The organism is Rhizobium rhizoryzae, from assembly GCF_011046895.1.
Lineage (GTDB): Bacteria > Pseudomonadota > Alphaproteobacteria > Rhizobiales > Rhizobiaceae > Neorhizobium > Neorhizobium rhizoryzae.
Genome location: NZ_CP049250.1, coordinates 517,621 through 573,762, shown reverse-complemented (window position 1 = coordinate 573,762; position 56,142 = coordinate 517,621). Strand labels below are relative to the sequence as shown.

The following is a 56,142-nucleotide window of genomic DNA, read 5'->3' as shown; positions in this document are numbered from 1 at the left end:
TACGCCGCGTCACGTTTTCTTTGCCCTGAAAGTGCAGCATGCCATGCTCATCATCCCGGGCAAGCCGTTCGGCGTTTTCGCTCATCCACCATGAAGGGTATAGAAACAGAGGCTGTGCCTTCACGAAGGCAGGCACACCGGACTTCTCCAGCAATTCCAGGCGGATATCGAAGCAGCGGCCGGAATGCGGGTCGGCCTTGCTCCAGGCGTTGATCAGAATGAGTTTGTCGATAAGGCCAGGCTTGCGAAGAGCGATGTCGAGGCCAATCAACCCACCCAGCGCATGACCCATGAAATGAAAGCTCTTGAGGCCGACAACCTCGACGATTTCCAGCACATCGTCGGCCATGGCCGCAATGCCGCCTGTCACTGGAACTTCGCCGCCTGTTTGTCCGCACCCACGATGATCATAGGTAATGACACGGAAATGCTTCGAGAGCGCCGGGATCTGTGGTGCCCAATAGGCACCTGAGCCGCCGAGTCCGGATGAAAGAAGAATGGTTGGCGCATCTGGTTCGGACAGGCCGTGGATCTCGTAATGCATGGTCTGCTCTTGGCTGAAGTGGGCAGGGAGCCTCCCCGACGCCAAGGCGCGAGGGGGAGGCCATCGGTTTATTTCGTTCCGATATGTGCGACGGTGGCAATTTCCACCAGAGCGTCCGGCTTCACCAGCCCGCACTGCACGCAGTAACGAGCCGGCTTGTCGCCGGGAAAATATTCGGCATAGACCTTGTTGATGGCCTGATAGTTCGACCAATCGGTGAGGAAGATGTGGTTCATGGTGACATCTTCCATCGTGCCGCCCGCCGTCTCGATAACCGACTTGATGGTCTCCAGCACATGGCGTGTCTGCGCCGCCGCGTCGCCCACGTGCACGACGTCGTTGTTCTTGTCGAAGGGAAGTGTGCCCGAAACGTAAACCACGCCATCGGCGAGCGTGCCGGGGGAGTAGGGCGCGATCGGCTTCTGCGTGCCTTCGGGAACGATGATGGTCTTCGGCATGATCTCTCTCCTGATATGAAAATGTTATTCGGCCGCTTCGGCGGGTGCTGCCTGACCGATCGCGCCGCAGAAATCATTGACGGTGGAAACCCAGCCGAAGAATTTCTCGACATTGTAGACCGTCGCCTGCTGGATGAAGTCCGGTCCCAGATGATGGGTCGCGTCTTCCAGCATCACGCCGAAATATTCGAGATGAAAGGCGTCGCGCAGCGAGCTTTCCACGCAGACATTGGTGGCAATGCCAACAAAGACGAGATTGCGTATGCCGCGTGCGCGCAGCACGCTGTCCATGTTGGTGTTGAAGAAACCGGAATAGCGGGTCTTCGGCACCAGGATATCGCCCGGTTGCGGCTGAAGCTCGTCCACGATGGCGTAATCCCAACCACCCTTGGACAACAGCTGGCCATGCAATTCCGGGCGTTTGCGCATGGTCTTCAGCGCGTTGGATTTGTGCCAGTTGGGTGAGCCGGGGCCGCCAGCCTCCACGTAGTCCTTGTCCCAGCCGTTCTGGAAATAAACAACCAGAACGCCTGCCGCGCGTGCCGCATCCAGCGTTTTCTTGATGTTGGAAATCGTCCCCTTGGCGCCTGAGATATCGAAGCCCGCGAGATCCACATAACCGCCTTCGGTGGAATAGGCGTTTTGCATGTCCACCACTACGACGGCAGTTTCAGACGGCTTCAGTGAAATCGGTTCGGGTCGAGCCGGAAGCGTCACGCTCTTTGCCAGTTCCGGGCGAGGCTGATAGCCTGCAACAACGGTCTCGCTCATTCTGCGGCCTCCAGCATGGGCTGGATGTGGGCGCGGCTCTTCATCAGCGGCTGTACGAACCGGCCGAACTTTTCGATGCCCTCCAGGAAGTCGTCGAAGGTCAGCATCACGCCGCCGGTGCCGGGCACTTCGCTCATCTCATCCAGCATGGCTGCCACTTCCGCATAGGAGCCGATCAAGGTGCCCATGTTAATGTTGACGGCGGAAACCGGATTGGACATGTGGCGCACGTTGGTATCGGAGCCGGATTTGGTGTCGGCGGCACTCTGCAGGCCAAGCCACTTTATGGCTTCTTCATCCGCACCTGCCTTGTAGTGTTCCCACTTGGCGAAGGCGGCTTCTGTCGTTTCTTCCGCGATCACCATGGTCAGTACGAAGGAGCGTACTTCACGACCGGTCTTTTCCGTGGCGGCCAGAAGCCGCTCATTGGTCGGCGCAAAGGCCTTGGGCGTGTTGACGCCCACGCCGAAGCAGAAGCTGTAGTCGGCAAACTGTGCCGAGAACGCCATGCCTGAATTCGAAGAACCGGCGCAGATGAGCTTCACATCGCCCTGCGGCACCGGCTTCATGCGGCAATCATCCATCTGGAAATACTTGCCCTTCAGGTCGGACTGGCCGGTGGTAAGCAGGTCCTTCAGAACGGTCGTGTATTCGCTCAGATACTCGTACCGGTCTGAGAAATAGTCATCTCCCGGCCACAGGCCCATCTGGCTGTATTCGGGTCGCTGCCAACCGGTCACAAGATTGACGCCAAAGCGTCCGCCCGAAATCGAATCGATGGTTGTGGCCATGCGTGCGACGATGGCCGGTGGCATGATGAGCGTAGCGGCAGTGCCGAAGAGCTTGATCCTGGAGGTAACGGCGGCAAGACCCGCCATGAGCGTAAAGCTTTCCAGATTATAGTCCCAGAACTCCGTCTTTCCTCCAAAGCCACGCAGCTTGATCATTGAGAGCGCAAAGTCGAAGCCGTACTTCTCCGCCCGGAGCGTTATCTCCTTGTTCAGCTCGAAGCTCGGCTTGTACTGCGGCGCATTTTCCGAAAGCAGCCAACCATTGTTGCCGATTGGAATGAAGACACCGATTTCCATGAAATTGCTCCTTTCAGTCGTTTTCGGTCCAGAGACCTGCTGAGACAGAGGTAGCAAACGGCGTGCCAAGCTGATTAATGCAACAAAATCAGAGGTTTGATTTTTGGAGACTGGGAAAATTTATCAAATGGTCAAAAAATGCCTATCCGTTAGACAGGCAGCCGTCCTCCCGAGCAGCTGATGAGCAGTGCGCTGCTTATATTTTGATCTAGATCAATTGGTAGGCAAAGTGTCGGCGCCGTATTTTATCCGGCGCGGATGCGCAGTTTGGTAAAATTAAGAACCTCGATATGCCGGTTTGCGGTAATCGAGATGACCTTTTCGCCCTTGAGCTTTGAAAGCTGGCGGGAGACAGTTTCGATTGTAAGGCCGAGATAATCTGCGATATCCAGCCGGGAGACGGGGAGGTCAAACACGCGTCTCTCGCCTTCTGCGTCCGGATCCAGATGCGTGGCAATCAGCAGAAGCAGGCTGGCTACCTTTTCAGCAGCGGTCTTGCGGCCAAGTGTAACCATCCAGTCTCGTGCCTCATCCAGTTCCCGCAGGGACTGATCCATCAGTCTTTTGCGCAGTTCCGGGTTTCCGTCGATCAGCCTTTCCAGAATGCGACGCGGTACTCGGCAGACATCCACATCCGATGCGGCTTCGGCAGTCATCGGGCTTTCGCTGGCATAGAGCCTGCCGACAAGATCCGGGGCAAACTGTAGTCCCACGATCTGCTGCCGGCCATCCTCAAGCGTCTTCGAGAGCTTCACCACGCCCCGCATGATGTTGTCATAGGCATCGATATCGGTGCTTTCACCGACGAGTTCCTCACCGGCGGGCTGGCTGACTTGCCTCGTATGCTTCGAGAGCAATGTCAGTTCCATGCCGTTCAAGGCGCCACACATGCCCTTGTGGCGAACCTCGCAGCTCTTGCAGAGTTCGGGGATGTCTGAGTTGTGAATGTCGAGGCGTGAAATATCCATGGCGCGCCTGTTATAGCGGCTTCTTGAGGAGGCTTCCATTCCACTTGATCTTGATCAAGGAATGGCGGCTCCGAGCTTCTAATGTCGCTGCAAAAGGAACATCCCATGCAGCCAGAACTTATCCGTCGCTATGCCATCGCGGTTCCCCGTTACACCAGTTATCCGACTGCGCCCCATTTCCATGCGGGCGTGAACGGCGAGACCTATGCTGATTGGCTTGCACGCGAAGACGGAGAAACAGGCCTTTCGCTCTACCTGCATATCCCGTTTTGTGATCGGCTCTGTTGGTATTGCGGCTGCCATACCAAGCAGACCAAGCGCTACGAGCCGGTGGCCGGATATATGGATGCTCTGCTGGCAGAGATCGAACTGGTCGCTTGCCATCTGCCAAAGCGCCGTAAGGTTGGCAGCATTCATTTCGGCGGCGGCTCACCGACGATCCTCTCGATCCCGGATCTCATGCGGATCAGGGGAGCGTTGGACCGGAATTTCGACGTAGAGGAGGGGGCCGAGATCAGCGTCGAGATCGATCCGGGTTTCGTAGATCGCGAGAAGCTGGAGGGCTGGCGAGCCTTTGGTGTGACGCGCGCGAGTGTTGGAGTGCAGGACTTCGATCCGAAGGTTCAGGCCGCCATCAACCGTCCTCAGTCTTTCGAGCAGACGCATATGATTGTTTCGCTTCTGAGAGAGTTGGAGATCGGAGGCATCAATCTCGATGTCGTCTACGGCCTGCCGCATCAGACACGCTCCAGTCTGGAGAGAACTCTCACGATGGCACTGTCCATGCAGCCGGAACGGTTTGCGATCTTTGGCTATGCCCATGTGCCGTGGATGAAGAAGCACCAGACCTTGATCGACGAGAAAGCGCTGGCGGGTGTCGAGGAGCGTTTCGCCATGCAGCAACTTATCAGCGACATGGTAACGGCTGAAGGCTACCTCGCGGTCGGAATCGATCATTTCGCCAAGCCAGGTGACAGTCTCGCTGTCGCGCTCGACGCAGGCGAAGTAAAGCGCAATTTTCAGGGTTACACCACAGATAGCGCTCCGAGCCTGATTGGTCTGGGTGCTTCCGCCATCGGCAAGGTGCAGGCGGGTTACGCACAGAACATCGTGGCGACTGGCGAATACATGCGCGCCGTGAATGAAGGCCGGCTTCCCATTGGAAAAGGCATCGAACTGACGGTGACTGATCGTGTAGTCGGAAGCGCCATCGAGCAGTTGATGTGCTCTTACGGCTTCTCCATGCGCGATCTACGCCGTGAATATGGCGCTGCAGCGGATATTCTGTTGGCCGATGCCGCTCGTCTTCAACAGCAGGATCAGGATGGGTTCATCAGCTTTGATGGTGACCGCTTCGAAGTGAAAGAGGCGGGCCGGGTGTTCGTTCGCACGATTGCGGCCGGCTTTGATCAGTATTTTGGCCGAAACGCCGCGCGCCACTCAGTTGCTGTCTGAAGAGTTGCTGTCTAACGAGGGCTGGCCCCAGGCGAAAAAGCCCGGATTGGCGAAATCAGCATCGCCACTCTGGCCCGTCTTTCCGTATTTCAGGGGGGTGCCTTCGGCAGTCAGGGTCATGCCGCCGGCGGCACGTAAAACTGCATCCCCTGCCGCAGTGTCCCACTCCATGGTTCGATTGTATCGCGCGTAAAGATCTGCCGCGCCTTCCGCCAGAACACCGAATTTCAGGGATGAGCCGACAATACGGCAATCTTTCACGCCAAGCGAATCCAGATAGGGACCAATAAAGGCGTCGCGATGTGAGCGACTGGTCAGTGCAACCGGCGGCGTCTGCCGAGGCCGGACGCGGATTTGCCTCCGCTCGATAACCTCATCGTTCCCGCCAATCGCAAGCTTCCATGCGCCTGACACTCCGCCGACATAGGCTGTCGCCAGAACTGGAGCGTAAACGATACCCGCCACCGGCACCCCATGTTCAATCAGGGCAATGTTGACGGTAAATTCTCCATTGCGGCTGATGAATTCCCGCGTCCCATCCAGCGGATCGATCAGCAGGAACCGCCCGCCACTGATGTCCGGCTGAATGCCTTGCGACATCTGCTCTTCCGCGATCACAGGAATATCGACAAGAGCAGGCGCAAGAACCGCCAGGATTTCCGCTTCCGCGGCTATATCCGCCTCCGTGACAGGCGAGGAATCCTCTTTCGTGTCCACGCTGCAACCGCATTCATAAATGTCGAGGATGATCCGTCCGGCTCGCAAAGCGGCGGTCTCGAACAGGGCGAGAAGTTGCGTTTCGAAATCAGTCATCCGTCTGGAATGCGGCACCTTGGTACGGAATGCAATGCCGAAATTGTTGCGTGGGATTGGATCAGAAAATTGCAGAAAGGTATCAGTCTGCGATTTCGCTCGCTTCGACTTCGGATTAATGTCGTCCCTTCAGATATATCAGGAGTGAGCGTCTATGCGCTGGAAACGAACAATGCAGCTTCTCGACGTTCATGCCGAGGGGGAAATCGGCAAGGTCGCGATCGGGGGTGTGCCGAAGATTCCGGGCGCGACAATCGCCGACAAGCTGGCATGGTTGAATTCCGATCCCAAGGGGCAAGAGCTCAGGCGGTTCCTGTGTCTCGAGCCGCGGGGAAATCCGATCGGCTCCGTCAACCTGCTGTTGCCGCCCATCCATCCGGACGCCGATGCGGCATTCATCATCCTCCAGCCGGACCAGGCGCATGCCAGTTCCGGGTCAAATTCCATATGCGTCACGACAGCGCTGCTAGAGGCTGGCATCGTGGAGATGCATGAGCCGGAAACCATTGTCGTTCTGGAAACGGCGGCTGGCCTCGTTCGGGCAAAGGCCACCTGCCATGATGGACGATGTGAGCGCGTGGAACTCACCATGGTGCCTTCCTTCGTTCACGAACTCGATGTCAGTCTCGATACGAAGTGGGGACGAATTTCGCTCGACATCTCCTATGGCGGCGTTTTCTACGCGCTTGTCGATGTGCAACAGCTTGGGCTGACTATTGAGAAGAAAAACGCAGCCGCCCTCGTGTCTGCGGGCATGGAGCTCAAGGCTCTCGTGAACGCTGCCTTCCCAGTGGCGCATCCGGAAATTCCGGCCGTTTCCGGTATTGCCTATGTTATGTTCCGCGACAACGATCCTGATGGAGTTATTCGTACCTGCACGACGATGTGGCCAGGCAGGGCGGACCGCTCGCCGTGCGGTACGGGCAATTCCGCCAATCTTGCAACGCTCCATGCGCGCGGAAGGATCAAGGTAGGGGATGCGCTGACCTCGCGTTCCATCATCAATTCGGAATTCCGTGTAGGGTTGAAGGCCGAGACGACGGTTGCCGGAAGACCGGCCATCATCCCGACAATCAGCGGGCGAGGCTTCACATTCGGTCAGCAGACTGTGGCCCTCGATCCGTTCGATCCACTGGCTCGCGGATTTGCGATGACAGATGTCTGGGGTCCGTCGGCTGGCGATATTCCGGATTGATAACTAAATGTCGACCAGCGAGGACGGTACGGTCACATCGCCGGGGCCGAGCACCAGCATGTCAAAGCCGCTGCCAGTTGAGGCAACGTCCGGGGATGGCTGTGAAGCCACTCCGGCCGCCTGCATTTCTGCAAGCTTCTGTGCGCCGAACTTATCGCCAAGCGATGCGGCCTGAGCGTAAAGTTCGGCGGCCTTCTGCGGATTGGCAGCAATGCCTTCGCCAGATTCAAACATGATGCCAAGGTTGATCATGGCATCCTTGTTGCCTCGCTTTGCAGCGAGGTCGTACCAGGCGATGGCCATCTGGTTATCTTCCGGCACCATCTGTCCTTCGTCGTAGATGGCGCCAAGATTAAACGCTGCGGTGTCGTCACCGTTTGCAGCGGCAAATTCGAACCAGTGGATTGCCTTTGCGGCATCCGCTTCGGTGCCGAGACCATCGCGGTAGGCGACACCGAGATTGTAGGCTGCAAGCACATTGCCTGCTTCGGCGGCCTGCGAGTACATGCGGAATTCAGAGGCCTGATCACCGATTCGGCCCAGAAGCATGCCAAGATTGACCTTCGCGGCAGAATAGTCGGCCTTTACAGCGGATTCGTAGGCCGCCATCGCCGCATCTGCCTGCTCAGTCTTGTTAAGAGCACGACCAAGCTGGAATGCAAAACGGGGATTGCCGGTCTCTTTGAAGGCTACCGAGCAGGCATTGACTGCATTGGTGTCAATCTGCTCAATGCTAACAGGCTGATACGCCTGGTTCCGGCTGCGATCGTAAGGGCTGCCCGCCATCTGGTCGCATTGTTCCTGCATAGCGAGCGAAACAGCGCCCGAAGCCTGCTGCTCCGCATTCAGGTTCGCTGTCAGTCCGCCCAAAGCGATGGCACTGCTTGCAAAAGCGAGGCTTAATTTTTTGATACTGGAAGAACGTATTGTCATTCTTCTCTCCGGCCGTTGATCTTGTCTCTTGACTTGGTTGATTGACGAACGCTGTACTTGCGTAACGGTTCCTTAAGATCGATCTGGATCACGTGTTGCTGATCGCCCTTGATCCATCATGTCGCAGGCGTACCAAAAAGCGCAAAGAGGCAGTTGTCGGATTTTGCTGGTCGGTGCTATTGCGATGGCAACTCAGAACAGCGGAACAGCACCCATGAAAACCATCAGCATTCGTCGCCCGGATGATTGGCACCTTCACCTGCGCGATGGCGCCGTGCTTGCAGGCGTAATCGGTGATACATCGCGGCATTTCGCCCGTGCCATCATCATGCCGAACCTGGTGCCGCCGGTGGTGACGACGACAGACGCAAAGGCCTATCAGGAGCGCATTCTTGCTGCTGTTCCGGCAGGCCACCGCTTTGATCCGCTGATGACGCTTTATCTGACGGAGCATACTGATGCGAACGACGTCGAAGAGGGCAAGAAAAGCGGTCTCATCACGGCCGTAAAGCTTTATCCTGCCGGGGCAACGACGAATTCACATGGCGGCGTGCACAACATCGACAAGGTCATGCCGGTGCTTGAACGCATGGCAAAGGTCGGGCTGAACCTGTGCGTTCATGGAGAAGTCACAACGCCGGAAGTCGATATTTTCGATCGCGAAGCGGTCTTCATCGAAGAGAAGCTCGATGTCATCCGTCGGCGTATTCCGGAGTTGAAGGTCACGATGGAGCATGTGACGAGCAAGGTCGGTGTGGATTACATTCTCGCAAGCGACCGAAACCTTGCCGGATCCATCACCACGCATCACCTCATTATCAACCGAAACACGATCCTGGTTGGCGGCATTCGTCCCCATTACTATTGCCTGCCCATTGCCAAGCGCGAAACGGACCGGCAGGCCCTGCGGAAGGCCGCAACATCCGGCGACCCCCGTTTCTTCCTCGGCACTGATTCTGCCCCCCATGTGGACGGCATGAAAGAATGTGCGTGTGGCTGCGCCGGTATCTACACGTCCATCAATACCATGAGCTGTCTTGCCCATGTGTTCGAGGATGAGACCGCTTTGGATAAGCTCGAAGCCTTCACCTCGCTGCACGGACCGGCATGGTACGGGCTTGCACCCAATGACGAGATCATGGTGCTGGAAAAGCGCGACGAGCCGCAGACCTATCCCGCAAAGATAGAGACTGATGCGGGTCCGATTACGGTGTTCGATCCGCAATTCCCACTGCATTGGGCTGTCCGTGATGCAACCGCATAAGGTTGCAAATAATCTAAAATAGTAACTTTTCCGATAGAATTGCGCCCTAACCTGCGCAGCGAAGAAACGTATGATGACGTTGTTCGGAGCGGGCATGATGCTGGATTATCAAACACTTCTGATCTCGTTGGGGGTTTCGACCGTGTGTCTGCTCCTGACGTTTCTCGGAACGTGGATGGCGCGTCGGCAGGATGGTTTCCTGCTGACCTGCGTTACTGGTCTTGCATTTCTGGTGCCTGGCATTTTTTCCTATAGTTACTACACCGAGGTGCCGCTTCAACCCGTCGCGATCCTGTGTTGTTCGTTGATGTTGATGGGGTTTGCCACTATTTACGGCGCTTCCCGACAGTTTCGACTTGGGTGTTCACCGGTGCGCGATGCAGTGCGTTGTTCCGTTCTTGCAGGCGCCGTAACAGTCACACCCATTCTCTTTGGGCTGGACGGGCTTGGTTTTGTCGGCCTGAATGTGGCTGCTGCGATCATTCTGTTTGCCACGGCCTACGAGTATTGGCTTGCGCGCGCGGAAGCGCCGGGGCCGCTTTTGGGCATGACATTCCTCTATGCTGCCACAGCGATTTCCTTCGTGCTTTGTGCGTCAGCAATCGCGTTCCAGGGTCAATGGGTTTTGGGTCAGGCGCCGGACAATTGGGCGGAGAATCTGAATATCGGCGTCTGCATTGCGGGCATGACCGGGATCGGCGCGATGTCGCTGATGGTGCATCAGGCGCGACTGACGGAATTTCATCGTAAGGAGTCCCTGACCGATGCGTTGACCGGTCTTCCGAACCGACGTGCTCTTTTCGAAGCCTATGAGAAGAAGAGCTTCACGCATGAAATGGCGGTCGTCGTTTTTGACATCGACCGCTTCAAAGGCATCAACGATCAATTCGGGCATGCGGCGGGTGACGCGATTATCCGCCTTATGGCGGATGAATTGCGGGACTGTGTTGGCTTGACCATGGTCTCGCGCCTGGGCGGCGAGGAGTTTGCTGCGGTCATTCGCACAGCCGCACCGGGCTATGCCGAATGGTTGGCAGAACGTGTCAGGCGCCATTTTGCTGATCGGGAGATTCGGGTCCTGAACGATACGATCCGGGCAACAGTCAGCGCGGGCATCGCTTACGGACGCAGCGAGGGCAGTGACTTCGATACGATATTGAGGCTTGCCGATCTGGCACTCTATCAGGCCAAACGGAGTGGGCGTAACCGTATCGAACTGGCGAAACCGGATCTGATGGCGCAAGTGGCAGACAACCGTTCGCTGGCGTGACGAGGTCCGTGGAAAACTCGTATTGCCCGAGCTTTCAACATCTGAGTCCGGATGTCCCGCTGGTTTCCACGCCCTGTTGCTGCTATGGCGCATAAAACCGGGCAAGGAGATCGCAGATGATACAGATTACCTATCCAGACCGCGCCGTTATGGCTGAATTGATGGCGCGGATGCTCTGGGAAATTGGTGCCGTTCACTTCCGTCCGGAACAGCCCTACAAACTGGCTTCCGGCATGGCGAGCCCGGTCTATATCGATTGCCGAAAGCTGCTGTCCTTCCCGCGCATTCGCGCCACGATCATGGATTTTGCTGCCTCTGTCGTCACCCGCGGAGCCGGCTTCGAGCAGTTCGACTGCGTCGCCGGTGGAGAGACCGCTGGCATTCCGTTTGCGGCACTGCTGGCCGAACGTCTGGCCCTGCCGATGATCTACGTGCGCAAACAGCCCAAAGGACACGGGCGCAATGCGCAGATCGAGGGAAATATGCCGGAAGGCGCACGGGTTCTGGTGATTGAGGACCTGACCACCGTCGGCGGCAGCATGTTCCAGTTTATCGATGCCATTCGTGCTGCGGGTGGCGTTGTCGATCACGCGATCGCATTGTTCTACTACGGCTTCTTCCCGGAGGCCGAAGCGCGGTTTGCAGCAGGCAAGGTTCAGTTGCACCATATTGCCACCTGGCGCGAGGTTCTTGCCGTCGCAAAGCAGCAGCAGCTTTTCAGTGAAGCAACGCTTGGAGAGGTTGAAAGCTTCCTTGACCAACCGCTCGCCTGGTCTGCGCGCAATGGCGGCGTGGCTGAGCTTGGCTTGCCCAAGAAATAACGAATAAAAGCTCAAATCCAGGGCAATTGTCTAATTGTTCTGGATTTTACCGATAGATTGATTTAATCGATTGAATGGGTCTTGCCGACCCGATGGGAGGGTTACGATGATCTTGTGCTGTGGTGAAGCGCTTATCGACATGCTGCCGCGGGAAACGACGCGAGGAGAAAACGGCTTCGCACCATATGCCGGCGGTGCGATTTTCAATACGGCCATCGCGCTTGGTCGTCTCGGCCAGCCAGCCGCCTTTTTCACCGGGCTTTCCGACGACATGATGGGGGACATCCTGCGAGATACCCTGAAGCAGAGCCATGTGGACTATCGCCTTTGTGCAACCTCTTCGCGCCCCACCACGATTGCCTTCGTGAAGCTGGTCAACGGGCATGCAACTTATGCCTTCTACGATGAAGGTACCGCAGGCCGGATGCTATCGCGCGATGATCTGCCTGAGTTGAGCGATGAGATTGAGGCCATGCATTTCGGTGCAATCAGCCTCATCCCGGAGCCTTGCGGAGAAACCTATGAGACCCTGATGGCACGCGAATATCAGAAGCGCGTCATTTCCTTTGATCCCAACATTCGGCCAGGCTTCATCAAGGACCGTGAAAAGCATCACGGTCGTGTGGCGCGCATGGCGGCCATGTCCGACATTATCAAATTCTCCGACGAGGATCTGGAATGGTTCGGCATGGAAGGCGATCACGATGAGCTTGCGAAGTACTGGCTCGACCAGGGTGCCAAGCTGATTGTCATCACGCGTGGTGCAGAAGGTGCAGTGGGTTACACGGCCTCCTTCAAGGTTGCTGTCCCGGCAGAGCGCGTTACCGTTGTCGATACCGTTGGTGCGGGCGATACCTTCGATGCGGGCATTCTTGCCTCGCTGAAGCGGCAGAATTTGCTGACCAAGAAGAAGGTTGCCAATCTTTCGGAACAGGCGGTTCGAGATGCGCTGGCGCTCGGCGCCAAGGCCGCGGCCGTAACCGTATCGCGCGCTGGCGCTAACCCGCCCTACGCGCACGAAATCGGTCTCTGATTTCAGCAATGGTCAAAACAAAAGGGGCGGTGACCAGTGGTCGCCGCCCCTTTTTGTTCGTTCTTACACGTGCGTTTAGCCAAGTAGCGCCTTCACGAGGCCCGCCGTGGACGCATCCTGTCCATCCGTGCCCTGTTTGCCCTGAACGACTGGCAGGAGGCCGGTTGCCAGTTCCTTGCCGAGTTCAACGCCCCACTGGTCGAAGGAGTTGATCCGGAAGAGAACGCCCTCGACGAAGACGCGATGTTCGTAGAGCGCGATCAGGCGACCGAGTGCGAAGGGCGTCAACTGATCATAGACGAAGGTGATCGAAGGCCGATTGCCGGTAAAGACGCGATGCGGCGCAATGTGATCGGCTTTCGCTTCGTCCATTCCGGATTTCATAAGCTGCGCCTTGGCTTCCCCAAGCGTGCGCCCTTTCATCAGTGCCGCTGATTGCGCCAGGCAATTGGCGATCAGGAGCTCGTGCTGGTGGCGCAGATTGGGCTCGAAACCCTTTGCCGCCACCATGAATTCTGCCGGGATCACGCTCGTTCCCTGATGGATGAGCTGATAGAATGCATGTTGCCCATTGGTGCCGGGCTCGCCCCAGACCACCGGACCGGACTGCCCTTCGACCGGCGTACCGTCGATGGTGACGCCCTTGCCGTTCGATTCCATATCCAGTTGCTGCAGATAGGCCGGAAAGCGGGAAAGCCGCTGATCGTAGGGAAGAATGGCACGGGACGGATAGTCCAGCACATTGCGATGGTAGAAGCCGATGAGACCCAGCAGAGCCGGAAGGTTCTCGCGCACAGGCGCCTCTCGGAAATGTTTGTCCATGGCATGGGCGCCATCCAGGAAGCGACCGAAATTCCGCGGGCCGATAGCCAGCATCAACGGCAGGCCGATGGCGGACCAGATCGAATAGCGCCCGCCCACCCAATCCCAGAAACCGAATATGCGGTCGCTTTCGATACCGAAGGCTGCGACCTTTTCCAGTGCTGTCGAGACAGCGGCAAAATGGTACTTCACAGCCTCTTCGCCGAGTCTGTCTGCAATGAAGGCGCGCGCTGTCGCCGCATTGGTCATCGTTTCGATGGTCGTGAAGGTCTTCGATGCGACGATGAAGAGCGTCGTCTCGGCATCGAGCAGCTTCAGGGTGTCGGCAATATGCGCGCCATCCACGTTTGAAACGAAATGTGCGCGAGGCCCATCGTGGAACGGGGCAAGCGCAAGCGTCGCCATCACCGGTCCGAGATCCGAGCCGCCAATGCCGATGTTCACGACATCCGTGATCTTCTTGCCGGTCGCGCCCTTCAGGGCGCCGGAGCGGATGCCATCGGCGAACTTGCCCATGGCATCCAGAACCGCATTCACGTCCGGCATCACATCCTTGCCGTCCACAAGCACCGGCGTGTTGGAGCGATTGCGAAGCGCAGTATGGAGTACGGCGCGGTTCTCGGTGAAATTGATGGCCTTTCCGGCAAACATCTCTTCCCGCTTTTCGGCAACCGCGCCCTCTGTGAAAAGCTTTTCAAGCAGCGCCATGATCTCGTCATTCACCGCGCATTTTGAAAAATCCATCAGCAGATCATCAAAGCGGGCGCTGAAGGAACTGAAACGCCCTGCATCTGCCGCGAAAGAAGCACGCAGGTCCGTGGCATTCGTGCGGGTTACGGTCGCTTTCAGCGCATCGACAATCACTTGCATGGTACTTCCTCATGCTCGTCTGGAGATGAGTGGGAACCTATTCGCTTTGCGGCGCAAATCAAGTCGCTTTCAATCGATTTAGTTCTATTGGCCGACAGCTGATTGAACGGTGCCGCCCAAAGATTCGCCCAGCCTTCCGACCTGATCCCCATAGCTTCTCCGGGTGTTCGGATCGAAAATGGCGATCGGGGTGCTGACGGCAACACTGGCTGCGTTTCCGACTGTTTGAGCCGTTCCGATGGCGATGGCGCCAAGCCCTTCGCCAAGGCCTACCTTCGAATCGGTCACCGTCTGGCCTGCGATCAGGCGGTTACCAAGCAGTTTGACCACTTCCGGGCTTTCGGCAAATTTCCCATGATTGAGCCTGTCGCCGACCTGCAGCGCCGTCAGATCAAGAACGGTGATACCGGCCTCCTCCAACCGGGAGCGATAGGGCTCCTGACGAGGATCGATCTGGCCGAGACGATCGACATTGCCGGAGATCCGCTTCGACAGCGCAAGGGCTCGGTCGTCCTGAGAGACGAATAGCGTAAACTTCGGTCGCTTTGGCCCGATTTCATCCATCTGCCTGCCAAATACATCCACATCGAGGTCAGGGGAGGCGAGGATCACGTTCTGGATTTTCGAATTGACGCGCCCGTCTCGAATGGCCATCTGCCGAAGCGCTTCCACGGTCAACCAGGAGCCCATCGAATGAGCCATAATGGTGACTTCTCCAACCTTGGGATCTTCCGATACCCGGCGCAACATGGATTCGAGCGCATCGCGCGAGAAGTTCGTGCTTTCCTTGTCGTAGTTATAGGCAAAAATGCTGCCGCGTGATGGCCAAGTGAACAGGATGGGCGCGACATCTGCGCGACTGTCATGCACAATCTGCGCAAAGCGATAGACCGCATCTTCGTATCGATTGTTGAAGCCGTGGACGAAGATCAGCACGCGACGGCTTTTCGGCAAGTGCTCCCGCACCCAGCCTCGTGCCTTGTCGGGCGTCAGTTCATTGACGGAAAGTGTTGCGAAATCCTTCGATGGATCGGCGGGCAGGCGTGTCGGCCATTGAACCTGACCTATGCTGCGCTTCGAATCCGGCGGAATGGAAATCTCGATTTCCGTCAATTGCGGTTCTCTTCCCCGTTCGCCGGAAAAAAGAACGCCGGGTGCTGGTGATGCCTTGCGGGTCGTTGCCACCAGGACATCCACTTTCGATGCGTTCGCGGAAGTTTCTTTCACCGGCACGAGAACGCCTTCCGGGCGGCCTGCGCAGGAACCCAGGAGAAGGCCGATGAACAGGGTGACGGCGAGCCGCTTCGAACTAGGAATTTGGACGATCACGATCCACACCATCAGAAATACGAAAGGCCGCCCGTCATGAGCGGCCTTTTAAGGGTTTAACCAAGGGTTTGATTTGCGTCCAGATGACATCTGGCGCAAGTGCCGCCCGTGCTGATCTTTACTTCGGACGAAGCTCACGCCGGAGGATCTTTCCAACCGGCGTCTTCGGCAATTCCGTCCGGAATTCAATGAACTTGGGACGCTTGTAATTGGTAAGGCCACTTGCGCAATGTGCCTTCAGGTCTGCTTCCGTTAGGCTCGGATCGCGCTTTACCACGAAGAGTTTCACCGCCTCGCCGGAGTTTTCGTCAGGCACACCAACGGCTGCGCATTCAAGAACGCCCGGATGGCTGGCCGCAACCTCTTCGACCTCATTCGGATAGACGTTGAAGCCGGACACCAGGATCATGTCCTTCTTGCGATCCACGATCTTTGTGTAGCCGCGTTCATCCATGTAACCCATGTCGCCGGTCCGGAAGAACCCGTCGGGCGTCATCACCTTTTCCGTCTCGTCCGGACGATTCCAGTAGCCTGCCATGACCTGTGGTCCGCGAATGCAGATTTCGCCAACCTCACCAAAGACGAGGGGGTTACCATCCTCGTCACGGATGCTGACCTCGGTCGAAGAGACGGGCAAGCCGATGGTTCCGGTAAATTCGGGAATATCGATGCGGTTGACGGTCGCGACCGGGGAGGTTTCGGAAAGGCCATAGCCTTCCGTGATCGGGCAGCCCGTCATCTTGTGCCAACGTTCCGCAACAGGGCGTTGAACGGCCATGCCGCCGCCGAAGACCATCAATAGGGATGAATGGTCCAGCTTCTGGAATTCAGCATTGTTCAGCAGGGCGTTGAAGAGCGTGTTGAGACCCGGGAAGATGTGGATCTTGTGTTTCTGAATATCCTTCACCAGGCTCGGCAGGTCGCGCGGGTTGGCAATGAGAACATTGTGCGCACCGATTGCGACACCCATCAGGGAATTCACCGTCAGTGCAAAGATATGATAGAGCGGCAGGGCGCACAGGAAGGTCATCACGGCAGGTCTGTCACTGCGAACGAAAGCTGTTTCCAGCCAGTAGGCCATCTGGTCCTTGTTCGACAAGAGATTGCGATGCGTGAGCATGGCACCCTTGGAGACGCCGGTCGTCCCACCGGTATATTGCAGAAATGCAAGATCATCCAGGTTCGCGTCGGCGGGGGTCAGCGTGGCTTTCGCGCCGTCGCCAAGAACAGTCTTGAACGAAATGGCAGTCGGGATGCTCCACGCTGGAACCAGCTTCTTGACCTTGCGCACGACGAAGTTGACGATGTGCCCTTTCAGTCCCAGCATGTCGCCCATCTTTGTGACGACAACATGCTTGACCGAGGTCTTTGACAAAACCTGCTGAACCGTATGCGCAAAGTTCTCCAGCACGAAGATCGCCTTCGCTCCGGCATCGTTCAGCTGATGCTCCAGCTCGCGTGGCGTATAGAGCGGATTGACGTTGACGACCACGAACCCGGCACGAAGAATACCGAAGACGACGACCGGATTTTGCAGAATGTTCGGCATCATCACGGCAACGCGGTCGCCTTTTGCAAGGCCGCGTGCCTGTAGCCAGGCACCCACTTTCCGGCTTTCCTGCTCAAGCTCGCGAAACGTAAGCGCCTTGTCCATGCTGGAATAGGCCGTCCGATCGGCAAAGCGTGCGCAGCTTTCGTCGAACAACTGTCCGATCGAGCGATGGGCCAGCGGCGGCAGTTCGGCGGGCACTGTCGGCGGGTAAGAAGCAAGCCAGATCTTCTTGGCCGCCGGGTGCAGGGCTGTTTGAGACATTTCGTTCATTGGCGGCGTTCTCCTCCTCAAGCCGAGAGACGGGCGAGCCTCCACTCCCATCCTGCCTCTCCGATGCTGTTGTATACGGATCTTACACCCGATTTATTCCAACGCTAAATAACTTTGACGTAAGCGTCAATTATTCAACGAGGGTCTTGAACGGATTTTTGCGGAACCTGTCTCTTCGTGAAGGGTTAGATCATCAGAACTTCAGCAAGAGGAGGTGCAAAATGTTGCATCAGGAAACGACCCGCGGCCAGGATCCATATGCGAAGGATACACGTGCTCTCATCGCCAGCGACAAAGTGGAAGGCACGAGCGTTTACGGGGCTGACGGCAAAAAGATCGGTTCCATTCAGCGCATCATGCTGGAAAAGCGCGGCGGACGCGTTGCCTATGCCGTACTCAGCTTTGGCGGTTTCCTTGGCATCGGCGATGACTATTACCCGCTGCCTTGGGAAAAGCTTCGCTATGACGAACAGCTTGACGGATACCGCATCGATCTGACGAAGGACCAGATTACGGGTGCGCCCAAATATAGCGATCTGGATGATGATACCTGGTATCGTGAAAAAGATCGGACGATCTACGATTACTACGGCGTACCGCCATACTGGATGTGACCATCCCGATCAGGACCCGAAAGGGTCCTGATTTGTATCAGGTTGTCGCGCGCTGTTCCCGGGCGCGCGCAGCAGTCAATTCGGAGGTCGTGTGGTTCAGGCGGTCTGCAAGCACGCGCATGATCTCAACCGCCATATCCGGAAAATCATTCATCAGCCCTAGAAAATTTTCCTTGCTGATCTTCAGGACCTCAAGGCGCGAGGTTGCCCGGACGGTCGCTGTGCGCGAAACATCGCACAGGATCGCGATCTCGCCCACGATCGAGTTTTGCTCGACATCAGCAACTTTTACTTCATCGCCATTCGAATTGACCAGAACGTCCGCCGTGCCCGAAAGCACCACATAGGCGGCATCGCCGGGATCGCCCTGACGAAACAGGTTTTGTCCCTCCCGACAATTGAGGCGTTCGGAAGCAAAAGCCAGGAGCTTAAGTTTCGCCGGAGCGATCTTCGAAAACAGCGGCACACGCCGCAGCATTTCGACTTCATCTTTCAGCAGCATCCGCACACCTACCCCTGTTCCTCCAGCAATACGATATTATGAGACCAATTGCTTGAACATACCGTTCTTCTCGAAAACTTCATCATAGGCGCCGTTTTCGACAAGGTTTCCGCCCTTGAAAACCAGAATACGATCGAAAAGTTGCGCAACATCGGCGGTGGGCAGAACCCAGATGATTGCCGGTCGATACCCATCCCTGTGCAGGTCGCGCATGACATTTGTCACAATCTGATCCTGCGCCCTCTGGTCCAGCGCTGGCAGTGGCCGGTTGAAGATGAAGTAGTCTGATCGTTTCAGCAGTGCCCGCGCAAGATTGAGCTTCTGTCGCTGCACATTGGTCAGGCGGCGACCTTGCGTGCCCACATCGAAATCCAGCCCGATCGACAGTACGTTATGCTCGAGATCCATCTCGGCAAAAATATCGCGGGCGATGCGCTTGATGCGGTCCGAAGCATCCGCTTCGCTGTAGGCGATGCGGCCGAAAAGCACATTGTCGATGAGAGAGGCAGACTCCGAAAACCTGGAGGGATCGTGCCGCTCGATCATGGTTGCCAGGTCTTCCGGCAGATCGGCATAAAAGCTTTGGCGCGCCTGGACGATCTTGTCACGCAACTCGGGTGTCAGGAGGCCGAAGCGGTGACGCGGCTCGATATAGGCAAAGCTCAGGCGGATGATGTTGATGCGGTCCTTTGAGGATGCCTCTTCAGCCGTCGTTCCTTTGAGCGATTGCAGAAGCTCCTCATAAGCCGGAATGTCTTCGGCGGACATGAAGGTAAGCTGCTGGAAGAACGGATTGTCCGGAGGCAGATCGCGGAACAGCTCGACGGCAGTCTCGGCAATCTCGAGACCCATGGCGTAGAGATCGTTGCTCAGCCCCGTTTCCCGCATGATCTGCTTGAAATAGGGATGTGCAGCGAGCGCGGCAGGCGTCAGCATGGACTGCTTCATGGTTCCAAACAGCAGGTTCTCGCCAACGGTCGCCTGATCGTTGTAGCTATCCGGCCGGAACGGCACCACGGTTCCCTCCAGATCCTCCTCCGCGAGGCGCCGTTGCAGCGCCGCTCGAACATCGACAATCACCTCGCTCATGGCCGGATGAGCCGCAAGATCGACCTTGGAGCGCAGTGCCAGATCGAAGATATCCTGCGAAATCATCACCGCATCGAGAACGGGGCGAATGACCTTGAGGAGGTCGTCAGGGCCTGTGGCGCCAGCCGCGTCATAATCGATCCAGTCGCTGTTGAGGTCGAACGATGGATTTCCCGATCGCTGCGCTTCCAAAAGGTTCCGCTTGAATTCTCTCGCCTCGCTGCCCTTGTAGGTCGTTTCCGTCAGGGGCGCATGCTTCAGGCCGTAGAACAGGTTGTCGCGCAAGCTGCCGTGAAAGAAATGCGCGTCGGAAGAGACAAAGCTGATGCGGCGACCGGTGACCGATTCCGGCATCTCCAGAATATCCTGCCCACCAATCGTGATCTTGCCGCTATCCGGCCAGACGACGCGACCGAAGGCTTCCGCTATGGCCTCGCCGCCAGCGCCATTCTGGCCGAGAACCGCAATCGTCTCGTTTGGCTGGATTTCCAGCGATACCCTGTTGAGAATCGGTGCACCGCTATCATCGGTCACAAGAAGGTGCGATGCGACCAGCGGAGCAGCCAGCCTCTCGACAGGCTCCCGCATCACGGTTTGTACATTGGCGGGAACGAGATGTTCGACGTCGAACTGCTCGACCACCTGAGCGTATTTTACCTGAACATCCTGTCGTGCCTGATCCCAGTCGATCAATTCCTTCAAGGGACCGGGAAGATCCTTGTAGGCCGCGATGACCGCGACGAGCTGGCCGATATCCAGACGACCCTGCAGTGCAAGATAGCCGCCGATGACGTAGAACAGGAAAGGTGTGACCTGCGCCAGGAAGTTATTGATGAACTTGACGAGAAACTTCCACTGGTAAAGATCATAGCGAATGTTGAAGATCAGGCCCAGTCGCTGGGCAATGTCTGCGCGCTCGAGGTTCGAAGTATCATGTGCGTGGATGGAGTGAATTCCATCGACGATTTCGCTGACGCGCCCGGATAGTTGTCGTGCCGTCAACTGGCGCTGGCGACCCAGTTCGAGCAGGCGCCGCCTCATGCGTGGAATGATGATGGCCTGGACGCAAACGATGCCCGCCGCAATCATGCCCAGCCAGAAATTCTGGATGATGATGAAGGCGAGCGCGGTAATGGCTTGGCCGCCGAGAAGTGCTGGCTGGACGAACGCATCGCCTGTGAAGCCGCCAAGAGGCTCGACCTCGTCCTTGATCATGGTGGCGATCTCGGCGGATTTTACCTTTTTGAACTGGTTTGGCGGGAAGCGCAGGACACGGTCGATCAGATCAAAGCGGATGCGCCTTAGCATCCGTTCGCCAAGTCGTCCCTTGTAGGTATTGATGTAGAATTTGAAGAGGCCGTTGAGAACGACGAGGCCAAGGAACACGAAGCTGAGTGCGAGGAGAGTCTGTAGCCGGTCAAGCTCGAAACCGCCGAACAGGTGAACTTCTCCGATCAGCGGAAGCGTCGGAGACAGTTCCATGAACGTACGGGTGGCATCGACATCCTCGAAACCCTGGCCCTGGATCGGTCCGTTGACGATCTGCTTTGGCAGGTCGAAAGACAGGAAGTAAGGGATCATCGACAGGGCAACGATCGCAAGAATCCACAATTGCTGCCGGGAGGTGTTGCGCCAGATGTACCGCGCCAGTCCCTTTTCCATCCTCATCGACAGGTGACCTGCTTCATCGTCGCTCCATCACATCGGCCTTGCGCGGATATAAGCCAGCCGTCTGGAGAAACTAGCAGTTTTGTGGCGCCTTCCAAGGGCAGACGAACAAGCAGATGTTCAAAACGTGACCGCAGGCCTATTGCAGAAACTTGTCGAGGAGGCGCGGGGCTCGCTTGTCCGGCTTGCCCGCCGCCGCGTCGCGGTGCAGCAGGATAAGCCGTTCGGCTTCGGAAAGTGCCTGATGCCGAAGGTCGGCGACCACATCATCCCGTCTCAAGGCCTCTGTTGCAGGCGCTGGCTTCATGATCGTCACTTTCTGGCGCACGCCGCGCAGCTTGCGGTCTCCAAGATTGATCCACTCACCCTCGCAGTAATCCGCAAAGGCTTCGCTGGCGATCACATCGCACTCATGCTTCTTCGTCAGTTCCTGAAGGCGGACGACTTCGTTGACGGCAGAGCCGAAGGCGGAAAACGTCAAGCGGTCGCGAAGACCCACATTGCCGAACATGACATTGCCGATGTGAAGGCCAAGGCCGAATGAAATCGGGTGGAGGCCTGTCTTTCGACGCTCGGCATTGAGATCCTCCATCCGGATCTGCGCCTGCCTGACCGCGGACATGGCCGCCTGCGCTGCCTCGCGGGATGGTTCGCGATGTCTGTCACAGGGATAGACCGCAAGGAAACCATCGCCAAGGAAGCTCAGGATCTGGCCGCCATTGCGATTGAAGGGTGCTGCCAAAGCATCAAAAAAGGCGTTCAGCGTGTCGATGTAATCCTGACGGCTTTCCTTGTCCGCAAGCGATGTCGATTCTCGCATGTCGCCCATCACAAGCGCGGCCCGGATCGTTTCACCATCGCCGCGGCGAACCTGCCCTTTCAGAACCCGCTGCCCGGCATCCATGCCCAGATAGGTGGTCAGCATGTTGCTGGCGAGCTTGTCCAACACTGCCATCTTGGCGGCAACCGCCAGGTGGTTTTGAAGCCGCATAAGGGCGCCGACCATTTCCTCGGTGAACCCCCCGGGCGCGTCTGTCGACCAGGAGCCCATCATGCCCTGCACCGAATCATCACCGAAAGGCTGCATGAAGGCGATATAGTCCGTGACATTTTCACGCCGCAGGTCCTCGAAGACCGGAAATTCCACCGGACCGTCAGCCGGGATCTTGCGGCGCAGATAGTCCAGTCCATTGCTCAGGAGCTGGAAGTACGGGCTTTTCAGGAAAACGTCGTTGTTGCCATTGTCGTGGCGGTATCCCTCGATTTCCAAACCGCTTTGCTGTCGCCAGGTAAAGCCGAGCGCATCGTAAAGGGGATGCAGCATCGCAAACGAAAGATGTACGCGAATGACGGGCAGCCCCGCCGCAGCAATGCGCTCGCAGAAGCCGCGGACAATCTGCTCGAGAGAGGCCCCGGAAAGAGCCGTTCGAGTCAACCAGTCGGCAACCTTGTCCATGAAGATCGAGGAAACAGGAGCTGTCGTCATAGCAATGCCTTGAAGAGATCTGTGCCCGCTTTTGAGGCACTGCCGCGTCGGTGATGCAACCCCGAAGGTCCGGGACCACATTGGCTCGGAGTAGCTTAATATGAGTACAGCCGAATACGTTCTTCAGATTGGTATGGACCATTCCTCAAACAAGCCCGCTCTCCGGAAATTTTACGATGGCCGTTTCACTTTCCGTCGGTCGAGCGACAAACGTGATCGATATTTACGGGCTCGTCGGTTTGGGCCTGTTCACCAATTGGCTGGCTGCCAGGGCATATCCGCCGCTTGCGCCGTCGATAAAATGCACATGATTGTGGGAAAGCGGATTGAACACGAGGCAGGTCATCAGCGCGCTGTCCTGACTGTGCAGCCCGTAGTCACAGATGCCATTACCCTTCCCGGTCTCCAGCATGGACCGAATCTGCGCAAGCTGATCGGCATCCACGTCGAGCGTCATCTTGAGGCCGTCGTCAAACTTGCGGAAGTCCGAATTCTGGGCAACCTCTCGAGCATACTGACGCGCATTAAAGCGCCCCAGTGACAGGTTGAAGCGATAGAGCAGGATCGTCAGCCAGATCTGCATTCGGATCGCCCATTTTCGCGCGCCTCTCTTGTCCGGTGTTGCCGTCGCGTGGGCTTCCCGCTCAATGCTTTGCTCATTGTAGCGCAGGGGCGGGCCCTTTTCCGGCACGGGATGGCTGTCCCGGGAGGATTGGCTGGTGATCGCTATCAGTCTGACCATCAGATCCCGAAACTCATTCATCGTCGACAGCGACATCGGGCTGACGATGAGTGAGACGATCTGACCCCGCTGGCTCGGGATCGAGTCCCAGCGGCAGGAAAGGCCTGTAAGATCCGGTTGAGCGGCGTTCTCTTCCTCAATGAGAAAGTGCCCTGCCTTCATTTGCTGTTCGGCCCAGCTGGCGCCGCCGCCATTGAACATGGCGTAAGATACCGAGGAACTTGCAGCAAACCGCGCAACGCCCACATCGCGTCCGGCCTTGCGCACGTCTGTCATTGGAACGAGAGCAACGCGCATATCAAGGCGCAATTCTTCCTTGACCCAACGACAAACCGAAGAAAGCGCCTGACGTGCATCCAATCGCTTTGTGGGCGGAATGGCGACAAGGGCGCCGTCTCCGCCGAAGACAAACGGGTAATCCGTCTCGTCCAACACGTTGAGGATTGCGGATATGACGCTGGCGCCCGCCATGTTCACGTCCTTGTATCGTCCCTCGGCAATCGCACCTGTCGAACCGACGATATCGGCAAGCGCCAGGAACCAGTCTCCCGGAAGAGGGGTATAATTTTCCGCATCCGTCACACCTTCGAACCGCGTCAGAACGGGAAGGGCGGAATAGAAAAAAGCGTTGCTCTCGGATTGCATGGCAAGAGGCTAACATGAACCCTTGGTGGGCGCACGCGCATTCTCTTGTTCATTACGCTGAGCCCGGATCCAGATCGAGGCCCTCAAGCGCCTTCCGGACGCCCTTTTCAAACACATAGACCTTGAGCGGTTCGGTTCTTCCGCGAACGCTGATCTCGCGACTGGGGATGGAGGAGAAGTCGAGACCCGCCAGATCCGCTACGGGAGCGGACATTACGAGCTTCGTGTCCAGATCCTTGGCAACGGCTTCCAGACGGCTCGCAACATTCACCGTATCACCGATGGCTGTCAGCGTACGTGCATTGCCGTAACCCAGTGTTCCGACCACAGCCGGACCCGTATGAATGCCGATCGCGATACGAAGCGGGTCAGGAAGCTCTCCCGAAAGCTGCTCGTTCAGGTTTTCGATCCCCTCGATGATGCGGCGCGCGGCGTCCAGCGCCTGTCGACAGGCAAGCTCTTCGGAACCGGTTATGCCGAACAGCGCCATGGCCCCATCGCCGATGAACTTGTCCATGCGGCCGCCCGCCTGTTCCACGGCCTGCCCGACAACGTTGAAATAGCGGTTCAGGAGAAAAACGATATCGAACGGCAGCCGGCTTTCGGTCAGGGTCGTGAAGTTGCGGATATCGCAAAAGAGAACCGCGATTTCACGCTCGCGTCCGGGAATGGCCTCATAGCTGTCCGGCGCTTCATCCGATGGCGTCTTGGCCATGAGCAAGGGGGTTACGGTAACGGGTCCCGTCGGGCGCAGTTGACAGGCAAGGCGTACGCCCTTGCCGGCCTTGATGCGCGAAAGGGTCCGTTCCTCCTGTGCATCGCAGGCTGGAAGATTATCCTCTCCTTCGATGACCTGAACGCGACATGTCGAACAGCGACCCTTACCCCCGCACACTGCATAGTGAGGACGGCCTGCCATTCGGCTTGCCTCCAGAACGGTGTATCCTCGAGGGACACTGATGGCCTCGCCGCCCGGATACCGGATGGTAATGAGGTGAGCCCGCTCTCTCAGCCAGCGCACAGCGCGGAGCGTAAAGACGCAAAGCACCGCTGCCAGAAAGGTTCCGTGCATTGTGATACGGATCCGCATCAGGGTGGCATTGGCATCCGCCGAGAGTGACGTCGGGTCGTAATATCCGCCGGGATAGCCGCTGAGCAGATAGACAGGCGTTGCCATGGTCCGCCCCATCTGCACGAAGCCCAGCAGCGAGAGCGTCGGCAGAAGAATGCCGATCGTCAGCACGCCCGGCCAGATGGCGGAATACCAGGGGCGGTATCTCAGCCAGAAATGGATGCCGATACAGCCATGCAGCCAGATGACGACCAGCGCGAGAGATTGCTTTGCACCGTTGAACGGAGACTTGCTCCACAGGGTATGGACGACCGTCTCATAGCTGTCGCGCAAATAGAACAGGGAGGACGAGAGGCGGGTTGCAACAATATGATCGATCAGGAGAACCGGCACCAGAAGACCAAGCGTGATCTGCGCGGCTTCCGACCATGGCATGGCAAGGCTGCGGCGCATGTAAAGCGAGCCGAGTACGAGAATGATGTGGACGATGAAGGAACCGTAGAGCAGGGTCGAGCCGATCTTGTTGCGCCAGATCGGCAAGAACCAGCGTCGGGCGTAGTCTGCCATCTCAACCGAGATGAGGCCGAACACATGGTTGGTCATATGCATTGCGAGGAAGGTGAAGATGATCAGGCCTGACAGGAGCCGTGCGCGCCGCAACTGCTGCTCCGTCACTACTGATCGTATCGCCCCAGCGGCCATGCATCCTCGACTCGTTGGTCCATACTTGATGCAGAAATGGCAGCTTTGCGGTCCGGTGTAAACGTCCGGGCCTGCGACCACATCAATGGGTTTTGCTTGTCTTCGGCGATTCGGTCGAAAGGGTGGCAGGATTAAAGCGAGACGACCATTCCATCGCGGGCAGCGAAGGTGTCGGCGAAGTGTTCCTGCGCCAGGCGTTCCATCAGCGCCATTTCATTGTCCGTGCGTGATGGTGCATGGTGGAAAAGAGCGAGTTTTTTCGTCTTGGCCATATCCGCCAGCTTGACCGCCTGCTCCCAGCTGGAATGGCCAAAGCCGCAATAACGCTGCATTTCCGCATCGGTAAATGCCGAATCATAGATTGCGAGGTCAGCCCCTTGCATCATTTCGAGAGCCACGGGATCCAGCTTGCCCGGAACATGCTCCAGATCAAACACCAGAGCAACGGAGCGGCCTTCCCATTCCACGCGATAGCCGACGCAACCGCCGGGGTGGTTTAGGGAGAAGGTCTTCAGCGTGATGCCTGGGCGAGGCGTCAGGATGTCTCCAGGTTTGAAATCCCTGAATGATAAGGAAGCCTTGCAGATATCCAGCTTGATTGGGAAAAAGGGAGGGCTGATGAATTGCTCGATCATCTCCTCCGTCGTCATCACGCCGTGCAGATGTCCGGACCACATGTTGACGACAGTGCTTGGTACGTACATCGGCTTGAAGAACGGCAGCCCGATAATGTGATCATAGTGAACATGCGTAAAGAACAGATCGACCTCTGGCGTGCTCTCGGCGAGCATATCGAGGCCCGCCTCGCGGATGCCCGAGCCCGCATCGAAGAGCAGCCTGTGTGTCCCGCAGCGGACCTCCACGCAGGCTGTATTTCCCCCATAATGGATGAAGTCTGGTCCTGAGACCGGAACGCTGCCGCGCGTTCCCCAGAACTTTACCTGAAACACGTCGTCCTTCATGAACCCTGTCGATTTCCACCATCACAAAAACACGATGAAGGAAAAGAATGAACTTTCAGCTAGCCAAGGCTCTTTTGACTTGGAATGCAAGCCCTTGCTGTGCATTGTTTGTATTCATAACGGGTAATTTAGGGCTTCTCAGCCTGAAATTGTAAGAACCGTGGTGAGATCAACGCCGATCACATTTCCGTGCAGGTGTATGGTTCTTGAAAGGAAGAGTGAATGGTGCCGCTTACGTGACTCGAACACGTGACCCCGTCATTACGAATGACGTGCTCTACCGACTGAGCTAAAGCGGCCCGGCGAACTGTCCGTTCGCTGTGTGAGGGGGCTGATACAGCGAATGAAAACAGATTTCAAGCATCATCTGGCATCTTTTTCGCCGTGGCGTCATCATCTGGCAGGAGCTCTCGCCCTCTGTCACCATCCGAATGGTGGGCAACGCTTGCAGTTCCCGCGGCAAGAGGTTACCGAAAGGTAAAGCAAAGCCAGTGCGATACATAAGAAGGAAATTTCGTGAGCGGTTTGGAAACGGCAATCCGGAATGCGCTCTCGCGCTCAGATCGCAACGATCCCAGTACTCGTGCACGCATTTATCAATCTGCCCGGCAGGCGCTTGATGCTGGCCTCAAGAAGCAGGATATCACCGATCCCGAAGTTATCATTGCTCAGCAGGCGCGGCTTGAGGAACTGATCCTCCAGATCGAAAGCGAGGAAGAGGCACGGAGTGCGCAAGCAATTCCCGATCTCTTGGCCGAACCTGATCTCGATATCGCGCCGGGCGCCCCGATGCCTTCGTCCAATGCGGCGGAAGCGACCACTCTTGGCGGTCAGACACGAGAGCAGGTGCCCGCGGCCTCGGTTCCGGATACGACCACAGCAGATCTCTCCGCAATGCGCGCGGAACCGAGCCAGGACAGGCTCGCGCCCAACCCTTCTGTTGCCGCGCCCCAGCAACAGAAGCGGGGCTTGTTCAAGCGTAAACGCCGACCCGCTGCGTCGGCGGCGCCTGTCTCAGACACTGCGCCCCTCATTCCGGGAGAAAAGCGCAAGCGCCGCAAGCGGGGGCTGATCTCTCGCCTTTTCATCTATCTCATCTTCTTTACATTCCTCGGGATGGGGATCTGGTGGGCCTATACGGCGGGGCTGTTCATGACGGCGGCCGAGCGCGACACAAGCGTACCCAATCCTCCAGCATCCGTCCGGGAGGAAGACTTCTCTGGCGCACCATCCAACGCCATGGATCCGAAGCAGGGGTTTTCCGCAGATTGGCTTGAAATCTACGGCAGTGCGCGAAAGGGCAAGGTGACACCCGGGGCGCAGGCCAAGGCAGAAACCATCGCGATGGCCGATGGACCGGCTTTGCGCATAACGTCGGCATCGCCGGATGCCGCAGGAGATGTCGGGATCGAAGTGCCGGTCGAAGTTCTGCGCGAACTGGCAGGCAAGACATCGACAATCGCGCTGACCCTGCAGGCAGGGGCCGACCAATCGGTGCAGCTCGCTGTACGGTGTGATTTCTCAAGTCTGGGGAATTGCAGCCGCCATCGGGTGATGGCGACGCAGGAACGTTCCGACACACTGTTCCGTGTGACCTTTGACAGGACACTCGTCCCGACCCAGCCGGGCCGCATCCTGATCAACAGCGATATTCTGGGCTCTCGCCAGCCGATCGTCGTCTATTCGATCCGGGTGCTTCCAGGCCAGTAATCAACGTGACACCTATAGGTCATCGGCCCCGAAGCTGAGGATCTTGTTGTCGATTTCGCCAATCGCCTTCTTGTCTTTGCCGTCATAATCAATCGTCAACAGAATATGCCGGATGATGTTGAGGCGCGCGCGGCGCTTGTCGTTGGCCCGGACCACGGTCCAGGGTGCGAATTTGGTATGCGTTTTCTCGATCATCAGATCGCGCATCTGTGTATAGTCTTTCCACTTGGTCAGGGCCGCGATATCCATCGGCGAAAGCTTCCAAGTTTTCAGCGGATCATGTCTGCGGTCGTGGAAGCGCTTCAGCTGCATCTCCCGTCCGATGTTCAGCCAGAATTTGAAGAAGTGGATCTTGTCGTCCACGATCAGCTGCTCGAAACTCGGAACAACTCTCAAAAAATGCTTGTGCTCTTCCGGAGAGCAGAAACCCATGACCGGCTCGACGCCAGCCCGGTTATACCAGGATCGGTCGAACAGAACCATTTCCCCCTTTGTCGGGAAATGCGTGACGTAGCGCTGGAAATACCACTGACCGGCCTCCGTCTCCGTAGGCTTGGTCAGAGCAACGACACGCGCATAGCGAGGGTTGAGCGCACTGTGGATTGAAAAGATCGAGCCACCTTTGCCGGCCGCATCGCGCCCTTCGAAGAGCGCCATGATCCTCTGCCCGGTCTGCCGCATGGATATCTGCGCCTTCACGAGCTCGATCTGCAACGCCGTCAACTCATCGTCGTAATCTTCGCTTTTCAGCTTCTTCTTGTAGGGGAAGTTGCCGGATGTCAGCGCAGCTTCATCGATCCAGTCGGGCAGTTTTGGATCATCGATATCGAAAACACGCAGCTTCCCCCCGATATCCAGTTCTACTGCGCGACTTCCCTCAGAATCGACCATGCCTGTCCTCCAGATTGCTGATACCAACATTGAACGGAAGTCTTGTCTCTTTGATCCGCTTTGCAAGTCCCGCAACCATTTTTTCCTTATCGTGCGAACCCGCAATGTATATCTGTCATACGGATCGGCTATCTCCAGCAATCGCGTTGCGGGGAGGTGACTGATGGTAGAGATGGGATCGAGCGGGGAGGCGCAGAGCTGGATGGAAGGAATCGGCAAGCGCCTGCGACAGGGCTGGATCGTCATCGCCGTGGCAACGCTTCTGGCGACTGTCGCTCTGCTCGCGCACGTGCCTACCGGACTTGTCCTGGCAAGCTGGATCCTTCTCTTCTTTGCGGTCTTGACGCTTCCGGGTGCAGACAGCAGACCGATCGAATTACCGACTGTCGCGCTTCCTGCAACGCCTGCGCCACCGTCGCCAATCGAGCTTGGAAGCATGTTCGAGGCCATCGACATGCCGGTGATCCTGCTCGGTGCCGATGGCAACATCCTGCACATCAACAATGCTGCGTCGAAAGCCTTTGGCGATCTTGCGCGTGGTCAGCACCTCTCGGCACGTCTGCGCTCTCCGGGCATTCTGGACATGGTTCGCGAGACGATGCGCACGAATCTGCCGAACCAGATAGAGCATTCGGAGCGTCTTCCCTCCGAGCGTGTTTATATCGCGCGGATCGCGCCGATCCCTGCAATCGAAGCTTTGCCAGGACGGCTTTACGCCTTGTCCTTCCGGGATGTCTCCGATCTCAGAAGCCTTGATCGGATGCGGTCGGATTTCGTAGCAAACGCGAGCCACGAACTGCGCACGCCTCTGGCTTCCTTGCGCGGCTTTATTGAAACCCTGCAAGGACCAGCTAAAGGCGATGCGGCAGCGCATGAGCGCTTTCTTGCCATCATGCTGGATCAGGCGACGCGGATGAGCCGGTTGGTCGACGATCTGTTGTCGCTTTCTCGGCTCGAAGTGAAATCCCACATCGCTCCGGACAAGCGTTTGGATCTGGTGCCCCTTGTTCGGCATGTCTGCGATACGCTGGCGCCACTTGCGGAAGATCTCGGCGTCGAAATGCGCCTCGAGATCCCCGATGGAGCCGTTGAGGTGACAGGCGATCGCGACGAACTCGTACAGGTCATCGAGAACCTCGTCGAAAATGCCTGCAAATACGGTCAGGACGGAAAGATCATCGATGTCTATCTGCGGCGAGACGAGAACGAACGCGTCGAATTCGGTGTTATCGACCGCGGGCCCGGTATCCCTGCGGAGCATGTTCCGCGCTTGACGGAGCGTTTCTACCGCGTGAGCGTCGCCGACAGCCGGTCCAAAAAAGGCACGGGCCTTGGTCTTGCAATCGTCAAGCACATCCTTACCCGGCATCGTGCCCGTCTGATCGTCAGGTCGGAACTGGGTAAGGGGACTGAGTTTACCGTCCGATTTTGACGATACTTTCATAATGCCCTTGGTCTTCGAATAAAAAGAATAGGAAATTCATATATTTAGCCTGTCATAAATGTTTCATTGAACTGACATAAAAGGGTTGTGCTCCGGCAGCTATGAGAGGCAAGCCGAAGTGCTGGCCAAGCAAGAGCCAGCAGAAGGCAGCGTCCATTCAAACCCCCTATCGGGCCCCAATCGGGAGATGATTATGACCGTTCTGAAACTTACCGCAGCTGCTTTGGTTGCTTCCGTTGCATTCGCCGGTGCAGCCTCCGCGCGCGACCAGATCCAGATCGCTGGCTCCTCGACCGTCCTTCCTTACGCCAAGATTGTTGCCGAGACCTTTGGTGAAACCTTCACCAACTTCAAGACGCCTGTCGTCGAGTCTGGCGGATCGGGCGCTGGCCTCAAGGAATTCTGCAAGGGCGTTGGCGAGGCGACCATCGACATCGCGAACTCTTCGCGTCCGATCAACAAGAGCGAAGTTGAAGCCTGCAAGGCCGCTGGCGTTACCGAAATCCAGGAAGTTCGCATCGGTTACGATGGCATCGTATTTGCAGCCGACTCCGGCAATGGCGACATGAAGATCGAGCCGAAGGACCTTTACAAGGCTCTCGCAGCGGAAGTCGTGGTCGATGGCAAGCTCGTCGCCAATCCTTACAAGAACTGGTCCGACATCAACCCGACCCTGCCGAAGGGTCCGATCGCCGCTTACATCCCGGGCTCCAAGCATGGCACGCGCGAAGTCTTCGAAGAGAAGATCATGGCTGAAGGCTGCAAGAAGGCTGGCGCTGCCGATGTCATCAAGGCTGCAATTACCGATGCCAAGCAGGCAGCTGCCAAGTGCGTAGCGATCCGCAAGGACGGCGTGGCTGTCGATATCGACGGCGACTACACTGAAACGCTGGCCCGTATCTCGGCCAACAAGACCGGCCTCGGCGTATTCGGTCTCGCCTTCTACGAAAACAACATGGACAAGCTGAAGGTTGCAACGGTCGAGGGCATCGTTCCGTCGACTGAAACTATCTCCTCCGGCAAGTATCCGGTATCCCGTCCGCTGTTCTTCTACGTCAAGAAGGCGCATCTGGGCGTGATCCCGGGTCTGAAGGAATATGTTGAGTTCTTCACCTCCGACGCCATGGTCGGCCCTGACTCCCCGTTGGCAGAATACGGCCTCGTTGCCGCTCCTGATGCGCAGCGCGAGCAGGTCCGCAAGGACTTTGCTGCCGGCAAGACCATGTAATCAGGTCACGGGGGCTGGCGGATCAACCGCCAGCCCTCCGCCAGCCAGCTTTCATGGCGGGACTGGCTCCATTTCTTCGGACGGGCTTTTCTGAAGGCTCAGTATCCTGTTAACCGGAATTCTGTACGGCCTCTCAACGTGAGGCGCGCGGCGCTCGACTGAGCTGAAACCGCTGGGGCGCAAGCCGGGGGATCTTATGACAACTTCCACGCTTCTGTTGATCACAGCGGCAATTGCAATGATCGGCTATCTGGCCGGAAGCCGCCGCGCGCTCGCGCTTGCAGGCGGACGTTCCGCCAGCATGCACTCGCGGCCCGGCTACTATGGCAGCTTCGTTGCCATCTGGTCCGCCCTTCCGGCGGCTCTGCTGCTTGGCGTCTGGCTTGTTGCCGCGCCAGCCATCATCAATTCCAGTATTCGCAGTGAGTTCCCGGCTGAGGTCAAGGCCCAGTCGCAGGCAAGCCAGGGCCTGTCCTTCGGCATGATTGAAGGCATTGCGCGGGGAATGCGCGCGCTGTCTGCCGAAGAAGCGGCCCAGGCCGAACGCAATCCGGCTGATCTGCGCAATCTCATGGGTGCGCGCGGTGTTGCCATTGCAGGCGACCCGGAAGCGTATATGATCAAGGCCGCGAACGATCTGAACAGCTTGAATGCGCGAAGCAATCTGCTGCGCAATATCGCCGTCCTGCTTGTCGCTGTCGGCGGTGCCGCACTTGCCTATCGGCTGATTGCGCCAAGGTTCCGCGCCCGTAACCGTGTCGAATCCGTCATCCTGGCCAGCCTCGTTGTGGCCTCATCCATCGCGATCCTGACAACGGTCGGCATCATTGCATCGATGCTGACGGAGGCCACACACTTTTTTGCCCGCGTTCCGGCTCATGAGTTCTTTTTCGGAACGGTCTGGGATCCCCGCTTCGCAGCAGCGGGAGCGACGGCATCGGAAGGTCAGTTCGGCCTGATCCCGCTTCTGCTCGGTACGCTCTATATCGGTTTCGTCGCCATGTTGTTTGCGGTGCCGATCGGCCTGTTCGCGGCAATCTACATGTCGGAATATGCCTCGCAGCGGGTGCGCTCCATTACCAAGCCGCTCCTGGAAGTGCTGGCGGGTATCCCGACCATCGTCTACGGCTTCTTTGCTCTGACGACTGTCGGCCCCTTCCTGCGTGATATCTCCTCGCAGATCCACGGGCTTGCAACCGGCGACTACTCGAACTTCATCCAGGCGCAAAGTGTCCTAACAGCCGGTTTCGTCATGGGCATCATGTTGATCCCCTACGTTTCTTCCCTGTCGGATGACATCATCACCGCTGTGCCGCGGGCGCTGCGAGACGGTTCGCTCGGTCTGGGTGCAACACGGTCTGAAACGATCAAGCGTGTCGTGCTGCCCGCAGCACTGCCCGGTATCGTCGGCGCCATCCTGATGACGGCATCGCGTGCCATCGGTGAAACCATGATCGTGGTCCTCGCCGCCGGTGTTGCTGCCCGCATCCAGTTGAACCCGTTCGAGCCGATGACGACCGTGACCGTCAAGATCGTCAGCCAGTTGACAGGCGACCTGGAATTCACCTCGCCGCAAACGCTCGTCGCCTTCGCGCTCGGCATCACGCTGTTTATCATCACGCTATGCCTCAACATCTACGCGCTCTACATCGTGCGCAAATATCGGGAGCAGTATGAATGAGCCAGGTCGTCACACCCACGGCCACTGCTCCAGTGGCACGCACACCGCGTCGCGATATTGGACTGAAGAAGCGGTATGCAGCTGAGCGTCGGTTCCGCGCCTATGGCATTGCCGCGCTTTCGTTCGGCCTGATCTTCCTGTTCGTCCTGTTGTGGTCGGTCGTTTCCAAGGGCTACACCGCATTTCAACAGACAGGTGTCACGCTTGCAGTCGAGTTTTCCGAGAAGATCATCGATCCTCAGAGCCAGCGCGCCAGCAATCCGCAGGTCCTGCTGACGGCCAATTATCCCGTCCTGGCCCGCAATGCTCTGGCCAACGCTCTTGGTGTCGCCCAGAACGACAGAGCCAAGCAGAAAGAACTGGGCCAGATGCTGTCGGACGGCGTGCGCAGCCAGTTGCGTGACATGGTCGTTGCGGATCCATCGATCATCGGCAAGACGAAGACTGTCACGCTGCTTGCGGCCGGGGACATCGACTCTGCCTTCAAAGGCCAGATCAACCTGTCGGTCCCGCAGGAAAATCGCAAAGTATCGGACCAGCAGGTCGGCTGGATGAACAAGCTCGCGGAAGCAGGGGCTCTGGCGAAGCACTTCAACACCGGCATCTTCTTCAACGGTGCATCGAGCCGTCCGGAGGCAGCCGGTGTCGGTGTGGCGCTCATCGGCTCGTTCTACATGATGCTGATCGTGCTGGTGCTCTCGCTGCCCATCGGCGTTGCAGCGTCCATCTATCTTGAAGAGTTCGCGCCCAAGAACCGCTTCACGGATCTGATCGAGGTCAACATCAACAATCTCGCAGCGGTGCCATCCATCGTCTACGGTCTGCTGGGTCTTGCGGTATTCATCAACTTCATGGGCCTGCCGCGTTCGGCCTCGCTGGTTGGTGGTTTCGTTCTGACATTGATGACGCTTCCGACCATCATCATTGCGACCCGTGCTGCGCTGAAGGCGGTTCCGCCCTCGATCCGTGCAGCGGCACTCGGCCTTGGCGCTTCCAAGATGCAGACCATTTTCCACCATGTTCTGCCGCTTGCCATGCCGGGCATCCTGACCGGCACGATCATCGGCCTGGCGCACGCTTTGGGTGAGACTGCGCCTCTGCTTCTGATCGGTATGGTCGCCTTCGTGGCCAATTTCCCGACGACCCCGATGGACCCGTCGACGGCGCTGCCGGTGCAGATCTACATGTGGGCGAACGAGGCGGAACGCGCCTTCGTCGAACGCACATCCGGAGCAATCATCATTCTGCTCCTCTTCCTCATTGTCATGAATGTCGGCGCGATCCTCTTGCGGCGCCGGTTCGAGCGGCGCTGGTAGCCAAGGAGACGGTTCTATGAACATGATGACCGAAGCAGCAGTTGAAAAGGCGCTGGATCAGAGAATGAATGACCTTTCCTACAAGATGATCGGCAAGGACGTCTCCGTCTATTACGGGGAGAAGCGTGCCTTGTTCGACGTGAACCTGAATGTGCGGCAGAACACGGTAACGGCGCTGATCGGACCGTCGGGATGTGGCAAGTCGACTTTCCTGCGGACACTGAACCGCATGAATGACACGATCGACAACTGCCGGGTGACGGGCCGGATTACGCTGGATGGCGATGACATCTATGACCCCGCCATCGATGTCGTGGAATTGCGCGCACGCGTCGGCATGGTCTTCCAGAAGCCGAACCCGTTCCCGAAGTCGATCTACGAGAACATTTCCTACGGCCCACGGATCCACGGCCTTGCCCGCTCGAAAGCCGATATGGACCAGATCGTTGAGGCGAGCCTCCAGCGCGCCGGCTTGTGGAACGAAGTGAAGGATCGCCTGCAGGAGTCCGGAACCGGTCTTTCCGGCGGCCAGCAGCAGCGCCTCTGCATTGCCCGTGCCATCGCCGTATCGCCTGAAGTGATCCTGATGGACGAGCCATGCTCGGCACTCGATCCGATTGCCACGGCCAAGGTGGAAGAACTGATCCATGAGTTGCGCAGCAATTATACGATCGTCATCGTGACGCATTCGATGCAGCAGGCGGCGCGCGTATCACAGCGTACCGCCATGTTCCACCTGGGTCAGTTGGTGGAAGAAAACGATACCGACAAGATGTTCACCAACCCGGATGACCAGCGCACGCAGGACTACATCATGGGCCGCTTCGGCTGAGCCCGACTGATCCTGACCGTCCCTGACACTCCAGATCCGAGGAAAACTCCATGTCATCGCATATCATGTCAGCCTTTGATGAAGAGCTGAAGTATCTCAATCGACGCATTTCGGAAATGGGCGGGTTGGCCGAACAAATGTGCGCCGATGCCGTGCACGCCTTGGTGAACGGCGATAGCGCTCTCGCTCAGAAGGTCATTTCCGACGACGTCATCCTGGACAATGCCGAGCGCGAAATTCAGGAAAAGGCCATCGTTACGATTGCCAAGCGCCAGCCGATGGCGGCGGACCTGCGTGAAATCATCGGTACGCTTCGGATCGCGGCTGATCTTGAGCGCGTCGGCGACCTTGGCAAGAACAACGCCAAGCGTGTGATTGCCGTTCAGGGCACCGGCGTTCCACGCAAGCTGGCGCGTGGGCTGGAGCATCTTTCCGAACTGGCGCTGGTTCAGCTCAAGGAAGTTCTGGACGTGTTTGCCAACCGTTCCGCCCAAAAGGCTGAAGCGATCCGTCAGCGCGACGAAGAGATCGATGCCATGTACACCTCGCTGTTTCGCGAGCTTCTGACCTACATGATGGAAGATCCCCGCAACATCACAACCTGCACGCATCTTCTGTTCTGCGCGAAGAACATTGAGCGCATTGGCGACCATGCGACCAACATCGCCGAGACAATCTATTACATCGCGACCGGTGCACAGCCACAGGGAGAACGTCCCAAGGACGATAGCTCCAACACATTGGGCGCTGTCGTCGAGTAAGCCGGAACGGAGTGATTGCCATGCAGCCGAAAGTTGCGGTTGTCGAAGATGAGGAGGCGCTCAGCGTTCTCCTGCGCTACAATCTTGAGTCTGAGGGCTACGAAGTCGAAACCATTCTGCGGGGTGACGAAGCCGAAATCCGGTTACAGGAACGTGTTCCGGACCTTTTGATCTTGGATTGGATGCTTCCTGGCGTATCCGGTATCGAACTCTGCCGCCGGCTGCGCATGCGGGCGGAAACCGAACGCCTGCCGATCATCATGCTGACGGCGCGGGGCGAGGAAAACGAGCGCGTTCGTGGCCTCGCAACCGGCGCCGATGATTACGTCGTGAAGCCCTTTTCGACGCCGGAACTCATGGCCCGCGTCAAAGCCATGCTGCGCCGCGCAAAGCCTGAAGTCTTGTCCAGCGTCCTGAAGTGCGGTGATATCGAACTGGATCGGGAAACGCATCGCGTTCACCGCAAGAGCCGAGAAGTGCGGTTGGGTCCGACGGAGTTTCGCCTGCTGGAGTTCCTGATGGCCTCGCCGGGACGTGTGTTTTCACGATCGCAGTTGCTCGACGGCGTCTGGGGTCACGATATCTACGTGGATGAGCGAACAGTGGATGTGCATGTCGGGCGCCTGCGCAAGGCCCTGAATTTCTCGAACATGCAGGATGTCATCCGCACGGTTCGCGGTGCCGGCTACTCTATGGAATCCTGAGAGGCTCTCCAGGATCGAGACGAACAGGCCCGGCGAAGGCCGGGTTTTTTGTTGCCCAAGGACAAGGTACAAAAAAACGGGCGCGCGGCCCGTTTTTCGAAAACCTGGATGTGTCTAACGATCAGCCGCGGGAAACGGCATTTGCCGCTCTCCGGCGCTCCGTCACAGGCTGGTAGGCCATGCGGGCGTGGTACTTGCAGTAGGGCGAGCCATCACAGGCTTCTGCGCCGCAGAAGTGAAAGTCTTCCTTCAAAGGATCGCCTACCGGCCACTTGCAGGTGCGCTCCGTCAACTCGGTCAGGACCAGGCGACGCGCCTCGGGCATTGCACGATCATTGACCGGCACCAGTTCCGTCGGCTCAAGGACAGTAATGTCCATGTTGTCTGTCGAGGAAATGATATTGGCCGGACGAGGAACCGAACGGTTTGCCGGCGCAGGCGCGGACGTTGGCCTTGCAGCGAAAGTTGCTGGCCGTGCCGCGGGCGGTGCCGCAGGACGCTTTGGAGCGCGGGTCGGGGTGGCCGGACCGCCTGCCTTCACGCGACCAGGGAGGTTGAGACGGTGCACCTTGCCAATCACGGCATTGCGGCTGACGCCACCCAGCTGTGCGGCAATCTGGCTCGCGCTCAGGCCTTCGGCCCATAGCCGTTTCAACTTCTCGACGCGTTCGTCTGTCCAGTTCATGCAGTCTCTCCGCCTTGAGCACGCATTAGAAGACAGAATCTCTCACCGTTACGGCGAAAGTAATTCGCCGCGCATACTATATCTATACTTTTGGTGACTAGTTCCGCCGCATGCAGTCTAGTAATTGATGATTAACCTAATGGGCGCCGGACTCGCTGACAAGAGTCGGCGGAATCGCTGCGAATCGATTTCCGGGTTTTCCCCAACTTGCTTGAAAGGCGAGTCATTTTTGCCACAGAGAGTTGAGTGGCAGTCAAGCCGCCTTTGTCGCCGTTTTCCGCTGTGAATCAACGCTTTTGTTGACAGGGAGTAGCTAAATGCGGATAGTGCCGACGCCGTCCTTTGGGGCGGCATTTTGATTTCTGGTGGCGCATGCCACCGCCGGTTGGATTTTTTGCCTCAAGGAGTGATGTCGCCATGGCTGAAGCCGCGCTTTTCGACACGTTTGCAAGGGCTCCATTGCGCTTCGTGCGCGGTGAGGGCGTCTGGCTCGTGACGGAAACGGGAGAGCGATATCTCGATTTTGGTGCGGGCGTTGCCGTCACCTCGTGCGGTCATTCCAACCCGCATCTGGTTGAGACGCTGAAATCGCAGGCTGAGAAGGTCTGGCATCTGTCGAACCTCTATGAAATTCCGGATCAGGAGCGTCTCGCGCGCCGTCTGGTCGATGCGACCTTTGCCGACAAGGTGTTCTTCACCAACTCGGGTGCTGAAGCGCTCGAATGCGCCATCAAGACCGCGCGTCGCTATCACTATTCAAAGGGCCATGCGGAGAAATTCCACATCATCACCTTCGAGGGCGCGTTCCACGGTCGTACGATTGCGACCATCGCCGCAGGTGGCCAGGAAAAGTATCTGGAAGGCTTCGGACCAAAGGCGCCGGGCTTCGACCAGGTTCCCTTCGGCAATCTGGACGCACTGAAGGCTGCGATTACCGAGAACACTGCCGCTATCCTGATCGAACCGATCCAGGGTGAGGGCGGTATTCGTGTGGTCGAAAAGGAGTTTCTGAAGACACTGCGCGATCTGTGTGACGAGCATGGCCTCCTGCTCATGTTCGATGAGGTCCAGACCGGCGTTGGACGTACCGGCAAGTTCTTCGCCTATGAGTGGTCTGGCGTGACGCCAGACATCATGGCAGTCGCCAAGGGCATTGGCGGCGGTTTTCCTTTCGGCGCCTGCCTTGCAACGGCTGAAGCGGCGTCCGGCATGAAGCCTGGCGTGCATGGAACGACCTATGGCGGCAATCCGCTTGCCATGGCCGTGGGGAATGCCGTGCTCGATGTCGTCCTTGAGGAAGGCTTCCTGCAGAATGTTCGAGATGTCGCCCTCGTTTTCCGGCAAGGTCTTGCGGCGTTGAAGGACCGGTTCCCCGGCGTGATCGAAGAGATCCGCGGCGAGGGCCTGATGCTGGGCATCAAGGCCGTCGTTCCAGCTGGGGAACTTGCGACTGCCATGCGTGACGAGCACCTGCTGGGAGTACCGGCAGGCGACAACGTCATTCGCCTTCTGCCGCCGCTCGTTGTAACAGCCGAAGAGGCGCGGGAGGGTATTGCCCGTATCGAGCGCGCCGCTGAGAAGTTGCAACGGGACCAGTTGAAGAAGTCAGCTTGAACCTGGGTTTTTGAAACGAAAAGGGCCGCCGGATGGCGCCCCGATGGATTGATCGCATCATGGCAAAGCATTTTCTCGATTTCTCGGCCGTTTCCTCCAACGAACTGCGTTCTATCCTGGATGATGCACGCACGCGCAAACAGGCAACGAAGGCAGGAACTGCGGACAAGCCGCTCGCGGGCAAGATGCTCGCCATGATCTTTGAAAAGCCGTCCACGCGCACACGCGTCTCCTTTGATGTCGGAATGCGCCAGCTTGGCGGCGAAACGCTTTTCCTCTCCGGTACCGAAATGCAGCTGGGGCGCGCGGAAACCATCGGCGACACCGCAAAGGTTCTTTCGCGCTACGTCGATGCGATCATGATCCGCACGACAGATCACAAGCGGTTGCTGGAATTGGCAGAGCATGCCACTGTTCCGGTCATCAACGGCCTGACGGATGAAACGCATCCCTGCCAGATCATGGCCGATCTCCTGACCTTTGAAGAGCATCGTGGGCCTGTCACCGGCAAGACATTTGCCTGGACCGGCGATGGTAACAACGTGCTGCATTCCTTCGTCGAGGGAGCTGCCCGCTTTGGATATCGCATGAATATGGCGGTTCCATTGGGCTCTGAGCCGCTGGACAAATACTTGAACTGGTCGCGCAATAATGGCGGCGAGATCATGCTCTGCCATGAGGCAGAGCGAGCGGTAAGCGGCGCAGACATGGTCGTGACCGACACCTGGGTGTCCATGAACCAGGAACACAAGGCGCGTGGTCACAATATCTTCCAGCCTTTCCAGGTCAACGAACAGTTGATGTCGAAGGCGAAAAGCGACGCCCTCTTCATGCATTGCCTTCCGGCCCACCGCGGCGAGGAGGTGACGGACGAAGTTATCGACGGTCCGCAGTCCGTTGTTTTCGACGAAGCGGAAAACCGCCTCCATGCGCAGAAGTCCATTCTAGCGTGGTGCCTGGGTGCTCTCTGAGCGACCTTCGGTCTGGACGGGATTACGACGGTTCAACCCGGCTCTCCTGCTCGGCTTGACTTGAAGGGACGTCATCCCCATCTCTCGGCTTTCCAATGGGCATCTGCCGCATGAGCAGGTGTATCAACACAACATCGTCGGCCTGTTTCCCCCGGTTCAGCGGTTCCGCTTGACCGGGTTATGTGCGAAATGGATGGCTCCGGCGTGAAGGAGTGACTTATGGCTGAAGCCACCGTCGATTTGAATGAACTGCATTTCGCAGGAGACGACAAGGTCGTGCCCTTTCAGGTTGAAGGGCTGGATGTGCGCGGACGCGCTGTCCAGTTGGGCCCGATCCTCAACCAGATTCTTGGGCGCCATGACTATCCGGCTCCCGTTGCAAGATTGCTGGCGGAAGCCATCGTCCTGACGGCACTGATCGGCACCTCGCTGAAGTTCGAAGGCCGCTTCACGGTCCAGACAAAGGGCAATGGTCCGGTCGATCTGCTGGTCGCGGATTTCACGAGCCCCCAGAATATGCGCGCCTATGCACGTTTCGATGAGGATGCGCTGGCGGTGTCGGTCAAGGCAGGGCGGATATCTCCGCCTGAGTTGTTGGGTGCGGGCGTGCTGGCTTTCACGATTGACCAGGGCCGCGGAATGCAGCCTTACCAGGGCATCGTGCCGCTCGATGGTTCTTCGCTCGAAGAGATTGCGGGCGTCTATTTCCGTCAGTCCGAGCAGATACCGACAAAAGTGCGGCTGGGCGTAGCTGAGCTCTTTGATCGGGACGAAAGCGGTAAACCCCGCCATAACTGGCGTGCTGGCGGCGTGCTGGCGCAGTTTCTGCCAGATGCTCCAGAGCGGATGCGTCAGCCGGATCTGCATGGCGGTGATGGGGATGAGCGTGAGTACGACCTGGCAGAGGATGATGCCTGGTCTGAAGCCAGCATGCTGGTTTCGACCGTTGATACCGATGAACTGACGGATCCACAGGTCGGGATAGAGCGCCTGTTGTACCGGTTGTTTCACGAACGGGGCGTGAGGATCTATGAGCCGCAGTCGGTTCTGGATCGTTGCAGCTGTTCGCGTGACAAGATCAAGGATGTCTTGGCGGGATTTTCTGCAGAGGAAGTCGAGGCAAGTCAGGATAATGGCGAGATCGCCGTTACCTGCGAGTTCTGCTCTACAACGTATCGCTATCCGATAACAGAGATCCAGCCCGCCGAGTGATGCGCGTGAGGAAGACGGTGTCCATGCCGTCTTCCAGTCCACTGGCAGTCAGTTCAGTATGCGCAGCAGGCCCGGCGAATCCAGCGAGAAGGCTGGAATGTCCACGATGAAGGTGCGGCCGTCATCCGTCTGCATCTGATAATGGCCGAACATGATGCCGGATGGCGTATCGAGTGGGCAGCCGGAAGAATATTCGTAGGTATCCCCTGGTTCCAGGCGCGGCTGTTCGCCGACCACCCCCGGTCCCTCGACCTCATCCACCAGCCCGTTTTCATCCGTGATGTGCCAGTAGCGATGGATCAACTGGACTGTCGTATCCGAATGATTGGCAATAACGATACGGTATCCCCAGACGTAGCGGCCATCTTCCGGATCGGATTGCTCCTCCAGATAATAGGGCTCCACTTCGACTTCGATATCCTTCGTCCGTGCGCGATACATAGGCGACACCTCACTGCCTTGATGTACGGATATCGTACAGCTTGCGGGCAGGGTCAAGAAAGACGCGGAAATCCTCCAGCAAAAACATGGAGTTTCAGCGGTTAATGCTAACCGTCAAGGTAAACATCGATTTAAGGCCCTTTGATGGACCGGCCAAACACCGCGGATCTGCATGAAACAGCATTGCAGTCCGCTGTGTCTGTCGAGTAGTTGGTCAGCCGCCGATCTTGGCAATCGCCTGAGACAGATCGTCGATCAGATCCTCGGCATCCTCGATACCGCAGGAAAGCCGCAAGGTGCCGCCGGTGATACCCGCCTCCGCACGGCCTTCTTCAGAAAGGTTTTTGTGCGTCGTTGTTGCGGGATGGGTGATCAGACTTTTCGCGTCGCCGAGATTGTTGGAGATGCGCACGACCTTCAAGGCGTCCTGAAGTGCGAATGCCGCCTCCTTGCCGCCCTTCAGTTCGAAGCAGACCAGCGTTGAGCCACCCGTCATCTGCTTGGCGATGATATCCGCCTGCGGATGGTCCTTGCGTCCTGGATAGATGACCTTGGCAACCTTGGTCTGGTCCGCCAGGAAGTCGGCAATCTTGGCGGCATTTTCCGTCTGTTGCTTCACGCGCAGCGGCAGGGTTTCGAGGCCCTTCAACAATGTCCACGCGTTGAAGGGTGACATGGCCGGACCGGTATGGCGGAAATAGTCGTGCAGGTTTTCGTCGATCCACTGCTTGTCGGACAGCACGATACCGCCGAGGCAGCGGCCCTGACCATCAATGTGTTTGGTTGCCGAATAGACGACGATATGAGCGCCAAGTTCCAGCGGCTTCTGAAAGAGGGGAGTCGCGAATACGTTGTCGACGACAACCTTGACGCCGATCTGGTTGGCGAGTGCGGCAACCGCGGCAATGTCTACCACTTCAAGCGTCGGGTTCGTCGGGCTCTCGAGGAAGAACACCTTGGTGTTCGGGCGGACTGCCGCCTCCCAGTTCGTGATGTCACGGCCATCGACCAGCGTGCACTCCACACCGTATTTTGGTGCCAGTGTTTCGACGATGTAGCGGCAGGATCCGAAAAGTGCGCGTGCCGCGACGATATGATCGCCAGCCTTCACCTGACAAAGAATGGCGGCGGCCACGGCAGCCATGCCGGATGCGGTGGCGCGAGCATCTTCAGCGCCTTCCAACGCAATCATGCGCTTTTCGAACATGTCGTTTGTCGGGCTGCCGTAGCGCGCGTAGATGAAGCCGTCGGTCTCGCCTTTGAACCGGGCTTCGGCGGAGGCGGAGCTCTCGTATACAAAGCCTTGAGTCAGGAAAATCGCTTCGGAAGTTTCGCCGTAAGGGGAGCGCAACGTGCCTTCATGGACGAGCTTCGTTGCGGGGCGCCAGGTCTTGCTCATGTCGTGTTACCACTTCAAAACAAAAAAACCGGTCGCAATGGGACCGGTTCGCACCCGGTCCTTTAGCCACTTGTTTAACGTGGCTGCAAGCCGACCGGCCAAATCACCACGGGATAAGCATGCCTTACGCCCAAGCAGAGCTTGCGTCAATTCCCTGCTTTTGCTTTTGTCGCGCGATTGAAGGATAGGGTTTATGGAACGTACAGCGGGTATTCTGGCAGATCGTGCGATCAAGGCACTCTTCGCCGAGGGTCAATTGAAATCCGAGGCGCCACTGGATGGTGACCAGATCCAGCCGGCAAGCCTCGATCTTCGACTGGGCTCCAAGGCCCTGCGGGTGCGCGCCAGCTTCATGCCGGGCCGCAGCAGCACGGTTGCAAGCAAGCTCGACCGGCTGACGCTGCATGAGATCGATCTGGAACATGGCGCTGTGCTTGAGACAGGCTGCGTCTACATCGTGCCGCTGATGGAAAGCCTTGATCTGCCTGCGGAACTCTCTGCGTCCACCAATCCGAAAAGCTCGACGGGAAGGCTCGATATCTTCACGCGCGTGATGGTTGACCACGCCCAGGAATTCGACAAGATTCCCGCCGGTTACAGCGGCCCTCTCTATCTGGAGATCTCGCCGCGCACTTTCCCTGTCATCGTTCGCCGCGGCTCCCGGCTTTCGCAGATCCGCTTCAGAGTGGGCAATGCGCTGTTGAGCGAGGCGGATCTTGTGGAACTGCACGCGGCTGAAACGCTGGTCGCAAGCGAAACGCCCAATGTTTCAGGCGGTGGCATTGCGCTCTCCATCGATTTGAAGGGAACCGGTCCCGAAGGCTTGATTGGCTACAGAGGCAAACATCATACCTCGGTCATCGATGTCGACAGGAAAGCTCAGCACGAGGTTCTGGATTTCTGGGAGCCGATCTACAGCCGTGGACGCAATGAACTGATCCTCGATCCGGATGAGTTCTACATTCTGGTCTCGCGCGAAGCAGTCCATGTGCCGCCCTCCTATGCCGCCGAGATGACCCCTTACGATCCACTCGTCGGAGAGTTTCGCGTGCATTATGCCGGTTTCTTCGATCCGGGGTTTGGCCATGCTGCTGCAGGTGGCTCAGGCAGTCGTGCAGTCCTGGAAGTTCGCAGTCACGAGGTTCCGTTCATTCTGGAGCATGGGCAGATTGTCGGACGGCTGGTTTACGAGCACATGCTCGAACGGCCGCAAGGCCTTTATGGCACCGGTCTCGGTTCCAACTATCAGGCGCAGGGTCTCAAGCTCTCCAAGCATTTCAAGCTATAGGCTTCACGGCCCGCGATGCGGATACGCGGAAAGACGCATTTTTGCTTGATGGTGCATGACGCCGATGCTAGTTCTCGAATGTCGAGCGCGGGTGTAGCTCAATGGTAGAGCAGCAGCTTCCCAAGCTGAATACGAGGGTTCGATTCCCTTCACCCGCTCCAAATCCAGCCGACGCAATCATCCATCCGGCATTGCGGCCTCATCACGTGGCCTGTGAGGCGTCTTGTGCCAGAAGAATGGGCGTGTCCGCAGTTCATTCGCAGCGCGCCAGGCGGCCCTCGACACCATCATCCAATAATAGGGAAGAGCCATCCACCGCCATCCCACCCTCCGCTTTTCTTCTGCAACCATGCACTTCAGGCCGAGCAGGAGAAACACGGCGTAGCTGCCAAACACATTGAAGAGATCCAGCACGACCAGAGCGCGAGTCGTGAGGCTCGAACCGCTGTCAATGTCGATAAAGACCCGGTAGAGAATCGATATGAGAAGAACGGGCGTGAGCGGGTGCATCAGGGCTGAGAGCAGCATGCCGCCAATCATGAGCTGGAATGTCAGCATGGCTGGAAAACCCAACTCGTGTGTCGCCTTGCCCGGGTTGCGCATGATCACGAGCCAGGTTTGGAACCATCCCTTGAACCAGCGAACACGTTGGCCGAGCCAGATATTGTAATTCACGGGCGCATCCTCGACAGTCTGATAACGCAGGGTCTCAGCCCGGTATCCGTGGCGAAACAGCCGCATTCCGAGATCCGCATCTTCTGTCACGTTGAATGGGTCCCAGGCTCCAACCTCGCGTAGGACATCGGTTTTGAAATGATTGGATGTCCCGCCAAGTGGTAGCGGCAATCTGAACCGGGCCAGCATGGGCAGGAGACCGCGGAAGAGGGCGGCATATTCGAGTGCAAACAAGGCACTGACCGAGCTCTTCTCTGGATTGCCGATAACGAGAGGCGATTGGAGGCAGGCGACGTCGGGAGGTGCCGCAACAAACCGGGTATATGCCTCAAGCAATTGCTTGGGGTGCGGTCTGTCTTCCGCATCGTAGATGGTCAGGTATTCACCGCGAACTCCAGCCAAGGCATAACTCAGCGCTTTCGGCTTTGTTCGCGGAGCACAGGGTGGCACTTCAACGACCTCGAAATTCGGCGGCAGCCGGACCTGCTTGAGGGCGGTCAGTGTGTCGAGGTCGTCGGCCTCACAAACGAGCTTGATATCCAGCCGGGCGCTTGGCCATTCGAGACGCTCCAAACTGCGAATAAGTTGTGCTGCGACTTCCGCCTCTTTGTAAAGGGCGACCATGACGCAATAGCGCGGAAGGGCAGGGGGAAGGTCGATAAGGCGTGGTGGCGGCGACTGTTTCCTTAAAAGGACCAAGGCAACAATGCGTAGAATGATTGCAAATAGATAGGAAACAGAAAGAATGACGTGGATCAGCGGCAGCATGAGTGCGGGGGCATGCAACAGGATCAACAGCAAGGCTGCAAGGATCCCGCCACCGAGAAAGCCCTGCTTGCCGGAAGCGACAATGCGGGCTGATGCATCAGGCGCAGTTTCGAAAAGATGGAAAACAACAGAGCGCACGCGCCGTTCTGCTCCGCATGTCCACACTGCCTTTCGAATGGCGGACGGCGTGGTGACGACCAAAGTCTGACGAAGATCCGGAAGTTTTCTGAGGAGTTCCGCTGTGGCGCCGAGCCTCGCAGCCTGCGGAACGATAGCAACCTTAGGGGCGCGATGCCGTTCGATAACCCGCACTTGAGTGGGGTATTGAAGCTGACTGTCCAGCCGCGGGAGATCCTGAACATTGTCTCCGTTGATCTTCGCCGTAAAAGGCAGTCCGAGCATTTCAGCCATGGCTTCGAAATGCCGTTCTTCGTCAATATGCCGGTTCGCCAGCAATTCCTCCTCAAGCGAGGATTGATTTATGGCCGCCTGCCGTGACAGCCTGCTGACGAGCGTACGAGAAACACCCAGCAGGCGAAGAGCCCCTGCCTCATCGAGGTCCGGCAAAAGTTCTCTTTTGCGTGCAGGCGAGGGCTCATGTTGCGAGCCCTCTGATATCTTGGAGTCAAGAATGTCCTCTTGATATTCCCCCGAAACGGTCAAGCTGGTACACCGTGATAGGCCGTTGCCGATACTTCGATATGGATGACAGGATTGCAACTAATGAGTTTTATTCGAGAAATAAAGCCTGGATTTAGAGTTGCATTTCTTCTTATTTTATCAATTATTTCAATAATTTATGTTCAAGTATCTCAGGCTGCGGAGAACCTCGGGGGCGTACCTGTCCTATCGGACCCGAATGAACGTTTAACCAAGCCTGATTTGTCAAACCTTGCTCGCTTTCGCATATTGACGGCGTCTGATTTTCCTCCGTTCAATTTCGTCGATCAGACCGGACGACTGGCTGGTTATCACGTAGATGTGATCAGAGAGGTGTGTAGAGAGCTGAACATCGAGGCCAAATGTCAGGTCCAGGCTATGCCGTACGCAGATCTGGAGGGGGCTCTCGAGGCTGGAAACGGTGAAGCCGTGATGTCTGGAATTGCGATAACGTCCAGCTTGCGGCAGAAGTTTTCTTTCTCCAGACCCTATTTGTTTCTGCCAGCCCGGTTCGCTGTACAAGGCAAACTCGGTTTGTCTGGCCGGGCAGGAGACGCTTTGGCAGGACGGAAAGTTGGTGTAATCGCCAATACCGCGCACGAGAAAATGCTTGGAGCATTCTTCCCAAAACTCGTGGCCGTTCCTGTGAACGGGCAGGAAGAATTGTTCTCTTCACTCAAGGAAGGCAAAGTCGATGCAATCCTCGCAGATGGCGTGAGAGTACCCTTCTGGGTCGCCAGTCCTGCTGCAGAAAAGTGCTGCGTTCTGCTGGATGGCCCCTACCTGTCTCAGCATTATCTGGGTGAAGGGTTCGCGGTCATGCTTCGCAAGGGAAATGCGGTTCAACTGACGGCGGCCGTCGACTATGCTCTGGCTCAACTGGCTGCAAAAGGGCGACTACAGGACATCTATCTTCGCTACTTCCCCAACGGCTTCTACTGAAGCAGCTTGACCTCTCTACCAGCCTTGCCTCATTGGCTGGCCCAGATGATACGGGCGATCCAATCGATGTCTTCAACTGCAAAATTGCGGTTCGGATGGTCGGGATTAAGCGAGGAAAGCTCAATTGAGCGCGCACTCTGCCGTGCAAGAACCTTCGCCATCACCTCTCCTTCGCGTGTCTTGACAACAACGCGGTCTCCCTTTCGAACCTGCGCGCCGGGCTCCACGATCAATCGATCACCGTCTCGATAGAGTGGCAGCATGGAATCGTCCTGAACTTCGAGAGCATAGACATTGTTGTGCTTCGAAACGGCGGCGGGAAACTCCACCACATCCCACCCTTGACCGGCAGGAAAGCCCCCATCGTCAAAGAAACCTCCGGCTCCAGCCTGGGCAAAGCCGAGCAGGGGGATGGAACTCATTTGCGGCAGAAAAACTCCGTCAGGCATACGTGGAGTACCAGTCGGCGCCAGATAGCCCAGGAATTCATCCAGAGATGCGCCTGTGGCTTCCAAAACCTTGGAAATGGATTCCGTGGATGGCCAGCGCTCCCGTCCATCCGGCCCCAGGCGCTTCGACTTGTTGAAAGATGTGGGATCCAGGCCCGCCCGACGGGCAAGGCCCGATGCCGAAAGTTTGTGCTTCTCGGCAAGTGTATCGATTGCCTGCCATATCCCGCTATGTGACAGGGCGGATCGGGACAGAGCGCTTGCCTTGCCAACCTGCTCAGTCTGGACGGCCTGCAAGAGGGAAATGGCTTCGCGACTTGTCTCACTCATATCCGCCTCTTTCGTGCGATCCGGTCGAATGCCCCATGGCAGTTCGCCTGTATTCCAACAACTGGATGAAACAGTTCCGATCAATGCTACGGATCCCGAAACCGCGTACATTCGGTGACGCAGCATAGGGCTGAAGCTCCGCGCAATCTGGAGGTGTTCTCGTCTCAGGGTGTCACCGCCCCACACACGATTAAACACTTCCACGCCCGGAAGTTTCATGGAGCTTTAGCCAAAATTTCGTCGGACGTAAAGAAAAAAAGGAATAAAATCCTTTCCTTAAAAAGCAGTCAAGCAACCATGGCCATGTTGACCTTGCCAAGCTTGATGACCGCCTGGGTTCGGCTATCGACGTTGAGCTTCAACAGGATCGCTGAAACATGCGCCTTGATCGTTGCTTCGGAAACGCCGAGTTCGTAGGCGATCTGCTTGTTGAGCAGACCTTCGGCGAGCATGGATAGAACGCGCGTCTGCTGTGGTGTCAGGGTCTTCAATCGCTCGATCAGTTCCACGACGGCCGGATCTTCTTCGGCATCCCGCTCACCCTGTGATGGGAACCAGACGTCGCCGGCCAGAACGGCTTCGATGGCGCTGCGAATATCGTCCAGTCCCGAAGATTTGGAGATGAAGCCCGACGCGCCTAGTTCCATGGCGCGCCGCACAGTCGCGCCGTCATCCGTCGCTGAGACAATCATGATAGGCAGGCTGCTGAACTCTGCCCGCATGGACATCAGCCCTGAGAAGCCGCTCACACCCGGCATGGCAAGATCCAGCAACATAAGATCCGCTTCCGGCTGGCTTCGCACTGCCTTTCGTGCGTCCTCGAAAGTTCCGGCCTCAATGATGTGAGGCTGCTCGGCCACCGTATTGAGTGCCTGGCGAAGCGCGCCGCGAAACAGCGGGTGATCATCCGCAATGATGATGGTGAGTTCCTGCATATCCATACCCCCTCCCAAGAGCATGCCAGCCTTCCAGGATACGAATTTTAGCGTTCTGAAAAGCATCAAACAAGCCCAAGTTTAAGGGGGGCAGGTCTTGGGGTCCAGCGGTTTCAGGTCCTGTTGGGATCGTAATCCTGTTCGTCGCGCCGTTCGCCGATAATATCCATGAACCTCTGGAAGAACCGTTCCATGATCGAAAGTGATTTTTCGACCTCCTCGTCGCTTGGGAGCCCCGATGTGCGGGATGAGCTTTTGGTCTCCAACTGGGTGACGCGCTTGTCGAGCGCATCGAGTTCCTGCTCGAAGGCCTTTCGCTCGTCGGCAGCCAGACGGCATGTCAGTCCCGAAGCCTCCTCCCGGCAGAAGCTTACGTCGCCGGTTTGCTTGTCGAGGCGGATGAAGCCCTTTTCTGTCCGCTCCAGTTGAAAGCGTGCAGGATCCGCAGCACTCTGCGCCAGGACGGCACCGCTGGAGAGAAGCAGAACGGTGGTGGTAAAGATGGCGCGAGCCGACATTGCTATTTCCTCCCAATATCGCATTTTCGAGTAATGCTACCGATGCGATGGACAAGTGCGCCCGTTTGCGGCAAAGCGCAGGGTATAAGCTAGGACACAGCCGGATCATCGCAATGAGTCATGTCATCTATAAGATCGTGCCAGAACCCCTTTGGGCAAGCGCCGAACAATCAGGCCGTTTCGAGGGTGCGCCTGTCGATCTGGCGGATGGCTTCATTCATTTCTCCACCGCAAGCCAGGTGCGCGAAACCGCAGCCCGCCACTTCAAGGGGCAGGCAGGTCTGCTGCTGGTCGCCATTGATGCCGATCGTCTGGGGGAGCAGTTGAAGTATGAACCGTCTCGCGGCGGTAATCTCTTTCCCCATCTCTATGCAAGCCTGACGCTCGATGCGGTCATCTGGAAGCGCCCCCTGCCTGTGGGACCAGATGGATCGCATGTATTTCCAGAGGAGCTTGTCTGATGCCGATTTTCGATCTCGCCCGCAATGCTCTTTTTCTCCTCGATCCTGAAACGGCTCATGGTGCTTCGATCGCAGCTTTGAGATCCGGGCTTCTTCCATCGGTTCATCTGCCGCCCGATCCGCGCTTGCGGGTTTCCTTGGGCGGTCTGGAGTTTCCCAATCCTGTCGGCCTTGCTGCAGGCTATGACAAGAATGCCGAGGTGCCGGGGGCAATCCTTCGTCTCGGCTTCGGCTTTACGGAGGTCGGCACCGTCACACCAAAACCTCAGGATGGAAATCCCAAGCCACGCATTTTCCGCCTGACCAGGGATGAGGCGGTGATCAACCGGCTTGGCTTCAACAATGAGGGTCACGAGGCGGCACTCGCTCGACTGCTGGCAACGAAAATTCAGGGCATTGTCGGCGTCAACATCGGTGCCAACAAGGATAGTGAAGACCGCATTGGCGACTATGTGCTCGGCATTCGCCGCTTCTATGATGTCGCCCGCTACTTTACCGCCAATATCTCCTCCCCCAATACGCCTGGCTTGCGCGACCTTCAGGCCCGCGAAAGCCTTTCGGCACTGTTGAGCGCAGTGCTTGCAACCCGCGATGAGGAAGCAGCCAGAACGGGGAAAACTGTTCCGGTCTTGCTGAAGATCGCGCCGGACCTGACCGAGGAAGGAATGGATGATATCGCAGCCGAAGCGCTGGCACATCCGCTGGACGGTTTGATCGTTTCCAACACCACGCTTTCCCGCGACGGCTTGCGCGATGAGGCGCAGTCCAGGGAAACGGGAGGCCTTTCCGGCAAGCCGCTGTTTTCCCGCTCAACCACGGTACTGGCAAAGATGCGCAAGCGCGTTGGTCCGAACCTGCCCATCATCGGCGTTGGCGGTGTATCTTCGGCGAAGACGGCGCTCGAAAAAATCCGGGCCGGTGCCGATCTCGTGCAGCTTTATTCCTGCATGGTCTATCGGGGACCGGGCCTCGCTGCCGATATCGTGAGGGGACTTGGCGCGGAACTCGATCGTCTGGACGTCAGGTCTGTCACGGAATTGCGTGATACCAGTCTTGATGCCTGGGCATCCAGACCTCTCTGACTTGTCGGAAAGCCAGACGGCGGCTTTTCGCCACATTCACTAAATTGTTCGGTTAATCTTGAGCATTTGGTGATATCCTCACTCTATGTTACCTTCTGTAACATTGAACGAGGATGGGAAGATGAACATACATCTCAACTTGCCCGCACTCACATTCGGTTGCCTCCTGTTGTGTGCAATCGGTCTGCGTATCGGGATCTGGATGGTCGCTCCGGGCGCTTGAGCCCGAAGCCAAAGCATGTTGCGTAAAAGTGTGCAGCGGTTTTGCGATAACGACATGCGTCAACACAAAGAGTTAGAGCGTCAGGAGCGAATCTGAAAGATCGCGATAAGCTCTAGATCGACGTCAGGCCATGAAGGCTGTTTCAAGTCAGGCAGACAGTACCATCGCCCAATAAGTGCGATTGGTGGACGGCGAGCGTGCCACGGCGACACCTACACGATTGTAACTGCCGAGCATGTTTTGAAGGTGCTTGGGGGAATCGATCCAAGCCTGCACTGCTTCCGTAACCGTGGTTTGACCGCTTGCAATGTTTTCGGCAGCGGGCAAAGGCACGTCATTGCGCTTCATCCGCGCGCCATAATCATCCCCAAAGCCAATGAGATGGCTCATCTGGTTGGCTTTCGCCATACGCACAGCCTGCTCTGCCGCCGCCCGTCCCGTGGGCACGCTTGCAGACAGGGGCGAAAGACCATGCTTCTTTCGCAGTTCATTGACCAATGGCAGCGCGGCCCTGGTATCGTCCGTCGCGCCATCGACTTTTGCTGGGCCGGTGGTCGTTACGCATCCGGCTGTCACGAGAAGCGCACTGCCGCAGCCAAGCAGAAATATACGTCGGGAATTTAAGACGAGATTCGGTGTCATTAGCGTCTGTAGCTGAAAATACGCAGGAGAATGAAGGCTGGTATGACGATGACCGCACCGGCGATCAGGTAATCACCAACGGCGCCCAGCGCATGGAATCCGCGATACCAGAGGTCCAGAACCAGATTTCGGATGCCATAAACGATGTCCCAGGGATGGAGATCGAACATCGCCATGACAAAGCCGACAACGAGGGACACGACAATCAGTTTCACGATTGTGCGGGCTGGCGAATCGCCCAGCATTCGGTTCATCTGATCAGACATTCCTGGCCCTTAAAGTGTGTTGAGACGGATGAGACATAGTTTCGCAGGTGCTCTGTCGCAAGTTTAGACGCAGGCATTCCGATAGAACTTGAGTTTTTTTGTGGCTTGGTTCAGATGCCGCAAATGCAACGAGCCGGTTTCAAGTCATGAGCGCCAACCAGTTTTCTTCCGGTGATGTCATTGCCGATCGGCGCGCCGATTATGCCCGGATGCTGGCGGAAAGTGGCGATCATGCCGCAGCCGCCGAACTCTTCGAGCAGGCTCTCGAAATCGCACCCGATTGGACAGCGGGCTGGCTGTTGGCCGGAGAAGCTCATCAGAAAGCTGGTGCGCGCGAAGCAGCAATCGCGGCATTCGAGCAGGTGATGAAAAGGGATAGGCAGGGCCTGTTCGGCGCAAGTCTGAAACTCGCAGCACTTGGCGCCACGCCCGCGCCGGACGCACCGCCCTCTGCCTATGTCGAAGGGCTGTTCGACGACTACGCCGATCGCTTCGAGATCTCGCTGGTCGAGAAGTTGAATTATTCAGTGCCAGCCAAGCTGTTTGCACTTGTCCAATCTCATGGACCGTTCGATCTGACTGTCGATCTCGGTTGCGGCACCGGTCTCTTTGGTGTCGAAATCGCATCAGACACGGCAAGGCTCGAAGGTTTCGACCTTTCAGCCAACATGCTGGCAAAGGCCGGGGAAAAGGGCATCTACCACCATCTCGGCCAGGCAGATCTCTCCCGCACGGATGCGGATACATCGCTCTTCAGCGAGGACCGGCCACGCCATCGTGCCGATCTCGTCTCGGCGGCCGATGTGTTGATGTATCTTGGAAATCTGGATGTCCCGTTTGCGCTGGCTGATGAACTGCTGAAACCTCGCGGTCTTTTCGCTTTTTCCGTCGAAGATGCTGGTAGTTCTACGGACGGCTTCGTCCTGCAGCAATCACTCCGCTACGCGCATACGCAAAGCTATATCGAGACACTTCTGGCAAGCCATGGTTTTGATCTCGTGGCCTTGTCTCGTACGGACATTCGAATGGATGCCGGAAAACCGGTTCACGGCATCCTTTTTCTTGCGCGCAAACGCGCCTGATTTGTACGATTCTTGTCTTTTGCGTCAGGAGTACTGTCCTATCTTGATTTCGCAAATGCTGCGGCGCACAATCGAAGCGTCGGGACAGATAGACGGAGACTTCGGAGATGGCGCAGAAGATGGCATTGGGTTTCTACAGCACGGATCCGTCGCGTCACACACTCGCTGAAGATAGCCAGGGTCTCATTTGCGGCGCACTGATTTCTGCGCTCGGGTTTTACTTGTTGAACCGTGTTGGCCTGCTCACGGGCGGCACGGCTGGCGTTGCCTTTCTGCTGCACTATGCATTCAACATCTCGTTCGGCCTTCTGTTCTTCATCGTCAATCTTCCCTTCTATTGGCTGTCCTTCAAACGATTGGGCTTCGCCTTTACGGCCAAGACCTTCATTGCCATCGGGCTGGTGTCAATCATGACCGAGCTTGAGCAACGCTACCTGTTGATTGGGTATCTTCATCCCTTCTGGGGTGCGCTGATGGGCGGTCTTTTGCTAGGTTTCGGCCTGCTCGCCCTTTATCGGCACCGTGCAAGCCTTGGCGGCGTTGGCATCCTCGCAATCTATGTCCAGGAGCGTTTTGGCATCCAGGCGGGCCTCATTCAGCTGGCCTTCGATGCCTGCGTCATGGCGGCGGCCTTTCTCCTGCTTGAACCGGGCATTGTTCTCTGGTCCATTGTCGGCGCGGTGGTTCTCAATCTGTTTCTGGCGATCAATCACCGGTCGGATCGCTATATCGTGGTGCGCTGATGGCGAATGTAAGCGAAGGCAAGTCTCCGGTCGGATTCTGGGCATCCAGCACGGATCGGCACTCCATCATCGAGGATATGCAGGGCGTGGTTGCCGGGTCCATGCTTGCAGCACTGGGCGTAACACTTCTCTCGGCGGCTCATTTGTTGATTGGTGGTACGGCGGGTCTCGGCTTCCTGCTTCGCTACTCCACGGGTTTCAGCTTCGGCGTGGTCTTCTTCGCGCTTAACCTTCCGTTCTACTGGCTGGCCTACAAGCGTCTGGGCTTGGCTTTCACGATCAAGACCTTCACGGCCGTCGCCCTGACGTCTGTTTTGACGGAGGTACTGCCGTCTCTCATTCCGATCGCTGGCATAGATCCGCTCGTTGCCGCGCTCTTCGGCGGACTTCTCATCGGAACCGGCATGCTCGCCTTGTTCCGCCATCGTGCAAGCCTCGGCGGTTTCGGCATTCTTGCGCTTTACCTGCAGGACCGGCTTGGCTGGCGTGCTGGCTTCGTACAACTGGGTCTCGATCTCGTCGTTCTGGCTCTGGCCTTTCTGGTAGCCACACCCTTCGTCATCCTGTGCTCGATCCTCGCGGCGGTGACATTGAACCTGACGCTTGCCATCAATCACCGCACCGACCGATATATAGTCCGATAGAGCGTTCCCGGCTGAACGCTCTATCTCTTGTTTTCCGCAATTCCGGACGCAAAACCGCCTCTCACTTTGCTGGAATTGCTCTGACCCCTTCTTTTTCAGGCGGAAATCGTTACTTCTGACCGCGTGGAAAAGACCTTGGCCGATTATCAGAACGCCCTGCCGGACCTCCTGCCTCGCCCCTTCCTGAAATGGTTCGGCGAGAAAGGCTGGTCGCCGCGTGCGCACCAGCTGGAATTGCTTGCACGTTCGACATCCGGCGAGAATATGTTGCTGATTGCACCAACTGGTGCAGGTAAGACACTTGCCGGATTTCTACCCTCGCTGACCGACTTGACCCGGCGCGGCCAACTCCCGCCGGGGTCGCCCTTTGTGGGTGTCCACACCCTCTACATTTCGCCGCTGAAGGCGCTGGCGGTCGATATCGAACGCAACCTCATGAAGCCGGTTTCCGAAATGGGACTTCCGGTGTCTATCGAGAACCGCACGGGGGATACGCCGCAGGCCAAGCGCCAGCGCCAGAAGACGAACCCGCCGGATATCTTGCTGACGACCCCCGAGCAACTGGCCTTGCTTCTGGCCAACAAGGAAGCGGAGCGCTTCTTCAAGG

The 56,142-nt window shown here is 57.4% G+C and carries 52 protein-coding genes, 2 tRNA genes and 1 riboswitch (2 of these 55 cut by a window edge); of the genes, 27 read left to right on the top strand and 27 right to left on the bottom strand.

The features are described 5' to 3' along the window. The 5 genes from rutD to G6N80_RS08895 form a co-directional block, all read right to left on the bottom strand. Nucleotides 1-544, bottom strand: the 5' portion of a protein-coding gene (gene rutD / locus G6N80_RS08915; protein ID WP_062555236.1) for a pyrimidine utilization protein D. It extends 230 nt beyond the left edge of the window; the window shows 544 of its 774 coding nt (coding positions 1-544); its start codon is at nucleotides 542-544; its stop codon lies beyond the left edge, outside the window. 68 nt (nucleotides 545-612) lie between these two features. Next, complete coding sequence (gene rutC / locus G6N80_RS08910) at nucleotides 613-1,002, bottom strand: pyrimidine utilization protein C (protein ID WP_062555237.1); 390 nt, start codon at nucleotides 1,000-1,002, stop codon at nucleotides 613-615. 24 nt (nucleotides 1,003-1,026) lie between these two features. Next, on the bottom strand, nucleotides 1,027-1,773 hold the full coding sequence (rutB, locus tag G6N80_RS08905) for a pyrimidine utilization protein B (protein ID WP_062555238.1): 747 nt from the start codon (nucleotides 1,771-1,773) through the stop codon (nucleotides 1,027-1,029). After that, nucleotides 1,770-2,861, bottom strand: coding sequence for a pyrimidine utilization protein A (rutA, locus tag G6N80_RS08900; protein ID WP_062555239.1), 1,092 nt, complete (start codon nucleotides 2,859-2,861; stop codon nucleotides 1,770-1,772). Before rutA ends, rutB begins: the two co-directional genes overlap by 4 nt. A gap of 245 nt (nucleotides 2,862-3,106) precedes the next feature. Next, the gene (locus tag G6N80_RS08895) at nucleotides 3,107-3,829 is read right to left on the bottom strand and encodes a Crp/Fnr family transcriptional regulator (protein ID WP_165133139.1); all 723 of its coding nucleotides are present in this window, start codon (nucleotides 3,827-3,829) and stop codon (nucleotides 3,107-3,109) included. 105 nt (nucleotides 3,830-3,934) lie between these two features. Here G6N80_RS08895 and hemN point away from each other — a divergent pair, with 105 nt between their 5' ends. After that, nucleotides 3,935-5,284 (top strand): oxygen-independent coproporphyrinogen III oxidase, encoded by a 1,350-nt coding sequence (gene hemN, locus G6N80_RS08890; RefSeq protein WP_165133136.1) that lies wholly within the window; start codon nucleotides 3,935-3,937, stop codon nucleotides 5,282-5,284. Here the strand turns inward: hemN and cysQ are convergent. Further along, entirely contained in the window at nucleotides 5,270-6,097 is an 828-nt protein-coding gene (cysQ, locus tag G6N80_RS08885; RefSeq protein WP_165133133.1) for a 3'(2'),5'-bisphosphate nucleotidase CysQ, read from the bottom strand. The two genes, hemN and cysQ, sit on opposite strands and share 15 nt — an antisense overlap. Before the next feature lie 154 nt (nucleotides 6,098-6,251). Here cysQ and G6N80_RS08880 point away from each other — a divergent pair, with 154 nt between their 5' ends. Further along, nucleotides 6,252-7,292, top strand: coding sequence for a proline racemase family protein (locus G6N80_RS08880; protein WP_165133130.1), 1,041 nt, complete (start codon nucleotides 6,252-6,254; stop codon nucleotides 7,290-7,292). Between the two features lie 3 nt (nucleotides 7,293-7,295). Here G6N80_RS08880 and G6N80_RS08875 read toward each other — a convergent pair whose 3' ends face one another. After that, nucleotides 7,296-8,225 carry a tetratricopeptide repeat protein gene (locus tag G6N80_RS08875; RefSeq protein WP_165133127.1) on the bottom strand — a complete coding sequence of 310 codons (930 nt, stop codon included), beginning with the start codon at nucleotides 8,223-8,225 and terminating at the stop codon, nucleotides 7,296-7,298. A gap of 214 nt (nucleotides 8,226-8,439) precedes the next feature. On the opposite strand from G6N80_RS08875, the gene pyrC reads away from it, so the two are divergent. The 4 genes from pyrC to G6N80_RS08855 all read left to right on the top strand — a co-directional run bounded on the left by pyrC (nucleotide 8,440) and on the right by G6N80_RS08855 (nucleotide 12,613). Next, a complete protein-coding gene (gene pyrC, locus G6N80_RS08870) occupies nucleotides 8,440-9,489 on the top strand; it encodes a dihydroorotase (protein ID WP_165133124.1) in 1,050 nt (349 codons plus the stop codon). Between the two features lie 94 nt (nucleotides 9,490-9,583). After that, complete coding sequence (locus G6N80_RS08865; RefSeq protein WP_062555481.1) at nucleotides 9,584-10,759, top strand: GGDEF domain-containing protein; 1,176 nt, start codon at nucleotides 9,584-9,586, stop codon at nucleotides 10,757-10,759. A 116-nt stretch (nucleotides 10,760-10,875) separates the two neighbouring features. Then, the gene (locus G6N80_RS08860) at nucleotides 10,876-11,580 is read left to right on the top strand and encodes an orotate phosphoribosyltransferase (protein ID WP_165133121.1); all 705 of its coding nucleotides are present in this window, start codon (nucleotides 10,876-10,878) and stop codon (nucleotides 11,578-11,580) included. 106 nt (nucleotides 11,581-11,686) lie between these two features. After that, complete coding sequence (locus tag G6N80_RS08855; protein WP_165133118.1) at nucleotides 11,687-12,613, top strand: carbohydrate kinase family protein; 927 nt, start codon at nucleotides 11,687-11,689, stop codon at nucleotides 12,611-12,613. Between the two features lie 75 nt (nucleotides 12,614-12,688). Here the strand turns inward: G6N80_RS08855 and pgi are convergent, their stop codons facing one another. The 3 genes from pgi to G6N80_RS08840 all read right to left on the bottom strand — a co-directional run bounded on the left by pgi (nucleotide 12,689) and on the right by G6N80_RS08840 (nucleotide 17,447). Then, nucleotides 12,689-14,305, bottom strand: a complete 1,617-nt coding sequence (gene pgi / locus G6N80_RS08850) for a glucose-6-phosphate isomerase (protein WP_165133115.1) — start codon at nucleotides 14,303-14,305, stop codon at nucleotides 12,689-12,691. 84 nt (nucleotides 14,306-14,389) lie between these two features. Then, nucleotides 14,390-15,631 carry an alpha/beta hydrolase gene (locus G6N80_RS08845; RefSeq protein WP_376748552.1) on the bottom strand — a complete coding sequence of 414 codons (1,242 nt, stop codon included), beginning with the start codon at nucleotides 15,629-15,631 and terminating at the stop codon, nucleotides 14,390-14,392. A gap of 121 nt (nucleotides 15,632-15,752) precedes the next feature. After that, complete coding sequence (locus tag G6N80_RS08840; protein WP_062555482.1) at nucleotides 15,753-17,447, bottom strand: long-chain fatty acid--CoA ligase; 1,695 nt, start codon at nucleotides 17,445-17,447, stop codon at nucleotides 15,753-15,755. 230 nt (nucleotides 17,448-17,677) lie between these two features. Between G6N80_RS08840 and G6N80_RS08835 the strand changes: the two genes are divergently transcribed. Then, a complete protein-coding gene (locus tag G6N80_RS08835) occupies nucleotides 17,678-18,070 on the top strand; it encodes a PRC-barrel domain-containing protein (protein WP_062555248.1) in 393 nt (130 codons plus the stop codon). Between the two features lie 37 nt (nucleotides 18,071-18,107). On the opposite strand, the gene G6N80_RS08830 is transcribed toward G6N80_RS08835, so the two are convergent. The 7 genes from G6N80_RS08830 to G6N80_RS08800 form a co-directional block, all read right to left on the bottom strand. Continuing rightward, the gene (locus G6N80_RS08830) at nucleotides 18,108-18,572 is read right to left on the bottom strand and encodes a cyclic nucleotide-binding domain-containing protein (protein WP_165133112.1); all 465 of its coding nucleotides are present in this window, start codon (nucleotides 18,570-18,572) and stop codon (nucleotides 18,108-18,110) included. A 36-nt stretch (nucleotides 18,573-18,608) separates the two neighbouring features. Then, nucleotides 18,609-21,323, bottom strand: a complete 2,715-nt coding sequence (locus tag G6N80_RS08825; protein WP_165136987.1) for an ABC transporter transmembrane domain-containing protein — start codon at nucleotides 21,321-21,323, stop codon at nucleotides 18,609-18,611. A 145-nt stretch (nucleotides 21,324-21,468) separates the two neighbouring features. Then, nucleotides 21,469-22,821, bottom strand: a complete 1,353-nt coding sequence (locus G6N80_RS08820; protein WP_376748553.1) for an adenylate/guanylate cyclase domain-containing protein — start codon at nucleotides 22,819-22,821, stop codon at nucleotides 21,469-21,471. Nucleotides 22,822-23,038: 217 nt separating this feature from the next. Further along, nucleotides 23,039-24,202 (bottom strand): DUF3095 domain-containing protein, encoded by a 1,164-nt coding sequence (locus G6N80_RS08815; RefSeq protein WP_062555252.1) that lies wholly within the window; start codon nucleotides 24,200-24,202, stop codon nucleotides 23,039-23,041. Between the two features lie 52 nt (nucleotides 24,203-24,254). Then, on the bottom strand, nucleotides 24,255-25,976 hold the full coding sequence (locus G6N80_RS08810; protein ID WP_165133106.1) for an adenylate/guanylate cyclase domain-containing protein: 1,722 nt from the start codon (nucleotides 25,974-25,976) through the stop codon (nucleotides 24,255-24,257). Between the two features lie 131 nt (nucleotides 25,977-26,107). Next, on the bottom strand, nucleotides 26,108-26,938 hold the full coding sequence (locus G6N80_RS08805; RefSeq protein WP_062555254.1) for an MBL fold metallo-hydrolase: 831 nt from the start codon (nucleotides 26,936-26,938) through the stop codon (nucleotides 26,108-26,110). Nucleotides 26,939-27,161: 223 nt separating this feature from the next. Continuing rightward, nucleotides 27,162-27,237 (bottom strand) — tRNA-Thr (locus G6N80_RS08800). 217 nt (nucleotides 27,238-27,454) lie between these two features. Between G6N80_RS08800 and G6N80_RS08795 the strand changes: the two genes are divergently transcribed. Beyond that, on the top strand, nucleotides 27,455-28,648 hold the full coding sequence (locus G6N80_RS08795) for a hypothetical protein (protein ID WP_165133103.1): 1,194 nt from the start codon (nucleotides 27,455-27,457) through the stop codon (nucleotides 28,646-28,648). 12 nt (nucleotides 28,649-28,660) lie between these two features. Here the strand turns inward: G6N80_RS08795 and ppk2 are convergent, their stop codons facing one another. Then, entirely contained in the window at nucleotides 28,661-29,539 is an 879-nt protein-coding gene (gene ppk2 / locus G6N80_RS08790) for a polyphosphate kinase 2 (RefSeq protein WP_062555256.1), read from the bottom strand. Between the two features lie 163 nt (nucleotides 29,540-29,702). On the opposite strand from ppk2, the gene phoR reads away from it, so the two are divergent. From phoR to phoB, 7 genes are all read left to right on the top strand, one after another. Continuing rightward, nucleotides 29,703-30,971 carry a phosphate regulon sensor histidine kinase PhoR gene (phoR, locus tag G6N80_RS08785; RefSeq protein WP_246251466.1) on the top strand — a complete coding sequence of 423 codons (1,269 nt, stop codon included), beginning with the start codon at nucleotides 29,703-29,705 and terminating at the stop codon, nucleotides 30,969-30,971. Nucleotides 30,972-31,176: 205 nt separating this feature from the next. Further along, on the top strand, nucleotides 31,177-32,211 hold the full coding sequence (locus tag G6N80_RS08780) for a substrate-binding domain-containing protein (RefSeq protein WP_062555257.1): 1,035 nt from the start codon (nucleotides 31,177-31,179) through the stop codon (nucleotides 32,209-32,211). A 196-nt stretch (nucleotides 32,212-32,407) separates the two neighbouring features. Then, complete coding sequence (pstC, locus tag G6N80_RS08775; protein WP_062555258.1) at nucleotides 32,408-33,892, top strand: phosphate ABC transporter permease subunit PstC; 1,485 nt, start codon at nucleotides 32,408-32,410, stop codon at nucleotides 33,890-33,892. Next, nucleotides 33,889-35,208, top strand: coding sequence for a phosphate ABC transporter permease PstA (pstA, locus tag G6N80_RS08770; RefSeq protein ID WP_165133100.1), 1,320 nt, complete (start codon nucleotides 33,889-33,891; stop codon nucleotides 35,206-35,208). Before pstC ends, pstA begins: the two co-directional genes overlap by 4 nt. Before the next feature lie 16 nt (nucleotides 35,209-35,224). Further along, nucleotides 35,225-36,040: a phosphate ABC transporter ATP-binding protein PstB gene (gene pstB, locus G6N80_RS08765; protein ID WP_062555260.1), complete on the top strand. Its 816-nt coding sequence runs from the start codon at nucleotides 35,225-35,227 to the stop codon at nucleotides 36,038-36,040. Nucleotides 36,041-36,090: 50 nt separating this feature from the next. Continuing rightward, complete coding sequence (phoU, locus tag G6N80_RS08760) at nucleotides 36,091-36,801, top strand: phosphate signaling complex protein PhoU (protein ID WP_062555261.1); 711 nt, start codon at nucleotides 36,091-36,093, stop codon at nucleotides 36,799-36,801. A 20-nt stretch (nucleotides 36,802-36,821) separates the two neighbouring features. Continuing rightward, nucleotides 36,822-37,505 (top strand): phosphate regulon transcriptional regulator PhoB, encoded by a 684-nt coding sequence (gene phoB / locus G6N80_RS08755; RefSeq protein WP_062555262.1) that lies wholly within the window; start codon nucleotides 36,822-36,824, stop codon nucleotides 37,503-37,505. A gap of 121 nt (nucleotides 37,506-37,626) precedes the next feature. On the opposite strand, the gene G6N80_RS08750 is transcribed toward phoB, so the two are convergent. Further along, nucleotides 37,627-38,190, bottom strand: a complete 564-nt coding sequence (locus G6N80_RS08750; protein WP_062555263.1) for a GcrA family cell cycle regulator — start codon at nucleotides 38,188-38,190, stop codon at nucleotides 37,627-37,629. A gap of 417 nt (nucleotides 38,191-38,607) precedes the next feature. On the opposite strand from G6N80_RS08750, the gene G6N80_RS08745 reads away from it, so the two are divergent. The 3 genes from G6N80_RS08745 (at nucleotide 38,608) to G6N80_RS08735 (ending at nucleotide 41,987) form a co-directional block, all read left to right on the top strand. Next, nucleotides 38,608-39,804: an aspartate aminotransferase family protein gene (locus G6N80_RS08745; protein WP_165133097.1), complete on the top strand. Its 1,197-nt coding sequence runs from the start codon at nucleotides 38,608-38,610 to the stop codon at nucleotides 39,802-39,804. 59 nt (nucleotides 39,805-39,863) lie between these two features. After that, nucleotides 39,864-40,775 carry an ornithine carbamoyltransferase gene (gene argF / locus G6N80_RS08740; RefSeq protein WP_062555484.1) on the top strand — a complete coding sequence of 304 codons (912 nt, stop codon included), beginning with the start codon at nucleotides 39,864-39,866 and terminating at the stop codon, nucleotides 40,773-40,775. 219 nt (nucleotides 40,776-40,994) lie between these two features. Continuing rightward, on the top strand, nucleotides 40,995-41,987 hold the full coding sequence (locus G6N80_RS08735) for an Hsp33 family molecular chaperone (RefSeq protein ID WP_062555265.1): 993 nt from the start codon (nucleotides 40,995-40,997) through the stop codon (nucleotides 41,985-41,987). Between the two features lie 48 nt (nucleotides 41,988-42,035). On the opposite strand, the gene apaG is transcribed toward G6N80_RS08735, so the two are convergent. After that, nucleotides 42,036-42,428: a Co2+/Mg2+ efflux protein ApaG gene (gene apaG / locus G6N80_RS08730; RefSeq protein ID WP_062555266.1), complete on the bottom strand. Its 393-nt coding sequence runs from the start codon at nucleotides 42,426-42,428 to the stop codon at nucleotides 42,036-42,038. 214 nt (nucleotides 42,429-42,642) lie between these two features. Further along, entirely contained in the window at nucleotides 42,643-43,827 is a 1,185-nt protein-coding gene (locus G6N80_RS08725) for an O-succinylhomoserine sulfhydrylase (protein WP_062555267.1), read from the bottom strand. A gap of 42 nt (nucleotides 43,828-43,869) precedes the next feature. Then, nucleotides 43,870-43,947, bottom strand: a riboswitch (SAM riboswitch). Between the two features lie 73 nt (nucleotides 43,948-44,020). Here G6N80_RS08725 and G6N80_RS08720 point away from each other — a divergent pair. Both G6N80_RS08720 and G6N80_RS08715 read left to right on the top strand, forming a co-directional pair. After that, entirely contained in the window at nucleotides 44,021-45,115 is a 1,095-nt protein-coding gene (locus G6N80_RS08720; RefSeq protein ID WP_062555268.1) for a 2'-deoxycytidine 5'-triphosphate deaminase, read from the top strand. A gap of 87 nt (nucleotides 45,116-45,202) precedes the next feature. Continuing rightward, a tRNA-Gly gene (locus G6N80_RS08715) sits at nucleotides 45,203-45,276 on the top strand. 16 nt (nucleotides 45,277-45,292) lie between these two features. Here G6N80_RS08715 and G6N80_RS08710 read toward each other — a convergent pair. Then, the gene (locus G6N80_RS08710; RefSeq protein ID WP_165133094.1) at nucleotides 45,293-47,125 is read right to left on the bottom strand and encodes a glycosyltransferase family 2 protein; all 1,833 of its coding nucleotides are present in this window, start codon (nucleotides 47,123-47,125) and stop codon (nucleotides 45,293-45,295) included. Between the two features lie 156 nt (nucleotides 47,126-47,281). Between G6N80_RS08710 and G6N80_RS08705 the strand changes: the two genes are divergently transcribed. Next, a complete protein-coding gene (locus G6N80_RS08705) occupies nucleotides 47,282-48,160 on the top strand; it encodes a transporter substrate-binding domain-containing protein (RefSeq protein ID WP_165133091.1) in 879 nt (292 codons plus the stop codon). Nucleotides 48,161-48,189: 29 nt separating this feature from the next. Here G6N80_RS08705 and G6N80_RS08700 read toward each other — a convergent pair whose 3' ends face one another. The 3 genes from G6N80_RS08700 to G6N80_RS08690 form a co-directional block, all read right to left on the bottom strand. Beyond that, nucleotides 48,190-48,939 (bottom strand): S24 family peptidase, encoded by a 750-nt coding sequence (locus G6N80_RS08700; protein ID WP_165133088.1) that lies wholly within the window; start codon nucleotides 48,937-48,939, stop codon nucleotides 48,190-48,192. 287 nt (nucleotides 48,940-49,226) lie between these two features. After that, nucleotides 49,227-49,874 carry a response regulator transcription factor gene (locus G6N80_RS08695; protein ID WP_062555486.1) on the bottom strand — a complete coding sequence of 216 codons (648 nt, stop codon included), beginning with the start codon at nucleotides 49,872-49,874 and terminating at the stop codon, nucleotides 49,227-49,229. A gap of 113 nt (nucleotides 49,875-49,987) precedes the next feature. Further along, nucleotides 49,988-50,392, bottom strand: a complete 405-nt coding sequence (locus G6N80_RS08690) for a hypothetical protein (RefSeq protein WP_062555271.1) — start codon at nucleotides 50,390-50,392, stop codon at nucleotides 49,988-49,990. Between the two features lie 47 nt (nucleotides 50,393-50,439). Here G6N80_RS08690 and G6N80_RS08685 point away from each other — a divergent pair, with 47 nt between their 5' ends. Continuing rightward, entirely contained in the window at nucleotides 50,440-50,853 is a 414-nt protein-coding gene (locus G6N80_RS08685) for a DUF952 domain-containing protein (protein ID WP_165133085.1), read from the top strand. Next, entirely contained in the window at nucleotides 50,853-51,935 is a 1,083-nt protein-coding gene (locus G6N80_RS08680) for a quinone-dependent dihydroorotate dehydrogenase (protein ID WP_165133082.1), read from the top strand. Before G6N80_RS08685 ends, G6N80_RS08680 begins: the two co-directional genes overlap by 1 nt. A 370-nt stretch (nucleotides 51,936-52,305) precedes the next feature. Here G6N80_RS08680 and G6N80_RS08675 read toward each other — a convergent pair whose 3' ends face one another. Next, complete coding sequence (locus tag G6N80_RS08675) at nucleotides 52,306-52,800, bottom strand: CAP domain-containing protein (RefSeq protein ID WP_062555274.1); 495 nt, start codon at nucleotides 52,798-52,800, stop codon at nucleotides 52,306-52,308. After that, nucleotides 52,800-53,066 carry a DUF6460 domain-containing protein gene (locus G6N80_RS08670; RefSeq protein WP_062555275.1) on the bottom strand — a complete coding sequence of 89 codons (267 nt, stop codon included), beginning with the start codon at nucleotides 53,064-53,066 and terminating at the stop codon, nucleotides 52,800-52,802. Before G6N80_RS08670 ends, G6N80_RS08675 begins: the two co-directional genes overlap by 1 nt. 146 nt (nucleotides 53,067-53,212) lie before the next feature. Here G6N80_RS08670 and G6N80_RS08665 point away from each other — a divergent pair, with 146 nt between their 5' ends. The 4 genes from G6N80_RS08665 to G6N80_RS08650 form a co-directional block, all read left to right on the top strand. Then, a complete protein-coding gene (locus G6N80_RS08665) occupies nucleotides 53,213-54,148 on the top strand; it encodes a class I SAM-dependent DNA methyltransferase (RefSeq protein ID WP_165133079.1) in 936 nt (311 codons plus the stop codon). 107 nt (nucleotides 54,149-54,255) lie between these two features. Beyond that, nucleotides 54,256-54,891: a YitT family protein gene (locus G6N80_RS08660; protein ID WP_165133077.1), complete on the top strand. Its 636-nt coding sequence runs from the start codon at nucleotides 54,256-54,258 to the stop codon at nucleotides 54,889-54,891. Next, complete coding sequence (locus tag G6N80_RS08655) at nucleotides 54,891-55,535, top strand: YitT family protein (protein WP_062555278.1); 645 nt, start codon at nucleotides 54,891-54,893, stop codon at nucleotides 55,533-55,535. The genes G6N80_RS08660 and G6N80_RS08655 overlap by 1 nt, the downstream gene beginning before the upstream one ends. Before the next feature lie 135 nt (nucleotides 55,536-55,670). Next, nucleotides 55,671-56,142 carry the 5' portion of a ligase-associated DNA damage response DEXH box helicase gene (locus tag G6N80_RS08650; RefSeq protein ID WP_165133074.1) on the top strand. 2,051 nt of this gene lie beyond the right edge of the window, so the window shows 472 of its 2,523 coding nt (coding positions 1-472); it begins with the start codon at nucleotides 55,671-55,673; its stop codon lies beyond the right edge, outside the window.

What these genes read in the sequence shown, in the direction of transcription:
- cysQ (WP_165133133.1), bottom strand. Translation starts at nt 6,097, where the DNA reads ATGACTGATTTCGAAACGCAACTTCTCGCCCTGTTCGAGACCGCCGCT.
- G6N80_RS08880 (WP_165133130.1), top strand. Translation starts at nt 6,252, where the DNA reads ATGCGCTGGAAACGAACAATGCAGCTTCTCGACGTTCATGCCGAGGGG.
- G6N80_RS08655 (WP_062555278.1), top strand. Translation starts at nt 54,891, where the DNA reads ATGGCGAATGTAAGCGAAGGCAAGTCTCCGGTCGGATTCTGGGCATCC.
- G6N80_RS08825 (WP_165136987.1), bottom strand. Translation starts at nt 21,323, where the DNA reads ATGGAAAAGGGACTGGCGCGGTACATCTGGCGCAACACCTCCCGGCAG.
- pgi (WP_165133115.1), bottom strand. Translation starts at nt 14,305, where the DNA reads ATGCAAGTGATTGTCGATGCGCTGAAAGCGACCGTAACCCGCACGAAT.
- G6N80_RS08840 (WP_062555482.1), bottom strand. Translation starts at nt 17,447, where the DNA reads ATGTCTCAAACAGCCCTGCACCCGGCGGCCAAGAAGATCTGGCTTGCT.
- G6N80_RS08745 (WP_165133097.1), top strand. Translation starts at nt 38,608, where the DNA reads ATGGCTGAAGCCGCGCTTTTCGACACGTTTGCAAGGGCTCCATTGCGC.
- G6N80_RS08860 (WP_165133121.1), top strand. Translation starts at nt 10,876, where the DNA reads ATGATACAGATTACCTATCCAGACCGCGCCGTTATGGCTGAATTGATG.
- G6N80_RS08690 (WP_062555271.1), bottom strand. Translation starts at nt 50,392, where the DNA reads ATGTCGGCTCGCGCCATCTTTACCACCACCGTTCTGCTTCTCTCCAGC.
- G6N80_RS08665 (WP_165133079.1), top strand. Translation starts at nt 53,213, where the DNA reads ATGAGCGCCAACCAGTTTTCTTCCGGTGATGTCATTGCCGATCGGCGC.
- pstA (WP_165133100.1), top strand. Translation starts at nt 33,889, where the DNA reads ATGAGCCAGGTCGTCACACCCACGGCCACTGCTCCAGTGGCACGCACA.
- G6N80_RS08810 (WP_165133106.1), bottom strand. Translation starts at nt 25,976, where the DNA reads ATGGCCGCTGGGGCGATACGATCAGTAGTGACGGAGCAGCAGTTGCGG.
- G6N80_RS08660 (WP_165133077.1), top strand. Translation starts at nt 54,256, where the DNA reads ATGGCGCAGAAGATGGCATTGGGTTTCTACAGCACGGATCCGTCGCGT.
- G6N80_RS08835 (WP_062555248.1), top strand. Translation starts at nt 17,678, where the DNA reads ATGTTGCATCAGGAAACGACCCGCGGCCAGGATCCATATGCGAAGGAT.
- argF (WP_062555484.1), top strand. Translation starts at nt 39,864, where the DNA reads ATGGCAAAGCATTTTCTCGATTTCTCGGCCGTTTCCTCCAACGAACTG.
- G6N80_RS08750 (WP_062555263.1), bottom strand. Translation starts at nt 38,190, where the DNA reads ATGAACTGGACAGACGAACGCGTCGAGAAGTTGAAACGGCTATGGGCC.
- G6N80_RS08780 (WP_062555257.1), top strand. Translation starts at nt 31,177, where the DNA reads ATGACCGTTCTGAAACTTACCGCAGCTGCTTTGGTTGCTTCCGTTGCA.
- rutC (WP_062555237.1), bottom strand. Translation starts at nt 1,002, where the DNA reads ATGCCGAAGACCATCATCGTTCCCGAAGGCACGCAGAAGCCGATCGCG.
- G6N80_RS08720 (WP_062555268.1), top strand. Translation starts at nt 44,021, where the DNA reads ATGGAACGTACAGCGGGTATTCTGGCAGATCGTGCGATCAAGGCACTC.
- G6N80_RS08815 (WP_062555252.1), bottom strand. Translation starts at nt 24,202, where the DNA reads ATGCAATCCGAGAGCAACGCTTTTTTCTATTCCGCCCTTCCCGTTCTG.
- G6N80_RS08700 (WP_165133088.1), bottom strand. Translation starts at nt 48,939, where the DNA reads ATGAGTGAGACAAGTCGCGAAGCCATTTCCCTCTTGCAGGCCGTCCAG.
- apaG (WP_062555266.1), bottom strand. Translation starts at nt 42,428, where the DNA reads ATGTATCGCGCACGGACGAAGGATATCGAAGTCGAAGTGGAGCCCTAT.
- G6N80_RS08670 (WP_062555275.1), bottom strand. Translation starts at nt 53,066, where the DNA reads ATGTCTGATCAGATGAACCGAATGCTGGGCGATTCGCCAGCCCGCACA.
- G6N80_RS08695 (WP_062555486.1), bottom strand. Translation starts at nt 49,874, where the DNA reads ATGCAGGAACTCACCATCATCATTGCGGATGATCACCCGCTGTTTCGC.
- G6N80_RS08805 (WP_062555254.1), bottom strand. Translation starts at nt 26,938, where the DNA reads ATGAAGGACGACGTGTTTCAGGTAAAGTTCTGGGGAACGCGCGGCAGC.
- G6N80_RS08675 (WP_062555274.1), bottom strand. Translation starts at nt 52,800, where the DNA reads ATGACACCGAATCTCGTCTTAAATTCCCGACGTATATTTCTGCTTGGC.
- G6N80_RS08855 (WP_165133118.1), top strand. Translation starts at nt 11,687, where the DNA reads ATGATCTTGTGCTGTGGTGAAGCGCTTATCGACATGCTGCCGCGGGAA.
- ppk2 (WP_062555256.1), bottom strand. Translation starts at nt 29,539, where the DNA reads ATGGTCGATTCTGAGGGAAGTCGCGCAGTAGAACTGGATATCGGGGGG.
- G6N80_RS08685 (WP_165133085.1), top strand. Translation starts at nt 50,440, where the DNA reads ATGGACAAGTGCGCCCGTTTGCGGCAAAGCGCAGGGTATAAGCTAGGA.
- G6N80_RS08865 (WP_062555481.1), top strand. Translation starts at nt 9,584, where the DNA reads ATGATGCTGGATTATCAAACACTTCTGATCTCGTTGGGGGTTTCGACC.
- G6N80_RS08735 (WP_062555265.1), top strand. Translation starts at nt 40,995, where the DNA reads ATGGCTGAAGCCACCGTCGATTTGAATGAACTGCATTTCGCAGGAGAC.
- rutA (WP_062555239.1), bottom strand. Translation starts at nt 2,861, where the DNA reads ATGGAAATCGGTGTCTTCATTCCAATCGGCAACAATGGTTGGCTGCTT.
- G6N80_RS08705 (WP_165133091.1), top strand. Translation starts at nt 47,282, where the DNA reads ATGAGTTTTATTCGAGAAATAAAGCCTGGATTTAGAGTTGCATTTCTT.
- G6N80_RS08725 (WP_062555267.1), bottom strand. Translation starts at nt 43,827, where the DNA reads ATGAGCAAGACCTGGCGCCCCGCAACGAAGCTCGTCCATGAAGGCACG.
- pstB (WP_062555260.1), top strand. Translation starts at nt 35,225, where the DNA reads ATGAACATGATGACCGAAGCAGCAGTTGAAAAGGCGCTGGATCAGAGA.
- rutB (WP_062555238.1), bottom strand. Translation starts at nt 1,773, where the DNA reads ATGAGCGAGACCGTTGTTGCAGGCTATCAGCCTCGCCCGGAACTGGCA.
- G6N80_RS08680 (WP_165133082.1), top strand. Translation starts at nt 50,853, where the DNA reads ATGCCGATTTTCGATCTCGCCCGCAATGCTCTTTTTCTCCTCGATCCT.
- phoU (WP_062555261.1), top strand. Translation starts at nt 36,091, where the DNA reads ATGTCATCGCATATCATGTCAGCCTTTGATGAAGAGCTGAAGTATCTC.
- G6N80_RS08895 (WP_165133139.1), bottom strand. Translation starts at nt 3,829, where the DNA reads ATGGATATTTCACGCCTCGACATTCACAACTCAGACATCCCCGAACTC.
- G6N80_RS08830 (WP_165133112.1), bottom strand. Translation starts at nt 18,572, where the DNA reads ATGCTGCTGAAAGATGAAGTCGAAATGCTGCGGCGTGTGCCGCTGTTT.
- G6N80_RS08875 (WP_165133127.1), bottom strand. Translation starts at nt 8,225, where the DNA reads ATGACAATACGTTCTTCCAGTATCAAAAAATTAAGCCTCGCTTTTGCA.
- pstC (WP_062555258.1), top strand. Translation starts at nt 32,408, where the DNA reads ATGACAACTTCCACGCTTCTGTTGATCACAGCGGCAATTGCAATGATC.
- pyrC (WP_165133124.1), top strand. Translation starts at nt 8,440, where the DNA reads ATGAAAACCATCAGCATTCGTCGCCCGGATGATTGGCACCTTCACCTG.
- hemN (WP_165133136.1), top strand. Translation starts at nt 3,935, where the DNA reads ATGCAGCCAGAACTTATCCGTCGCTATGCCATCGCGGTTCCCCGTTAC.
- phoR (WP_246251466.1), top strand. Translation starts at nt 29,703, where the DNA reads ATGGTAGAGATGGGATCGAGCGGGGAGGCGCAGAGCTGGATGGAAGGA.
- phoB (WP_062555262.1), top strand. Translation starts at nt 36,822, where the DNA reads ATGCAGCCGAAAGTTGCGGTTGTCGAAGATGAGGAGGCGCTCAGCGTT.